Origin of the sequence: Streptomyces sp. NPDC051173, assembly GCF_040689515.1 — a bacterium.
Taxonomy (GTDB): domain Bacteria; phylum Actinomycetota; class Actinomycetes; order Streptomycetales; family Streptomycetaceae; genus Streptomyces.
In genome coordinates this window covers 1-57671 of record NZ_JBFBBD010000032.1, presented here as the reverse complement: position 1 = coordinate 57671, position 57671 = coordinate 1, and the positions used below count along the sequence as shown (strand labels likewise).

General features: G+C 73.9%; 47 protein-coding genes and 1 pseudogene (1 of these 48 running past the window's edge). 28 read left to right on the top strand and 20 right to left on the bottom strand.

Features of this window, described 5'->3' with window-relative positions:
- From AB0435_RS18630 to AB0435_RS18620, 3 genes are all read left to right on the top strand, one after another.
- Positions 1–1623, top strand: partial view of an MFS transporter gene (locus AB0435_RS18630; RefSeq protein WP_366004110.1) — the 3' portion only. 828 nt of this gene lie to the left of the window's left edge; only the last 1623 of its 2451 coding nucleotides appear in the window; its start codon lies off the left edge, out of view; the stop codon is at positions 1621–1623.
- A gap of 182 nt (positions 1624–1805) precedes the next feature.
- Positions 1806–4214, top strand: coding sequence for a SpoIIE family protein phosphatase (locus AB0435_RS18625; protein ID WP_366427447.1), 2409 nt, complete (start codon positions 1806–1808; stop codon positions 4212–4214).
- Between the two features lie 99 nt (positions 4215–4313).
- Positions 4314–5036: a class I SAM-dependent methyltransferase gene (locus AB0435_RS18620; protein WP_366427446.1), complete on the top strand. Its 723-nt coding sequence runs from the start codon at positions 4314–4316 to the stop codon at positions 5034–5036.
- Positions 5037–5173: 137 nt separating this feature from the next.
- Here AB0435_RS18620 and AB0435_RS18615 read toward each other — a convergent pair whose 3' ends face one another.
- Positions 5174–5887, bottom strand: a complete 714-nt coding sequence (locus AB0435_RS18615; protein WP_366004113.1) for a hypothetical protein — start codon at positions 5885–5887, stop codon at positions 5174–5176.
- 187 nt (positions 5888–6074) lie between these two features.
- On the opposite strand from AB0435_RS18615, the gene AB0435_RS18610 reads away from it, so the two are divergent.
- From AB0435_RS18610 to AB0435_RS18600, 3 genes are all read left to right on the top strand, one after another.
- Complete coding sequence (locus tag AB0435_RS18610) at positions 6075–7682, top strand: carboxylesterase family protein (RefSeq protein WP_366427445.1); 1608 nt, start codon at positions 6075–6077, stop codon at positions 7680–7682.
- A 95-nt stretch (positions 7683–7777) separates the two neighbouring features.
- Positions 7778–8362 carry an isochorismatase family protein gene (locus AB0435_RS18605; RefSeq protein WP_366004115.1) on the top strand — a complete coding sequence of 195 codons (585 nt, stop codon included), beginning with the start codon at positions 7778–7780 and terminating at the stop codon, positions 8360–8362.
- Positions 8359–9297: a DJ-1/PfpI family protein gene (locus tag AB0435_RS18600; protein WP_366427444.1), complete on the top strand. Its 939-nt coding sequence runs from the start codon at positions 8359–8361 to the stop codon at positions 9295–9297. Before AB0435_RS18605 ends, AB0435_RS18600 begins: the two co-directional genes overlap by 4 nt.
- On the opposite strand, the gene AB0435_RS18595 is transcribed toward AB0435_RS18600, so the two are convergent.
- Complete coding sequence (locus tag AB0435_RS18595) at positions 9287–9652, bottom strand: hypothetical protein (protein ID WP_366004118.1); 366 nt, start codon at positions 9650–9652, stop codon at positions 9287–9289. The genes AB0435_RS18600 and AB0435_RS18595 overlap by 11 nt on opposite strands.
- Positions 9653–9890: 238 nt before the next feature.
- On the opposite strand from AB0435_RS18595, the gene AB0435_RS18590 reads away from it, so the two are divergent.
- The 9 genes from AB0435_RS18590 (at position 9891) to AB0435_RS18550 (ending at position 21258) form a co-directional block, all read left to right on the top strand.
- Positions 9891–10724: a M55 family metallopeptidase gene (locus tag AB0435_RS18590; RefSeq protein ID WP_366004162.1), complete on the top strand. Its 834-nt coding sequence runs from the start codon at positions 9891–9893 to the stop codon at positions 10722–10724.
- Positions 10717–12066, top strand: coding sequence for a M20/M25/M40 family metallo-hydrolase (locus AB0435_RS18585; protein WP_366004119.1), 1350 nt, complete (start codon positions 10717–10719; stop codon positions 12064–12066). The genes AB0435_RS18590 and AB0435_RS18585 overlap by 8 nt, the downstream gene beginning before the upstream one ends.
- Before the next feature lie 82 nt (positions 12067–12148).
- Positions 12149–14134 (top strand): prolyl oligopeptidase family serine peptidase, encoded by a 1986-nt coding sequence (locus AB0435_RS18580; protein WP_366004163.1) that lies wholly within the window; start codon positions 12149–12151, stop codon positions 14132–14134.
- 155 nt (positions 14135–14289) lie between these two features.
- Positions 14290–15090: a 2,3-dihydro-2,3-dihydroxybenzoate dehydrogenase gene (locus tag AB0435_RS18575; RefSeq protein ID WP_366427443.1), complete on the top strand. Its 801-nt coding sequence runs from the start codon at positions 14290–14292 to the stop codon at positions 15088–15090.
- 199 nt (positions 15091–15289) lie between these two features.
- Entirely contained in the window at positions 15290–16486 is a 1197-nt protein-coding gene (locus AB0435_RS18570) for a chorismate-binding protein (protein ID WP_366427442.1), read from the top strand.
- Positions 16487–16701: 215 nt separating this feature from the next.
- Positions 16702–17379, top strand: a complete 678-nt coding sequence (locus tag AB0435_RS18565; protein WP_366427441.1) for a 4'-phosphopantetheinyl transferase superfamily protein — start codon at positions 16702–16704, stop codon at positions 17377–17379.
- Positions 17380–17468: 89 nt separating this feature from the next.
- Positions 17469–17972, top strand: coding sequence for a hypothetical protein (locus tag AB0435_RS18560; RefSeq protein ID WP_366427440.1), 504 nt, complete (start codon positions 17469–17471; stop codon positions 17970–17972).
- A 36-nt stretch (positions 17973–18008) separates the two neighbouring features.
- Complete coding sequence (locus tag AB0435_RS18555; RefSeq protein WP_366427439.1) at positions 18009–19469, top strand: hypothetical protein; 1461 nt, start codon at positions 18009–18011, stop codon at positions 19467–19469.
- Between the two features lie 127 nt (positions 19470–19596).
- The gene (locus AB0435_RS18550) at positions 19597–21258 is read left to right on the top strand and encodes an FAD-binding protein (protein WP_366427438.1); all 1662 of its coding nucleotides are present in this window, start codon (positions 19597–19599) and stop codon (positions 21256–21258) included.
- 64 nt (positions 21259–21322) lie between these two features.
- Here AB0435_RS18550 and AB0435_RS18545 read toward each other — a convergent pair whose 3' ends face one another.
- Together AB0435_RS18545 and AB0435_RS18540 are read right to left on the bottom strand one after the other, a co-directional pair.
- A complete protein-coding gene (locus tag AB0435_RS18545) occupies positions 21323–21979 on the bottom strand; it encodes a DUF4232 domain-containing protein (protein ID WP_366427437.1) in 657 nt (218 codons plus the stop codon).
- Positions 21976–23718, bottom strand: coding sequence for a SulP family inorganic anion transporter (locus AB0435_RS18540; RefSeq protein ID WP_366427436.1), 1743 nt, complete (start codon positions 23716–23718; stop codon positions 21976–21978). The genes AB0435_RS18545 and AB0435_RS18540 overlap by 4 nt, the downstream gene beginning before the upstream one ends.
- Before the next feature lie 418 nt (positions 23719–24136).
- Between AB0435_RS18540 and AB0435_RS18535 the strand changes: the two genes are divergently transcribed.
- The 5 genes from AB0435_RS18535 (at position 24137) to AB0435_RS18515 (ending at position 30341) form a co-directional block, all read left to right on the top strand.
- Complete coding sequence (locus tag AB0435_RS18535) at positions 24137–25603, top strand: MFS transporter (protein ID WP_366427435.1); 1467 nt, start codon at positions 24137–24139, stop codon at positions 25601–25603.
- A 9-nt stretch (positions 25604–25612) separates the two neighbouring features.
- On the top strand, positions 25613–26110 hold the full coding sequence (locus AB0435_RS18530; RefSeq protein WP_366004128.1) for a MarR family transcriptional regulator: 498 nt from the start codon (positions 25613–25615) through the stop codon (positions 26108–26110).
- Between the two features lie 92 nt (positions 26111–26202).
- A complete protein-coding gene (locus AB0435_RS18525; RefSeq protein ID WP_366427434.1) occupies positions 26203–27603 on the top strand; it encodes a CoA transferase in 1401 nt (466 codons plus the stop codon).
- Positions 27604–27710: 107 nt separating this feature from the next.
- The gene (locus tag AB0435_RS18520) at positions 27711–28292 is read left to right on the top strand and encodes a GNAT family protein (protein ID WP_366004130.1); all 582 of its coding nucleotides are present in this window, start codon (positions 27711–27713) and stop codon (positions 28290–28292) included.
- Between the two features lie 15 nt (positions 28293–28307).
- Positions 28308–30341 (top strand): DUF5107 domain-containing protein, encoded by a 2034-nt coding sequence (locus AB0435_RS18515; protein WP_366427433.1) that lies wholly within the window; start codon positions 28308–28310, stop codon positions 30339–30341.
- Between the two features lie 349 nt (positions 30342–30690).
- Here the strand turns inward: AB0435_RS18515 and AB0435_RS18510 are convergent, their stop codons facing one another.
- The 4 genes from AB0435_RS18510 to AB0435_RS18495 form a co-directional block, all read right to left on the bottom strand.
- Positions 30691–31041 (bottom strand): VOC family protein, encoded by a 351-nt coding sequence (locus tag AB0435_RS18510; protein WP_366004132.1) that lies wholly within the window; start codon positions 31039–31041, stop codon positions 30691–30693.
- A 54-nt stretch (positions 31042–31095) separates the two neighbouring features.
- Complete coding sequence (locus tag AB0435_RS18505; protein WP_366427432.1) at positions 31096–31908, bottom strand: class I SAM-dependent methyltransferase; 813 nt, start codon at positions 31906–31908, stop codon at positions 31096–31098.
- A gap of 95 nt (positions 31909–32003) precedes the next feature.
- Positions 32004–33485 carry a phosphatase PAP2 family protein gene (locus AB0435_RS18500; RefSeq protein WP_366427431.1) on the bottom strand — a complete coding sequence of 494 codons (1482 nt, stop codon included), beginning with the start codon at positions 33483–33485 and terminating at the stop codon, positions 32004–32006.
- A 97-nt stretch (positions 33486–33582) separates the two neighbouring features.
- Positions 33583–34455: an isocitrate lyase/PEP mutase family protein gene (locus tag AB0435_RS18495; protein WP_366004135.1), complete on the bottom strand. Its 873-nt coding sequence runs from the start codon at positions 34453–34455 to the stop codon at positions 33583–33585.
- 448 nt (positions 34456–34903) lie between these two features.
- Between AB0435_RS18495 and AB0435_RS18490 the strand changes: the two genes are divergently transcribed.
- Entirely contained in the window at positions 34904–35476 is a 573-nt protein-coding gene (locus AB0435_RS18490; protein WP_366427430.1) for a TIGR03086 family metal-binding protein, read from the top strand.
- Positions 35477–35492: 16 nt separating this feature from the next.
- Here the strand turns inward: AB0435_RS18490 and AB0435_RS18485 are convergent, their stop codons facing one another.
- Positions 35493–37181, bottom strand: a complete 1689-nt coding sequence (locus tag AB0435_RS18485) for a thiamine pyrophosphate-requiring protein (RefSeq protein WP_366004137.1) — start codon at positions 37179–37181, stop codon at positions 35493–35495.
- Positions 37182–37409: 228 nt separating this feature from the next.
- Here AB0435_RS18485 and AB0435_RS18480 point away from each other — a divergent pair.
- The 3 genes and pseudogenes from AB0435_RS18480 to AB0435_RS18470 form a co-directional block, all read left to right on the top strand.
- Positions 37410–37550 (top strand): annotated as a pseudogene (locus AB0435_RS18480) (sigma factor-like helix-turn-helix DNA-binding protein); the annotation flags it as partial.
- Between the two features lie 432 nt (positions 37551–37982).
- Positions 37983–39191: an aminotransferase class I/II-fold pyridoxal phosphate-dependent enzyme gene (locus AB0435_RS18475; RefSeq protein WP_366004138.1), complete on the top strand. Its 1209-nt coding sequence runs from the start codon at positions 37983–37985 to the stop codon at positions 39189–39191.
- A 114-nt stretch (positions 39192–39305) separates the two neighbouring features.
- The gene (locus tag AB0435_RS18470) at positions 39306–40340 is read left to right on the top strand and encodes an MBL fold metallo-hydrolase (protein WP_366427429.1); all 1035 of its coding nucleotides are present in this window, start codon (positions 39306–39308) and stop codon (positions 40338–40340) included.
- Positions 40341–40431: 91 nt separating this feature from the next.
- On the opposite strand, the gene AB0435_RS18465 is transcribed toward AB0435_RS18470, so the two are convergent.
- Both AB0435_RS18465 and AB0435_RS18460 read right to left on the bottom strand, forming a co-directional pair.
- Positions 40432–40950 (bottom strand): GNAT family N-acetyltransferase, encoded by a 519-nt coding sequence (locus AB0435_RS18465; protein WP_366004140.1) that lies wholly within the window; start codon positions 40948–40950, stop codon positions 40432–40434.
- 66 nt (positions 40951–41016) lie between these two features.
- Positions 41017–42204 carry a damage-control phosphatase ARMT1 family protein gene (locus tag AB0435_RS18460; protein ID WP_366427428.1) on the bottom strand — a complete coding sequence of 396 codons (1188 nt, stop codon included), beginning with the start codon at positions 42202–42204 and terminating at the stop codon, positions 41017–41019.
- Positions 42205–42451: 247 nt separating this feature from the next.
- Here AB0435_RS18460 and AB0435_RS18455 point away from each other — a divergent pair, with 247 nt between their 5' ends.
- Positions 42452–43837, top strand: coding sequence for an amino acid permease (locus AB0435_RS18455; protein WP_366004142.1), 1386 nt, complete (start codon positions 42452–42454; stop codon positions 43835–43837).
- On the opposite strand, the gene AB0435_RS18450 is transcribed toward AB0435_RS18455, so the two are convergent.
- The 3 genes from AB0435_RS18450 to AB0435_RS18440 form a co-directional block, all read right to left on the bottom strand.
- On the bottom strand, positions 43827–44588 hold the full coding sequence (locus AB0435_RS18450; RefSeq protein WP_366004143.1) for a glucose 1-dehydrogenase: 762 nt from the start codon (positions 44586–44588) through the stop codon (positions 43827–43829). The two genes, AB0435_RS18455 and AB0435_RS18450, sit on opposite strands and share 11 nt — an antisense overlap.
- 94 nt (positions 44589–44682) lie before the next feature.
- Positions 44683–45264 (bottom strand): TetR/AcrR family transcriptional regulator, encoded by a 582-nt coding sequence (locus tag AB0435_RS18445; RefSeq protein WP_366427427.1) that lies wholly within the window; start codon positions 45262–45264, stop codon positions 44683–44685.
- Positions 45265–45327: 63 nt separating this feature from the next.
- Complete coding sequence (locus AB0435_RS18440) at positions 45328–47103, bottom strand: FAD-dependent oxidoreductase (RefSeq protein ID WP_366004145.1); 1776 nt, start codon at positions 47101–47103, stop codon at positions 45328–45330.
- Between the two features lie 179 nt (positions 47104–47282).
- Between AB0435_RS18440 and AB0435_RS18435 the strand changes: the two genes are divergently transcribed.
- Positions 47283–47591: a 4a-hydroxytetrahydrobiopterin dehydratase gene (locus AB0435_RS18435; RefSeq protein WP_366004146.1), complete on the top strand. Its 309-nt coding sequence runs from the start codon at positions 47283–47285 to the stop codon at positions 47589–47591.
- 212 nt (positions 47592–47803) lie between these two features.
- Here AB0435_RS18435 and AB0435_RS18430 read toward each other — a convergent pair whose 3' ends face one another.
- The 4 genes from AB0435_RS18430 to AB0435_RS18415 all read right to left on the bottom strand — a co-directional run bounded on the left by AB0435_RS18430 (position 47804) and on the right by AB0435_RS18415 (position 52149).
- Positions 47804–48274: an Asp23/Gls24 family envelope stress response protein gene (locus tag AB0435_RS18430; RefSeq protein WP_366004147.1), complete on the bottom strand. Its 471-nt coding sequence runs from the start codon at positions 48272–48274 to the stop codon at positions 47804–47806.
- An 86-nt stretch (positions 48275–48360) separates the two neighbouring features.
- Complete coding sequence (locus tag AB0435_RS18425) at positions 48361–49191, bottom strand: aldo/keto reductase (RefSeq protein ID WP_366004148.1); 831 nt, start codon at positions 49189–49191, stop codon at positions 48361–48363.
- Between the two features lie 93 nt (positions 49192–49284).
- A complete protein-coding gene (locus AB0435_RS18420; protein WP_366427426.1) occupies positions 49285–51111 on the bottom strand; it encodes an AMP-dependent synthetase/ligase in 1827 nt (608 codons plus the stop codon).
- A 156-nt stretch (positions 51112–51267) separates the two neighbouring features.
- Entirely contained in the window at positions 51268–52149 is an 882-nt protein-coding gene (locus AB0435_RS18415) for a LysR family transcriptional regulator (protein ID WP_366004150.1), read from the bottom strand.
- An 85-nt stretch (positions 52150–52234) separates the two neighbouring features.
- Between AB0435_RS18415 and AB0435_RS18410 the strand changes: the two genes are divergently transcribed.
- Positions 52235–53248: a bile acid:sodium symporter family protein gene (locus AB0435_RS18410; protein WP_366004151.1), complete on the top strand. Its 1014-nt coding sequence runs from the start codon at positions 52235–52237 to the stop codon at positions 53246–53248.
- Between the two features lie 728 nt (positions 53249–53976).
- Here the strand turns inward: AB0435_RS18410 and AB0435_RS18405 are convergent.
- Positions 53977–55923, bottom strand: a complete 1947-nt coding sequence (locus tag AB0435_RS18405) for a sialidase family protein (RefSeq protein ID WP_366427425.1) — start codon at positions 55921–55923, stop codon at positions 53977–53979.
- Positions 55924–56060: 137 nt separating this feature from the next.
- Positions 56061–56993, bottom strand: coding sequence for a zinc-binding dehydrogenase (locus AB0435_RS18400; RefSeq protein WP_366004153.1), 933 nt, complete (start codon positions 56991–56993; stop codon positions 56061–56063).
- Positions 56994–57077: 84 nt separating this feature from the next.
- Here AB0435_RS18400 and AB0435_RS18395 point away from each other — a divergent pair, with 84 nt between their 5' ends.
- Positions 57078–57521 carry a MarR family winged helix-turn-helix transcriptional regulator gene (locus AB0435_RS18395; RefSeq protein WP_366427424.1) on the top strand — a complete coding sequence of 148 codons (444 nt, stop codon included), beginning with the start codon at positions 57078–57080 and terminating at the stop codon, positions 57519–57521.
- Positions 57522–57671 lie beyond the last annotated feature (150 nt).

The following is a 57671-nucleotide window of genomic DNA, read 5'->3' as shown; positions in this document are numbered from 1 at the left end:
ATCGTCGGGCTCGCGGCGGGCGCCCTCGGCACCGCCCTGCTCTTCGTCGTGGTCGAGCACATCGCGACAGAACCGATCATTCCGCCGCACCTCTTCCGCGACCCGGTCTTCAACGTCTGCGGCCTCGTCGGCGCGGCCGTGGGCGTCGGCCTCTTCGGCGCCGCGAGCTATCTGCCGACCTTCCTCCAGATGGTCGACGGGGCGGACGCCACCGAGTCCGGGCTGCTGATGCTCCCGATGATGGGCGGGGTCGTGCTGTCCTCCCTCGTCACCGGCCAGCTCATCAGCCGCACCGGCCGCTGCAAGCCCTTCCCCGTCATCGGCGGCGCCGCCTCCGCCGTCGGCATGTACTACCTCTCCCACCTCGACACCCACACCCCGCGGGCCGTCTACAGCCTCTGGATGGGCATCCTCGGCGTCGGCGTCGGGCTCGCCCTGCCCGTCCTCGTCCTCGCCGTGCAGAACTCCGTCCACCCCGCCGACCTCGGCACCGCCACCAGCGCCAACAACTACTTCCGGCAGATCGGCGGTTCGGTCGGCGCCGCCGTCTTCGGCACGCTCTTCGCCCGCCGCCTCGCCGACCGGCTGCACACGGAACTGCCCCACCGCGCCGGGCTGCCCTCGCCGGACTCGATCACTCCGCAGCTGGTGCGCGCCCTGCCCGAGGCGGTCCGCGACGGCTACGTACGGGCCTACGCCGACGCCATGCCGCGGATCTTCCTCTATCTCGTACCGGTGCTCATCCTCGGTTTTCTGCTCGCCTTCCTGCTGAAAGAGAAACCCCTGGTGTCCCACAACGCCCCCGAAGCCCCCGTCATCCCGTCCGCGCGCGCCGAACCGTCGGACGGCCCGGCGCACTTCGTCGCGGGCATCCCCGTCACCGGCACCGTCCAGCACCCCGACGGCACCACGGTGCCGCGCGCCGCGCTCACGCTCATCGACGTCCGCGGCCAGCAGATCGGGCGCGGCGCGAGCGGGGAGGACGGGCGGTACGCGCTGAGCACGCCCGGCACCGGCTCGTACGTCCTCATCGCCGCGGCGGGCGGGCACCAGCCGCAGGCGGTCACCGTCACCATCGGCGAGCGGCCCATCGAGCTCGACGTGGTCCTGGGCGGCGCCGGCCGGCTCGCGGGCACCGTGCTCACCCCCGACGGCAACCCCGTGCGCGACGCGCTCGTCACCCTCACCAACGTGCACGGCGAGGTCGTCTCCACCACCCGCACCGGGCGCGAAGGGGGCTATGTGATCTCGGAGTTGGTCGCGGGGGAGTACACCCTCGCCTCCAGCGCCCCCGCCTTCCGGCCCGCGGCGCTGCCGGTGACGGTCCAGTCCTGCCGCGAGACCCGCCAGGACATCGAGCTGGCCGGCGGCGCGGTGCTGCGCGGCGTCGTCAGGGCGGGCGGGGGCCGGGCCGTGGAGGACGCGCGGGTGACCCTGCTGGACGCCGCGGGCAATGTGGTCGACTCCGCGGCCACGGGAGCGGACGGGGCGTTCCGCTTCGTGGACCTGTCCGCCGGCGAGTACACGGTCATCGCGGCGGGGTACCCCCCGGTGGCCACGGTCCTCCAGGTCGCGGGCGGCGGCCGCACGGAGCGGGACCTCCAGCTGGGCCACGCGGACTGAGCGGTCGTCGAAGGCCGGTGCGGTACCGCGCCCCGTAAGGGGCGCGGGGAACCGCGCGTTCAACCCCCACCGGCCGGACCGCGTTTCCAGCGGAGCGCTTCGGTTCCGCCGATTCCGCACACGGGCCGTGCCCGGCCCCCTACGGTAGTAACGGTGGCGCAACCCATAAGGAGCATCCGCCCATGCACCATGGCACGCCCGTCCCCGGACGGATCCCGCTCGCGGTGGTCGTGGTGGGGTCCGCCGGCCTGGTGACCCACTGGAGCACGGGCGCCCGCAGACTGTTCGGATACGACCGTGACGAGGCCGTCGGCGCCCCCGCCTCCGACCTCATGCCCATCGGCGGCGCCCTGCACGAGGACCCCGACGACGGCCACCGCGGCACCGGCCTCGACGACTGGCTCGGCCGCGCGCCGGCCGACGGTGCCGGTGGATACCCCAGCGCCGGACGGGCCCGCTCGCACTCCCTCGAGCGCGGGTCCGTCGAGGTGCTGTGGTGGGCCTATCCGCTCGCCGGGCCCGAGGAGCGGCTGCTGGTCCTCGCCGCCGACGCCGAGCCGCTCCATTCCACCGCGCGGGACCAGGTGTTCCCCGGCTTCGCCCCGCACACCGCACTGCCCGGCGGCGAGGACCTCGCCGACCGGCTCCCCGACATCCTGCCCGGCATGGGCCCCGCCCTCAGCGGCCGCATCGTCTCCCAGGTCCTCGAACTGGGCTATCCGGTGCTGGAGTTCAGCCACCACCAGCGGATCCCGGTCACCCCCGACTGGGGCACCCCGAAATACGCGGAGCGCGCGGCCCGGCGTGCCGCCCTTACCGCCACCGCCGTGCCGCGCGCGCAGGCCCCGGGCGCCCCGGCGGACCCCGCCGACGCGCCGGACCTCGAATACGCGGCCGTACGGGAGCGGCTGGAGTTCCTCAACGAGGTCAGCGGCGGCATCGGCACCTCGCTCGACCTGGCCCGCACCATCCGCGAGGTCACCAGCGCCGCCGTGCCCCGCTTCACGGACTTCGCGGGCACGCACCTGCGCGCCGCCGTCCTCGCGGGCGAGGGCTTCCCCGACGGCCCGCCCGACGTCACCACCGTCTGGCACCGCGTCTGGGTCGAGCACAACGACGAGCCGGGCCGCTGGGACGACACCGTGCCCGTCGGCGAGGCCATCGCCTTCCCCGAACACACCCCGTTCTTCCAGTGCATGGTCACCGGCGAGCCCGTGCTCATCCCGCGGATCGGCGAGGAGCTGGCCAACCGCATCTCCGGCCAGTTCGAGAAGCGGGACCTGCGGCCGCTCATCAACGGCAGGTCGATGCTGGTCGTGCCGCTCAAGGCGCGCAATGTCGTGCTCGGCTTCATGGTCCTGATGCGCCGCGACGGGCGCACGCCCTTCGACGACATGGACCGCACGACCGGCGCCGAACTCGCCGCGCGCGCCGGGCTCGTCCTCGACAACGCCCGTATGTACACCTACCAGGAGAACGTCGCCGACACGCTCCAGGACAGCATGCTCCCGCAGCTCACCCCGCGCATGGCGGGGTGCGACACCGCCACCCGCTATCTGCCGGGCACCCGCCTCGGCCGGGTGGGCGGCGACTGGTTCGACAGCATCAAGCTGCCCGGCTCGCGCACCGCCCTCGTCGTCGGCGACGTCATGGGGCACGGCCTGAACTCCGCGGCCATGATGGGCCAGCTGCGCACCGCCGTACAGACCATGGCCGCCCTCGACCTGCCGCCCGAACAACTGCTGCGCAATCTCGACGACCTCGCCCAGCGGCTCGGCGAGCACTATCTGGCCACCTGTCTCTACGCGGTCTACGACCCGATCCGCTCGGAGCTGAGGATCGCCAACGCCGGGCACATCCCGCCCGTGCTCGTCCGGGCCGCGGACGGCCGCAGCGTGCTGCTCGACCTGCCCACGGGCGCGCCCATAGGCGTCGGCGGGGTGGCCTTCGAGGCAGCGACCGTCCCGGTCGCGCCGGGCGACCGGCTGGTGCTGTGCACGGACGGGCTCGTGGAGGTCCGCGGCCAGGACATCGGCGCGGGGCTCGCCGCGCTCTGCGAGTCCGCCGCCCACCCCGCGGCGTCCATGGACGACGCCTGCGACACCATCATCCGCGCCCTCAACACCGGCGACGGCGGCCGTAAGGACGACGTCGCCCTGCTGATGGCCCGGCTCAACGGTATCCCTGCCGAGCACACGGCCGCGTGGGAGCTGGAGCGCGCCCCGGCCGAGGTCCGCCGGGCCCGCCGGCTCGTGCGCGGCCAACTCGCCGAGTGGGGGCTCGAAGCGGCGGCCCCGACCGCCGAGGTCCTGGTCAGCGAGCTCGTCACCAACGCCGTACGGCATACGGAATCACGTCGGCTGGGCCTCCGCCTGGTGCGTACGGACGTGCTGCTCTGCGAGGTCACCGACGAGGACCACACGCTGCCCGCGCTGCTGGGCCCCGGCCTCGGCGAGGAGTCCGGGCGCGGGCTCAGGGTGGTGAGCGGCCTCGCGCGCGAGTGGGGCGCGAGCCACACGGGCCGGGGCAAGGCGGTGTGGTTCGAGCAGTCGCTGGTCAGTGCCGCCCGCTCCGGATCGAACGTCCGGTGAAGGAACGGGCACGGTAGCCGCAGGGATCTTGCCCCGGCGTGCCGGGTGGCGGTAGTCAAGATCATGACGATCCGTCATACCGGCTACCCGGGAGCGTGTATGAGCACATCGCAGCAGTACGCCGAGGCATGGGAAGGCTTCTGGAGGGAGACCTCCGACGTCCCGGGCGACGCGATCTGGGACGCGGATCCCTCGCTGACGGCGGTCCCGCACCTGGAGTTGCTCGCGCCGCACGCCGACGCCGCCCTGCCGATCGTCGACCTCGGCTGCGGCAACGGCACCCAGACCCGCCACCTCGCCACCTGCTTCCCGCGCGCCGTCGGCGTGGACCTCTCGGCGGCGGCCGTCGAGCACGCGCGCCGCGCGGATGCCGAGGGCGTGGCGGAGTTCGAGCAGCTCGACCTGACGGACACCGACGGGGTGCGCGCGCTGCACGCCCGGATCGGGGACGCCAACGTCTATATGCGGGCGGTGATCCACCAGAGCCGCCCCGAGGACCGGCCTGCGGTCGCGCGGGCGGTCGCGGAACTGACCGGCGCGCGGGGCCGCGCCTTCGTGGTCGAGCTGACCGAGGCGGCGAAGGAGGTGCTGGCGGAGGCCGTCCTCCGTCCTGACGGGCCGTCACCCAAGGGCAGCCGCGTGATCAAACACGGCCTGCGCCCCGCGGAGGTGGCGGACGGCGAGGTTCCCCGACTGCTCCGGGAGGCGGGCCTCGCCATCCTCGCCGAGGGGGCCACCACGCTCGCGATGACGGAGTTCCGGGAGGACGGCGAGCGGGTCGTGCTGCCGGCCCGGTGGTTCGTGACAAGCCGCGCGGTCTGAGCGCCCGTCCCGGCCGGCTCGGTGAAGTCCGGTGCGGTTCGGTGGCGTTCCGGAGGGACGCGGGAACCGTGACGCCGCGCGGGCGCGGCCGGTCGGGCCGCACCCGCGAATGACGAACCGGACTTCCGCCGGAGCGCTCAGGCGGCATCCGGACTGTCGCCCGCCAGCAGGAGCTGCGGCACCTGCGTGAACGTCCAGCCCGATCCCGACCGCACCAGCACCCACACCAGATCGAAGCGCGCGTCGGGCCAGTCCTTCGGCGGGGAGGGCCGCACCTCCCCGCCCAGTCCTTTCACGATCTCCGGAATGGCGTTGTGCTCCCACGAGACCAGCGTGCAGCCGTGCCGCGTGGCGAGCTCCTTGGCCAGCGCCTTCTCGTCACCCGTGCGGTACGTGACGTTCGTCCGCACACCCAGCTTCGCCGCCACCGCCGTGACCGTCTCGCTCGGCCGCAGCCCCTTCGCCCCCGGGTGCGGGCCCGCGGCGTAGACGGCGTCCGGGCGCCGCAGCCCCTTGCGCGGCTCCCCGCCCTCGGGGGCGAACAGCGTCACCAGCGCGCCCGCCCGCTGCCAGCCGCGCACGAGCAGGGCGTGGTCGTTCTGCTCGCCGTCCTCGGTGATGCCGAAGGGCGGCTTCTTCCCGTTCTCCTTCGGCTTCTCGCCGTGCCGGATGATCATGATCATGTCCGTTCCGGAACTGGCCGGACCGGCGGAGGAGTCGGACGACGCGGCCGAAGCCTTGCCACCGCCCTTGCCGCAGGCGGCCGACAGCGACCCGGCCGCGGTCACCAGCCCGCCGAACGTGATCATCCGCAGCAGAGTACGGCGGGGTGCCACCGGGGCGTTGTCCATGAGCGGGCTCCTTATGGGTGAGGGCGCGTCGGCTCCGTGCGCGCCGCCAGGGTGACCTGTACCCCGGTTTCCCCCGGACAGGTGATGGCCCGGGGGAGCGCGTGGACCGATTCTGGACGAAGGCGGACGGGAGTCCGGCGCGGGGGTCCCCACGCGCGAGCGCGGCACGGTCGAGGGAGAAGATCTGGTGTTCCCGTGGAACAGCCGGCGGCGGGCTCGCCGCACCGTGTTCGCGGCCGTCGCGGCCCTGGCGCTCACCACCGCGGTGAGCGCCCCCGCGGCGGGCACCGCCGCCCCCGCCGACTGCCTGGCGCGCACCTCGCTCGGCGCGGTGCAGGGCGCCGGGAAGGGCGGCGTGTGCGCCTACCTCGGCGTGCCGTACGCCGCGCCGCCCACCGGCGCCCGCCGCTTCCGGCCGCCCGAGCCGCCCGCCGCCTGGCAGGGCACCCTCCCGGCCGGCAAGGCGAAGCCGCCGTGCCCCCAGGACTTCTCCGACGGCGACGGCAGCGGCGTGGAGGACTGCCTGCACGTCGACGTGTGGTCCTCCCGCGCGCCCGGCGCCCACAAGCCCGTCATGGTCTTCCTGCACGGCGGGGAGGACATCTACGAATCCGCGAGCGACGCCCTGGACGACGGCGCCGCCCTCGCGGCACGCGGTGACGCGGTCGTCGTCTCGGCCGACTACCGCCTGGGCATCCTCGGCTGGACCGAACTCGGCGGCCTGGACCGCTCGTACGCCGGATCCGGCAACAACGGCCTGCGGGACGAGGCCGCCGCGCTCTCCTGGGTGCACGACCACGTCCGCGACTTCGGCGGCGACCCGGGCGACGTCACCGTCTTCGGGCAGTCGGCCGGTGCCGTCTCCGTCGACGCGCTGCTCGCGGGGGACCGGCCGGAGCGCCTCTTCCGCCGCGCCATCGCCGAGAGCGGCCCCGCGAACGCCGTGCACACCGCCCACTCGGCGCGGACGGCGGCCGAGCGCGTCTTCACGCTCGGCGGCATCCGCGGCGTCGGCGATCTCAACGCCCTGTCCACGCGGCAGATCCTGGAGCTCCAGCAGAAGGCCCGGGCCGGCCTGCCGGGATTCTCCGGCGCCGTGTTCTTCGCGCCGTACATCGACGGCTCACTGGTCCCCGGCCCCGTCGTCGACCGGATCACCGCGGGCAGCGCCCGTAACGTCGACGTCATGGCCGGCACCAACACGAACGAGACCGACTTCTGGGCGCTGTTCACCCCCGACCTGCTCAAGCTCCCGCTCCGCTCCTACCCCTTCTTCCCGCCCGTGCTCGCGGACCGCAAGCAGCGGATGTACGACGTCTACGCCGCGGACCGCCCCGGGCTGAGCGAGGGCCGGGTGGTGAACGCCATGCTCACCGACCAGTTGGAGCGGGTGCCCACGCTCCGGCTCGCCGAGGCCCAGTCCCGCTGGCGCCCCACCTACGTCTACCAATTCGACTGGCACGTCCCGTATGCGACGGGTGTGCCGGACGCCCAGAACCTGGGCGCGATGCACCAGTTGGAGATGCCCTTCGTCTTCGGCAACCTCGACCTCGGGTGGGTGCCGCGCGGGCCCGCGACCGTCAGCGCCCAGCGGCCCGCCCTGACGCGCCTGTCGCACGCGATGACGGACGCCTGGGCGGCCTTCGCCCGCCTCGGCACCCCCGGCTGGCGCCCGTACCGGACCACGGACCGGGCCACGCTGATCTGGAACCTGACGCCCCGCGTCGAGCGCGCCCCGCTGGAGAAGGAGCGCGCCCTGTGGGACGACTACTCCTTCCCCTCCCAGGACTCATGAGCACGCCGAGTTGATCCGCCCGCCTGACCGGATCGTTCCGCATCGGGTCCCGATCATGCCTTGGCGCGGGGCCGCGCGGCGCCGAGGATGAGGGCATGAACAGCGCACTCCTCGTCATCGATGTCCAGGAATCCTTCCGGCAGCTGCCCAACTGGGCGGCCGTGTCCAACCCCGGCATCGTCGGCCAGGTCGACCGCCTGGTCGCGGCCGCCCGCGCCAAGGGCGACCTCGTCGTCTGGGTGCTCCACCACGAGCCGGGCACCGGCAATGTCTTCGACCCCGCCCTCGGCTTCACCCGCCCCATCGAAGGGCTGCGGCCCCTCGACGGGGAGCCCGTCATCGCCAAGACCTCGCACAACGCCTTCACGACGACCAACCTCCAGCAGCTGCTGACCGAACGCGGCATCCGCGAGGTGGTCGTCAGCGGCATCCGCACCGAGCAGTGCTGCGAGACCAACGCCCGCGTCGCCTCCGACCTCGGCTACGGCGTCACCTTCGTCACCGATGCCACCGCCACCCACCCCATCGAGCACCGGGACGCCCCGGAGGGCCGGAGCCTGGACGAGATCCTGGCCGACCCCCGTACCCTGGGCACGGACGCGATCGTCGCCCGTACCGAGTACGTGCTCGCCGGCCGCTTCGCCAGGATCGCCACCGTCGAGGAGCTGACCGGATCGTGACACGGGTCGTCTTCCTGCTCGTCCCGCAGCTGCATCTGCTGGATCTCGCCGGGCCCGCCCAGGTCTTCTCCACGGCGGCCGACCTCGGCCACGGATACACCATCGGATACGTGGCCGAGCGGGAAGACGTCCCCACCGCCCAGGACGTGACACTGCGGGCGGCCACCGAATGGCCCGAGCTGACCGCCGACGACCTCGTCTTCGTCCCGGGCTGGCGCTCGCGTGGCTTCCGGGAGAACGGGGGGCTCTCGGAAGCCACGCTGGAGCGGCTGGTCGCGCACCACGCCGCGGGCGGCACCGTGGCCAGCGTCTGCGCGGGCGCGGACGCCCTCGGCAGGGCGGGCCTGCTCGACGGCCGCCGCTGCACCACCCACCACGACCTCCAGGACGAACTCGCCCGGCGCCACCCCCGGGCGAGGGTCGTCCGCGACGTGCTCTACGTCATCGACGGCCGCGTCGTCACCTCCGCCGGGATCGCGAGCGGCATCGACCTCTCGCTGCACCTCCTGGCCGCCCGGCACGGACCCGCCGTGGCCGCCCGCGTCGCGCGCTCCATGGTTGTCCACGCCCGCCGCAACGGCGACGAGCAGCAGGCCAGCGCCATGCTGCGGCACCGTGCCCACATCGTCGACGCCGTCCACCACGCGCAGGACCTCATCGACGCCCGCTTCACCGACCGGCTGGGCCTCACCGAACTGGCGGCCGCCTGCGGCCTCAGCGAACGCACCCTCACCCGCCGCTTCACCGCCGCCACCGGCCTCACCCCCCTGCGGTACCAGCAGGAACTGCGCGTCGAGCGCGCCGAACACCTCATGGCCCAGGGCTCGACCTCGGAGGCGGCGGCCCGCGCGGTCGGCTTCCAGGACGCGCGGATGCTGCGCCGCCTCCGCGGCCGGCCGGAGCTCCGGCCGGCCGCCGAGCCGGTCAGCTGGTGAACTTCACGCTGCGCGCCGCGACGTTCCCGACCGCGGCACGCGGCGCGAGCGTGCCCAGCCGCCTGACGCAGCGGTTGTCGGAGTAGTAGAGGACCCGGCTGTTCGTCCCGTTGCTGATCTGACGGACCGTGGTGTGCTCGCCGGAGAGCAGCTCGACGCACTTGCCCGCGGGCGGGTTCTCGGTGCGCCGCTGCACCTTCTCGTGCAGACAGACCGTGTCCGCCGCGCCGGTTCCCGGCTGGCACCGGTCGTACTCCACGGTCAGCGCGCCGTTCGCGGCCCGCGCGTCCGGGCAGAGCGCGACGACGAGCAGCAGGACGGGCGCGACGGCGCCCAGGGCACGGCGGATACGCATGGGGAATCCCCTCACGAAGCGGTGGACTTGGTGCCCACCAGCTATCCACGCCACGCGGCCCGCGCGCGGGGATTCACTCGTCGGTGGGCGCTGCGCCGCGCCGCCGAACGGGCCTTCGCGCAGGCGGCCTTGGCCGGGGCGGGCCGGGACCGGCGGCTCCCTCGTCCGTGAGCCGCGCCAGAAATACTCGCTGACACCCGTGCGCCCCCCACCGCCCTGCGATAAGACTTGTCGCATGGTGAAGATCCTGATCTCCGCGGACATGGAAGGCGCCACCGGTGTCACCTGGCCCGCCGACGTGCTGCCGGGCACCCCGCAGTGGGAGCGCTGCCGCCATCTGTTCACCTCCGACGTCAACGCCGCGATCCTCGGGTTCTTCGACGGCGGCGCCGACGAGGTCCTCGTCAACGAGGCCCACTGGAGCATGCGCAACCTCCTGCTGGAGAAGCTGGACGAGCGCGCCGAGATGCTCACCGGCAAGCACAAGTCGCTGAGCATGGTCGAGGGCGTGCAGCACGGCGACGTGGACGGGATCGCCTTCGTCGGCTATCACGCGGCCGCGGGCGCCGAGGGCGTGCTCGCGCACACCTATCTGGCCAATTCGCTCACCGGCGTATGGGTGGACGGCACGCGGGCCAGCGAGGGGTTGCTCAACTCTCTGGTCGTCGCGGAATACGGTGTGCCCGTGGTACTGGTGACGGGTGACGACCGGACCTGCGAGGACGCCAAGGGCTATGCCCCGGCGGCCCGTTCCGTCGCCGTCAAGGACTATGTGTCGCGGTACGCGGCGGTGTGCCGCACCCCGGCGCGTACGGCTGATCAGATCCGGACGGCGGCGCGGGAGGCGGTGGCGCTCGCCGTGCGGCACGAACCGGTGCGCCGCGGGCCCGTCGGCATGGAGCTCGAATTCGACGCCGAGCACCTCGCCGGGGCCGCCACGTGCGTGCCGGGCGTCGAGCAGAGCGGCGAGCGCCGGGTCGCCTACACCACGCCGACCATGTACGAGGGCATTCGCTGCTTCAAAGCGGTCACGACCGTCGTGTCGGCCGCCGTGGAGGAAGAATATGGCTGACACCCGGGCAGGCACCCGAGCGGAGCGGGTCGACGGGCGGGCGCTGGACGAAGCGGTGCGCTTCACTTCGGAGCTGATCCGCATCGACACCACCAACCGCGGCGGCGGGGACTGCCGGGAGCGCCCGGCGGCCGAGTACGTGGCCGAGCGGCTGGGCGAGGCGGGCCTCGAACCCGTACTGCTGGAGAAGGCGCCCGGCCGGACGAACGTCGTCGCCCGGATCGCCGGCACCGACCCGGACGCGGAGGCCCTGCTCATCCACGGCCACCTGGACGTGGTGCCCGCGGAACCCGCCGAGTGGACCGTCCACCCCTTCTCGGGCGAGGTGCGCGACGGCGTGGTGTGGGGCCGCGGCGCGATCGACATGAAGAACACGGACGCGATGGTCCTGGCGGTCGTCCGGGCGTGGGCGCGGGCCGGGGTCCGGCCGCGCCGGGACATCGTGCTGGCCTTCACCGCGGACGAGGAGGACACCGGGGTCTTCGGGTCCGCGTTCCTCGCGGGCGAGCACCCCGGCCTGTTCGAGGGCTGCACGCAGGCCATCGGGGAGTCCGGCGCGTACACCTTCCACGCCGGGCCGCGGCTGACGCTCTATCCGGTGGCGGCGGGGGAGCGGGGCACGGCCTGGCTCAGGCTGACCGCGCGGGGCAGGGCCGGCCACGGCTCCAAGGTCAACACGGAGAACGCCGTCAGCGCGCTCGCCGCCGCCGTCGCCCGTATCGCCGGCCACCGGTGGCCGCTGCGGCTCACTCCGACCGTGCGGGCGGCGCTGGTGGAGATCGCGGCGCTGCACGGCATCGACGCCGACCCGGACAGCCCCGACTTCGACGTGGAGGGCCTGCTCGGCAAGCTCGGCCCGGCCGCCGCGCTGCTCGCCCCGACGCTGCGCAACAGCGCCAACCCGACGATGCTGAACGCCGGCTACAAGGTCAACGTCATCCCCGGGACGGCCGTCGGGCATGTGGACGGCCGGACGGTGCCGGGCGGCGAGGAGGAGTTCGCCGCCACCCTGGACGAGCTCACCGGGCCGGAGGTGAGCTGGGACTTCCACCACCGCTACGACGCTCTGCAAGCCCCCGTCGACGTGCCGCTGTTCGACCGGATGCGGGCGGCCGTCGAGCGCTTCGACCTCGACGGGCACGTGGTGCCGTTCTGCATGTCGGGCGGCACCGACGCCAAGCAGTTCGCCACCCTGGGCATCGTCGGCTACGGCTTCGCGCCGGTCCGGCTGCCGGCCGGTTTCGACTACCAGTCGCTCTTCCACGGGGTCGACGAGAGGGTCCCGGTCGACGGGCTGCACTTCGGGGTCCGGGTGCTCGACGACTTCCTCATGGACCTCTGAACCACCTGTATTTCTCGGCTTTCCCAGCTTTCTCCGCGCTGACGCTCAGCGCGGACCCGAAGGACAAGGAGACGTGACGGACATGGTGTCCACGGCGCCCTACGGAGCCTGGCAGTCCCCGATCGACGCCGGGCACGCGGCCCATTCCGGAGGCCGGCCCGATGCCCTGGGCATGGTCGGTGACGAGGTGTGGTGGGTGGAGCCACGCCCGGCGGAGGGCGGCCGGTACGCCCTGGTGCGGCGGCGGCCCGACGGTACCGAGTCGTCGGTGCTGGCGGTGCCGTGGAACGTCCGCAGCCGGGTCATCGAGTACGGCGGCGGCCCCTGGGCGGCGGTGCCCCGGGACGAGGGCGGGCCGCTGGTGGTGTTCACGCACTTCGCCGACCAGCGGCTGTACGCCGTCGAGCCCGACGCGCCGGGCGGCGCGGAGCCCCGGCCGCTGACCCCGCTGTCCCCGGTCGGCGGGGGGCTGCGCTGGGCGGATCCCGTGCTCGTCGTCGAGCGCGGCGAAGTGTGGTGTGTGCTGGAGGAGTTCACGGGCGAGGGCCCCACCGACGTCCGCAGGGTGATCGCCGCCGTGCCTCTGGACGGGTCGGCCGCCGGTGACCGGTCCGCGGTGCGCGAGCTCACCGACGACGCGCACCGCTTCGTGACCGGACCGCGCCTCTCCCCGGACGGCGGGCGCGCGGCCTGGATCGCCTGGGACCACCCGCGGATGCCCTGGGACGGCAGCGAGCTGAAGACCGCCCGGATCACCGACGGCGGCTTCGCCGAGGTGCGTACGCTCCTGGGCGGACCGCGGGAGTCCGTCGCCCAGGTGGAGTGGGCGGCGGACGGCGCCCTGATCGCCGCGACCGACCGCAGCGGCTGGTGGAACCTGCACCGGGTGGACGCGGACAGCGGACGGAGCGTCAATCTCTGTGACCGCGAGGAGGAGTTCGCGGGACCGCTGTGGCGCACGCACCAGCGCTGGTTCGCACCGCTGGCCGGCGGGCTGATCGCGGTGCTGCACGGCAAGGGCGCCGCGGTGCTCGGCATACTCGACCCGGCGACCGGCGAGGTCGCCGACGCGGCCGGGCCCTGGACGGAGTGGGCCCCGGCCCTGGCGGTGAGCGGCACCCGCGTCGTCGGGGTGGCCGCGAGCGACCGCACCTCGTACGAGGTGGTGGAGCTCGACACCCGCACCGGCCGGGCCCGTGCGATCGGGGCCCGCCACACCGACGCCGTGGACCCCGCCTACTACCCCCGGCCGCGGGCCCGCACCTTCACCGGGCCGGGCGGCCGGGAGATCCACGCCCACGTCCACCCGCCGCACAGCCCCGACCACGCCGCGCCCGAGGGGGAGCTGCCGCCGTTCGTGGTGTGGGCGCACGGCGGTCCCACCAGCCGCTCCCCGCTCGTGCTCGACCTGGAGATCGCCTATTTCACCTCGCGCGGCATCGGGGTCGCCGAGGTGAACTATGGCGGTTCGACCGGCTACGGCCGGGCCTACCGCGAGCGGCTGCGCGAGGCGTGGGGCACGGTCGACGTCGAGGACTGCGCGGCCGTCGCCGAGGCGCTGGCCGAGGAGGGCACGGCCGACCGGGCCCGGCTGGCGATCCGCGGTGGCAGCGCGGGCGGCTGGACGGCGGCGGCGTCGCTCGTCTCCACCGGCCTCTACGCCTGCGGCACCATCGCGTATCCGGTGCTGGACCTGCTGACCTGGGCGGCGGACGGGACGCACGACTTCGAGTCCCGCTACGCGGAGTCGCTGGTGGGCTCGCCGACGGAGCGGCCCGAGCGCTGCCGCGAGCGGTCGCCGCTGTACGGCGCGGCCCGGATCTCGGCGGCCTTCCTGCTGCTCCAGGGGCTGGAGGACCCCATCTGCCCGCCCGGGCAGAGCGAGCGGTTCGTGGCGGCGATGGCCGGGCGGGGGGTCCCGCACGCGTACCTCACCTTCGAGGGGGAGGGGCACGGCTTCCGGCGCGCCGAGACGCTGGTCCGCGCGCTGCGCGCCGAACTGTCCCTCTACGCCCAGACCTTCGGGGTCGACGTGCCCGGCGCATCCGTCCTGGAACTCAGGAAGTGAGTCGGTGACGAACCGTAACCAAGCGAGGTTCCCCCTATAAGCAAGGGGGTGAGGTTAGCCCAACCTAAGTCAATACGGACGCCGCCGCACCGAGCGTGCCGACCGGCGCGCTTCGGCCGAAACTGTCATGCAAGGTAAGGCTTACCTTGCTTCGCATGGGAATCGAGGGAACCGTCGTGCAGCAGCCAGAACTCCCCGGCCGCGTAGCGCTGGTGACCGGCGCCGGCCAGGGCATAGGCGAGGCCGTGACGCGCGCTCTCGTGGCACAGGGAGCGCGCGTCGCGGCCCTCGACCGGACCCCGGACGGCATCGAGCGCCTCGAAGCCGAATTCGGCACCGCCACCGGCACCGCCCACACCGCCGACGTCGCCGACAGCACCGCCGTCGAGGCCGTCGTCGACGAGGTCGAGCGCACCATGGGCCCGCTCGCGATCCTCGTCAACGTCGCCGGGGTGCTCCACGCGCCCCCCGTCATCGGCATCACCGACGAGGTCTGGGAGCGGACCTTCGCTGTCAACTCCACCGGCGTCTTCGTCGCCTCACGGGCCGTCGCCCGCAGGATGGGCGAACGCCGCGCCGGATGCATCGTCACGGTCGGCTCCAACGCCGCGGGCGTGCCGCGCACCAGCATGGCCGCGTACGCCGCCTCCAAGGCCGCCGCCACCATGTTCACCAAGTGCCTCGGCCTGGAGCTGGCCCGCAGCGGCGTCCGCTGCAACGTCGTCTCGCCCGGCTCCACCGACACCGCCATGCAGCGCGACCTGTGGACCGACGACGAGGCGCCCCGGCGCATCGTCGAGGGCGACCCCGAGAGCTACCGCGTCGGCATCCCGCTCGGCCGCATCGCCGAGCCCGCCGACATCGCCGAGGCCGTCACCTTCCTGGTCTCCGACCGCGCCCGGCACATCACCATGCACGACCTCTACGTCGACGGCGGCGCCACGCTGCGCGCCTGACGGCACGTCACCTGGCACGCCCCTCCGCCCCGACCGGCAGGAGGAGACCGGCCGGACCGGCCCGGCGGCGGATCCGCGCGCACAGCACGAGCCCGGGCGGCGGACCCCGCGCCGCCCCGAGGGGCGGCGCCGCACCCGGCGCGGCCCGAGCGCACCACACACACGCCCGGTGGGACCCACCGGAGGAATGGAGCACCAGGTGACCACGGTTGACCACGTCGCGGTCCGGCCGAGCGGGCCCGCCGCTCATCCGGACGGCTGCCCCGCCGCGGCACCCGGGACACCCGGTCACCGCACCGGCGGGGCCGTCGGCACCGTCGGCGCCGCGACCTCGCTCCTCGACGCCTACGAACCCGGCCGCGCCCGCTTCTTCGCCTCCCCGACCCGCACCCTGCTGGCCCACGGCGAACGGGCCAGGGTGCCGCACGGCGACACCCCCCTCGCCCGCCGCGTCACCGAGACACTCGACGCCCAGCGGCTCGCCGGCCACCGGACACCCCTCGTCGTCGGCACCGTGCCCTTCGACCCCACCGCGCCCGCCGAACTCGCCGTGCCCGAGGCCGTCCGCTGGGCACCCGCGCTCGCCGACGACCCGCTGATCGCCCTGCACGCCGCCGCCCGCTGGGACATCAGACCCGTGCCGGGACCCGCCGCCTACGGCGCCGCCGTCGCCGAGGCCGTACGCCGCATGAAGCGCGGCGACTTCGCCAAGGTCGTCCTCGCCCGCACCCTGGAGCTGCGCTCCGACCGCGAACTCGACCTCCCCGCCCTCCTCCAGCGGCTCGCCCGCCGCGACCCCGGCGGCTACACCTTCGCCGTGCCGTCCGGCCCCGGCCGCACCCTGCTCGGCGCCAGCCCCGACCTCGCCGAGGACGTCCGGCGGGCCGCCGCCCTCCTCCAGTCGGAGAAGGACCTGCACGAGCACTCCGTCGTCGTCGACGCCGTCCGCGACGCGCTCGCCCCCTACTGCCGCACCCTCGACGTGCCCCTGCGCCCCACGCTCGTACGCACCGCCGCCATGTGGCACCTCTCCACGACCATCGGCGGCGAACTCGCCGACCCCGCCGTCTCCGCACTGGAGCTGGCCGCGGCCCTGCACCCCACGCCGGCCGTCTGCGGCACCCCCACCCGCACCGCCCGCGAGGTCATCGGCGAGCTGGAGCCCTTCGACCGCGGCCACTTCACCGGCATGGTCGGCTGGGGCGACGCGAACGGCGACGGCGAATGGGTCGTCACCATCCGCTGCGCCGAGGCCGAGGAGCGCACCCTGCGGCTCTACGCGGGCGCGGGCGTCGCCGACCGCTCGTCCCCGGAGGCCGAGACCGCCGAGACCGGTGCCAAGTTCCGTACGTTCCTCGACGCCGTCGGCGCGAACCACCAGGAGGCCGCCCGATGAGCGCCCGGCCGGGCACCGACGACGCCCCCGGGCTACCCGGCTGAGTACGCCGAGCGCTCTGTATCCATGCCCGCCGGGAGAGCAGGGCCTTCCCGGACCGTTTGACCGGCGTCGAAGCCACAACATGAGCCGACCGCTCCAGAACCACTACTCTGGATCATCGGGAAAGGGCGGGGCTGGGGAGCACCGAATACCGCCGGACAAGGAGCCATCCCATGACCATCGAGCCCCGAGTCCTCGGCGACGACCCACTCCCCGCCCCCTGGACCTCCGGCCCGCCTCGCACCTGGCTGCTACGGATCGACGACCGGCCACAGCCGTACGCCCACACCCTCGACGCCCAAGAGCAGGCCCGCGCCGCCGCCTTCGCCAGGGAGAACCTCCGCGCTCGCTACATCGCCAGCCACCTCGCCCTGCGCCGACTGCTCGGCGCGTATCTCGGGATGGAGCCGGGCGCCGTCGAGCTGACGCGTGAGCCGTGTCCTGGCTGTGGAGGCCCGCACGGCCGTCCCGCCGCGGTCGGCGCGCGCTTTCACTTCAACTTGTCGCACGCCGGTGACCTGGCGTTCATCGCCTTCGCGGACACTCCGGTCGGGGCGGACGTGGAGCGGGAGCAACCGGCCGGGGTCGCGGCCGAGGTGGCGCGGATGCTCCATCCCGACGAGCGGGCCGAGCTCGCGGCGCTGGCGGCGGCGGAGCTTCCGGTGGCGTTCGCGCGCTGCTGGACGCGCAAGGAGGCGTATCTCAAGGGTCTGGGAACGGGCCTGTCCGAGAGCCCGACCAAGACCTACGTCGGCACGGCCCGTACCCCGTCACCACCGCCGGGCTGGACCCTGACGGACATCGAGGTGGACCACGGCTACGCGGCGGCGATCGCGGTGGCGACGGGCTGAGGCACCGCACCCAGGTCCGGCGGCAAGGATTGTCAGTGGGTGCCCATACGCTCGAAGAGCACCGGTGCCCGCCCTGACGAGGAGTCCGCATGAGCGCGTCCGACACGACCGCACCCGACGCGATGATGGCCGACATCGGCCGCGGCATCGAGTGGGGGCAGAGCGGCGAACGGGAGCGGGCCCGCGGCCTGTTCGCCGAGCTGTGGGAGCGGATCGGCCCCGACGGTGACGCCCTGCACCGCTGTGCGCTCGCGCACTCGATGGCCGATGTCCAGGACGACGTCCGCGAGGAGCTCGCCTGGGATCTGCGCGCGCTCGAGGCGGCCGATCTGATCACGGACGAACGGGCGCGCCAGGCAGGCCTGGCGAGCCCGGTGGCCGCCTTCTACCCCTCGCTGCACCTCAACCTCGCAGAGGCGTACCGCAAGCTCGGCGACCTCGACCGGGCGCGCGACCACCTCAGGCGAGGCCGGGCCGCGGCGGGTGAACTCGGCGACGACGGCTACGGAAAAATGATCAAGGACGGCCTGAGCCGCCTCGCGGACCGCCTCGCCGCGGGCCCGCCGGCGGACGTCATAGGCTGGATCGCGTAGATCGTACAAACCCACCGAACCGGGCGGAGACATCACGTGAGCAAGCAGACCGGGTCCGCCCGGCAGGTCGTCGCCGCTGCCCTGACCGGAAGCGCGGCGACGCTGGAGGAGGTCCTCGGGCCCCTCGGCCCGGAAGGCTGGGTCGCCCTCGACCTCGGCGTGCGGACCGTGGCTTGGTACCAGCACGGCGGGCTGCCGTCCAACTCCTGGGCGCGGGCCGGTGAGCGGCCCGCGAACGAGGCCTCGCTCGCCGTGGCCCTGTGCCACCCCGACGGGCGGGTCCGCCAGGCCGCCCTCGCGGCGGCCGCGTCCGTGCCGGCCCTGCTGCCCCTGGCCGTGGTGCGCTGCGCGGACTGGGTGGCGCCGGTCCGTGAGGACGCGCGGGCGCTGTTCCGCGCGGCCCTGTCCGCCGCGACGCCGCGGGCCGTGGCCGAAGTGACGGCCGTGGCGCTGCGGGTGGCCGGGCGACGGCATGGAGCGTACGCCCGCGACCTGCTCACCGAGTTCCTGCGGTCCGCCGGCCAGGAGCTGATCGCTACCCTGACGGCAAGTCAGGACCGGGCCACCGGCCGGCTCGGGTACCGGATCGCGATCGGTCAGGGGCGGTTCTCCGCGACCGGGCTCGCGCGGATCGCGGCCACGCACGGGGACGTCGTCGTGCAGGACCTCTGCGCCGACGCCGCGCTCGCCCGAGCCGCCACGGCCGGGCAGTACGCGGAGATCGTCGGCCCGCTGCTGGGCTCCCGGCACTCGCGGGTGCGGGCCGCCGGGGTGACCGCGCTCAACCGGACCGGAGGCGTCGAGGAGGCCGCGGCGTTCCTCACCGACCGCTCGGGCATGGTGCGCGCCTGCGCCCGGTGGGTGCTGCGGCAGCACGGCGTCGATCCGCTGCCGCGCTACCGCGCGATATGCGCGGGCCCGCCCGGGGCCGTCAGGCCCGGGGCCGTCAGGCCCGGAGCCGTCGCCGGTCTGGGGGAGAGCGGCGCGAAGGCGGACGCCGAACTGCTGCGCCGCCTGCTGGCGCACCCGGTCGCGGCGATACGGGCCCGCGCGGTCGCCGGGCTGCGCGGGCTCGGCGCGGTGGAACCGGAGCAGCTGTCCCCGCTGCTGACGGACCCGTCGGCGGCTGTGGTGCGTGAGGCGTCCGTCGCCCTCGTGCCCGACGCCACGCGGCTGTCCGAACTCCTGCTGTGGGAGCGGCTGGCGCCCGACCGGCCACGGCACGTACGGACCGCTGCCTACCGCCTGCTGTCCGCGCACCGCGGCACGGTCGAACTGCGCTGCCATCTGACGCTGTTGGACGACGAGGACCCGCGCCTGCGCGCCCAGGCCCGCGCCGCCGCGATCCGCTGGACCCCCGGGTACGGCGCCTCGGCGCCCGCGGCCCTCTCCTCGTCCGAGCGCGCGCACCTCGACGCGCTGATCGACCGGTCCGCGCCCCTTCTGGACAGCGCGACCATGGCGCGGCTGCGCTGGTATGTGAAGTCCGGGCGCTGAACCCGGGCTCCTGTGGCACCCCGCCGCGTCACAGGGTGTCGTGCGCGTACGGGATCGGACACGAGCTTCCGGTTCATGATCAAATCTGGGGCGAAGCCCGTACCGGAAGTCCCAGGGGGGACCGATCATGAGCAACACCGGTCGTACGGCGTCCATCGGGCGCCGCAGTCTGCTGACCGGAGGCGTCGCCGCCGGCGGTGCCGCCATCGCCGCGGCCGTGCCCACGCGCGCGCAGGCCGCCCCGCCGCCGGGGATACCGGCGCCCGCGGCGGTGACGGTCACGCCCGGGGACGCCCGCTACGCGGACCTCGTCCGCGGCATCAACCAGCGGTGGGCCGGCACGCCCGAGTACGTCCGCCTGGTCACCTCCACGGAGCAGGTCGTGAGCGCCGTCCAGGAAGCCGTCTCGGCCGGGAAGCGGATCGCCGTCCGCAGCGGTGGCCACTGCTACGAGGACTTCGTCTTCAACAAGGACGTGAAGGCCGTCATCGACATGTCCGCGATGACGGAGGTCTACTTCGACCCCTCCCGCCGGGCGTTCGCGGTGGAGGCGGGGGCGTCGAACCTCGCGGTGTACGAGACGCTGTACAAGATGTGGGGCGTGGGGCTGCCCGCGGGCTCGTGCTATTCCGTCAGCGCGGGCGGGCACATATCCGGCGGCGGCTACGGCCTGCTCTCGCGGCAGCACGGACTCACCGTCGACCATCTCTACGGCGTCGAGGTCGTCGTGGTCGACAAGAAGGGGACCGCGCGGGCGGTCGTGGCGACCCGGGAGCCGGACGACCCCAACCGGGAGCTGTGGTGGGCCCACACCGGTGGCGGTGGCGGCAACTTCGGTGTGATCACGCGGTATTGGCTCCGGTCCCCCGGTGTCACCGGAAGCGACCCCTCCACCCTGCTGCCCAGGCCGCCGTCCGAGGTGTTCGTCCACGCCACGGCTCTGGAGTGGGACGATCTCGACGAGGCGTCCTTCACCAGGCTGCTGAAGAACTGGGGCACGTGGCACGAACGCAACAGCGCCCCCGACTCGCCGTACAACGCTCTCTTCGGCCTGCTGAAGCTGACGCACCGCTCGGCCGGGCAGGTCGGTCTGCTCACGCAGGTGGACGCCACCGTGCCGGGCGCGCGCCGCATGCTCGACGACTATCTGACGGCGATTCACGACGGTGTGGGCAGCACGCGCCGGGCGATGACCCGGCGCATGGGCGAGCACGCGCCGATGCCGGAGTTCTCCGCGCCGCGGCGGCTGCCGTGGTTCCTGGCGACCGACTCGCTCAGCGGTACCAACCCGATGCTGCGCGGCAAGTACAAGTCCGCGTACATGCGCAAGGGTTTCACCGACGCCCAGATCAAGGCCCTCCACCGGCATCTGTCCCGCACGGACTACACCAACCCGAACGCCCTGGTGCAGGTCGACTCCTACGGCGGCCGCATCAACGCCGTCGCGCCCGCCGACACGGCGGTGGCCCAGCGCGACTCGGTGCTCAAGCTCCAGTACCAGACGTACTGGACCGACCCCGCCGAGGACGCCCGCCACCTGACGTGGATCCGCGAGCTGTACCGCGACGTCTACGCCGGGACCGGCGGTGTGCCCGTCCCCGACGACGTCAACGACGGCTGCTACGTCAACTACCCGGACACGGACCTGGGCGACCCGGCCTGGAACACCTCCGCGACGTCGTGGGCGCGGCTGTACTACAAGGGCAACTACCCGCGCCTGCAGCGCGTCAAGGCGGTCTGGGACCCGGGGAACGTGTTCCGGCACACCCAGTCCGTACGCCTGCCGTAGCGGCGGCCGGCGGGTCCCGCCGCTCGGCCGCGAGCAGGCGGGAATCCGCCGGACCGCGCCCGGCTCATCCGTCCATCCGTATCACGCCGTCCCGCGAGGTGGGGGCGGCCCAGGCGCTCAGGCCCAGTTTTCCCGTCGTGCCGAGGTCGATCGTCTCGGGGACGTTCTGCCGGGCGGAGCCGGGCACGGGGGCGAGGGAGAGGTACGCGCCGGTGACGGGGGCCCTGTCCAGGCTGTCCACCGTGTTCCGCCAGGCAAGTCGGGCCAGGGCCCACTGGCCCGGCGTCAAGGTCACCTCCGTCGGGCCGGCGTCGAAGTCGTCCTGGCCGAGGACCGACGCGGCTCCGCGTTCGAGTTCGACCTCCACCGGCTTCCGGTCGCCGTCGAGGACCTGTATGTCGGGATAGCCCTTGACGACCTTCGGTTCCTTGCCGCAGTTGGTCAGCTTGACCGACAGCACCCGCAGGCCCATCGCCGCGTTGGCCTCGCCCGCCTGTGCGATCAGCCCCGACGCGGGGCAGTCGAGCACGTCGGGCGCGCCGGACATCGCTTCGGGCGAAGGCCGTTCGCCCGGGAGGCGGGACGTCTCTGTCTCCTCCATCGTCTCCTCCACCGGTGACGGCGCGCCGCACGCCGTGAGGAGACCCGCCGTGAGGAGCCCGGCGAGCTGGACGAGCGGCTTGCGGGATGTGCGTGTCGCTTCGTGTGTTGCCGGTTTCATCCGGACATCGTGTCATCCGTCTCCAGCCAGGAGCCGGTCGGTGTCGGTCCGGGCAGGGCGCGGGGGTTGAGCAGGGCGCGCTGCGCGTAGCGGAAGGCGTCGGCCGGTGCGGGGAAGGCGTGGTGTTCGTGCGAACGCAGCCGGCGCAGGACGCCCAGCGCGTCGAGGTGGGGGCGGTGGTTGGGCCGGATGCCGCTGAGGAGGATGTGGGCGCGGCGCCGGTGGTGGTTGTCGATGGCTTCCCCGAGGGCGAGCACACCGGTGGCGTCGATGAGGGTGACGCGGGCCATGTGCAGGATGGTCACGGTGGCCTGTGACCGGCTGATGGGTTTCAGCAGGCGGTCGGCGGTCGTGAAGAGGAGCGGCCCGTCGATGCGGTAGACGGCGACCGACGTGTCGTCGGGCGCGGGGGTCGGCGTCTCGCCCTCGCGGGTCTGCCGGGGGAGCATGCGGTGCACCGCGGCGGACTTCGTGACCGCGTGCAGCGCGAGGGCCGCGGTGAGCACGGCTCCGACGGTGATGCCGGTGACGAGGCCGAACAGTACGGTGGTCGTCGCGGTGACGGCGGCCACCGCCAACTGCCCGTGGCCGGAGCCGCGCAGGGCCCGCAGCGCCGTGAGGTCGACCATGCGCACGGCGGTGGCGATGAGGACACCGGCGATCGCGGCCAGGGGGACGGCGGCCACCAGCGGACCGGCGGTGAGGGCGACGAGCGCGATGGCCGCCGCGTTGACGAGGGCGGCCAGCCGGGAGACGGCGCCGGCGCGGATGTTGATGCCGGTACGGCAGACGGTGCCCGTCGCGGCCAGCCCGCCGAACACCGGCGTGATGACGTTCGCGGCCGCCAGGCCGAGGAGCACGCGGTCGCCGTCATGGCGCTCGGCATCGGTGAGCGAGTCCGCCGCGGCAGCCGTCATCAGGGATTCGAGCGCGCCCAGCGCCACGACCGTGAACACCGAGGGCAGCAACTGCGGGACGAGCGCGGGTGAGACGAAGCCGAGGGAGGGGGCCGGGAGTCCCGCGGGCAGCGGCCCGATGGTGGCGAGCGGCAGCCGCAGGAAGTGGGAGAGGACGGTCGCGAGGCCCACGGCCAGGAGCGGGACGGGCAGGGCGGGGCGCAGGCGGCCACCCGCCAGGCACAGCGCGAGCACGCCGATCATCATCGCCGCCGCGGCCCCGTGCCGGTCGGGGGCGAGGTCGCCGAGGGCCCGCACCGCCGGTACGACGACACCCTCGCCCTCCCCTCCCCGGCTGCCGGTCGCGGCGGGAAGCTGCTGGCAGACGAGCACGCCGGCGCTGCCGGTGACGAATCCCGTGACGACGGGCGCGGGCACCAGGCGCACGTACCGGCTGAGCCCGAAGCGGGCGGCGGCCATGAGCACGAGACCGGCCAGCAGGCCCGTCGTCAGCACCCCCGGGGCGCCGTGGGCCCGCGCGACCGGCAGCAGGGCCACGGCCAGGAGCCCGGTCGGCCCGGTGATCTGCAGTCTCGAGCCGCCGAACAGCGCCGCGAGCCCCCCGGCCACCACGGCGCTGACCAGCCCGGCCCGCGCGCCCAGCCCGGAGGCCACGCCGAGGCCGAGTGACAGGGGCAGCGCGGCCACGGCCACGGTCAGCCCGGCCACGGCGTCCTCGCGCGGTGACGCGCGCATTCCGGCGAGGTCGTCACGTGGCGGCAGAAGTCCCCGGATCCGGGCCCTCGCACGCGACAGATACCGAATGGCCTGCGTGTGCGGCATGACGTCTCCTGTGTTTATCATCTGGAATTTTTCTCGCGCCGAGGAAATCCGGTATCAGGGGGACGGGTTGATGCGGTGCGTCAGCATCACAGCAGGTGGGGACGGCTGTCGGGGTGTAGGGCCGGTGCGGGGCTCCTCGGCTCGCTTCGGTTTGTCCGTTGCACGCTGGCATTTCCGGCGGTGTCGCCGCAAGAGGGAAACCGCGTTCGGGGAACTCCCTGGAAGGTGCATCGGAAAGGGAATGCCGGTGAATTCCCGGCGGCTGCGCACGGGAATTTCCCGTGGGCGTGCGCGATATCGGCGCGCCCCCGTGCGTGCGGCCCGCGCCCCCGTGCACCCTCATCCATCGGTAGCCGAATAGTTCGGTGACCGATGTAATCTGGCAGAAGGGGACGCGAGAGGCGAGGAGACGGCGCGCATGACCGACGGTCTGATACGTCCGCGCACCCCCGGCCGCCGCCTGCCCGGCGTCCTGACGCGGGAGCGCGCGCGGCCGGAACGGATACGCGCCAGCCCCGGCGCCTGGCGGCCCGCCGTCGCGACCGTGTGCCTCGGCGCCTTCATGGGCCAGCTCGACGCCAGCATCGTCACCCTCGCCTACGGCAGCCTCCGCGCGGAGTTCCACGCGTCGCTCGCCGCCGTCACCTGGGTGTCCGTCGCCTACCTCCTCACGCTCGTCGCCCTCCTGCTGCCCATGGGCAGGCTCTCCGACGCCCACGGCCGCAAGCTGCTCTACCTCCACGGCTTCGTCGTCTTCACCGCCGGTTCCGCGGCCTGCGCGCTGGCGCCGGACCTCCCCGCGCTGATCGCCCTGCGCGTCGTGCAGGCGGCGGGCGCGGCGATGCTGCAGGCCAACAGCGTCGCCCTGGTGAGGACCTGCGCGCCCCCGGGCCGGCTGCGCCTCGCCCTCGGTGTGCAGGCAGCGGCCCAGGCGCTCGGGCTCGCGCTGGGCCCCCTGACGGGCGGCGTGCTGGTCTCCACCCTCGGCTGGCGGTGGATCTTCGCCCTCAACGTCCCCGTCGGGCTGGCCGCCCTGCTCGCCGGCCGCTATCTGCTGCCGCGCACCCGTACCCGCCACCGCGCCGGCGGCTTCGACTGGCCGGGGCTCGCGCTCCTGGCCCTGGCCACGACCGGCCTCCTGCTGGCCCTCTCGCTCCTGCCCCGTCCGGCCGTCCCCGTGTGGTGGACCGCCGCGCTGTTCGTCCTCGCGGCGGGCGCTACCGCCGGCTTCGCCGTCCGCCAGCGCCGGGCCGCGTGCCCCTTGCTCAGCCCCGGCCTGCTGCGCGTCAGGGCCGTGCCGCTCGGCCTGACGGGGGCCCTGTGCGCCTACCTGGTGCTCTTCGGACCCCTCGTGCTCGTGCCCCTCGCGCTCACCGCGCGCGGATACTCCGACCTGAGCGCGGGGCTGGTGCTCAGCGCGCTCCCGGCGGGCTTCGCGCTCGCCGCGGCCACCGCCGACAGGGTCCTGCCGTACACCTGGGGCGAGCGGGCCCGCTGCACGCTGGGCGCCGCGCTGGCCACGGGCGCGCTTGTCCTCATGCTCGTCCTGCCCTGGGACGCCACGTCACTGGCACCGCTCCTGGCCCTCCTCGGCCTGGGGCTCGGCGTCCACGTCCCCGCCAACAACACCCTCGTGATGGCCGCGATACCCGCGCGCTCCTCCGGCACCGGCGGCGGACTGGTCAACATGGCCCGCGGCCTGGGCACGGCGCTCGGCGTCGCCCTCGTCTCCCTCGCACTCCAACTTCCCGGCGGCGCACACTGGCCGGACGGCCCGCAGCGCGCCGTCCTCACCCTCCTCCTGGTGTCCTCGGCCACGCTCGCCGTCGCACGGCGGCAGACGGGGGGAGCGCCGGGGCGGCCGGCCGGGCCGCCCGCCGATTAAGGTGAGTTCATGTCCCCGCAGTCCAGGAACCGGCCGCCGACCGCCCGGCCCACCGCCGAGAGCGCACCGGACGCCCGGCTCCTGACCGAGGCCGTCACCCGGCTCCGCCGGGCCCTGCGCGCCTCGATCCGTACCGACTATCCGTGGGAGACCCTGCCCATGGCCCAGGTCGAGCTGCTCCAGGTGCTGGCCGAGCACTCACCCGTCAGGGTCGGCGACCTCGCGGCGCGGCAGCGTCTGGCGGTCAGCACCGTCAGCGGCCTGATCGGCCAGATGATCAACGCCGGGCTGGTGGCCCGGGCCGTCGACCCCCAGGACCGCCGCGCCTCCGCCGTCACCCTCACCGACGCCGGACGCGGACAACTCGCCGCGTGGGCGCGGGCCCACGAGCGCCGCCTCGGTGACGCCCTCGGCTCCCTGGACGAGGACGACCGGGCCGCCGTCCGCACGGCCCTCCCCGCCCTGCTCCGCATCGCCGACCTCCTGGATCCCAACAGCCCCTCCTGATCCGGAAGACGGCCCACGGCGCGACCCAGCTCGGCCGCAGGACAACGAAATTGGGGCTGGTGGCCCGGGCCGCCCGGTGTCAGACTGCCGTAATGATCAAGCGATCGACGGACGCCACACGCCGGGCCTGGGCCCTGCTCGGCGGGGATCCGGCGCTCACCGCCGCCGTCGAGTACGGCGGCCCCGAGGCCCGGACCCTGCCGTCCGCCCTGCCCGTCGCGGAGTTCGCGCGGGCGACGGTCGCGGTGTGCGCGCTCGCCGCGGCCGAGTGGACGGCCGTACGGCGCGGCGGCGGCACCCTGCCGAGGGTCCTGGTGGACGACGGGGCCGTGGCCACCGCCTTCGTCAGCGAGCGCCACCTGAGGGTCGACGGGCGCGCCGCCGGGACCTTCGCGCCGCTGTCCCGGTTCTGGCGGACCGCGGACGGCTGGGTGCGCACGCACGCCAACTACCCCCACCACCGCGCCCGGCTCCTCGCCGCGCTCGGTGTCACCGACCCCGGCGACGACGACGCGCTCGTCACCCGCGTCGCCGCCGTGCTCGCCGGCCGGCACGCGGAGGAGGTGCAGGAGACGGCCTACGCGGCCGGCGCGCTCGCCGTCGCCGTGCGCACCCCCGCCGACTGGGCCCGGCACCCCCAGGGCGCCGCCGTCGCGCGCCGCCCCCTGCTCTCCCTGGACCGGATCGCGGCAGGACCCGTGCGCAGACCCGAGCGCGGCCCGGCCGCGCGCGGCCCGCGCGTACTCGACCTCACCCGCGTCATCGCCGGACCCGTGGCCACCCGGACACTCGCGCTGCTCGGCGCGGACGTGCTGCGCCTCGACACGCCGGACCTGCCCGAGAGCCAGGACGCCCACGACGACACGGGCTTCGGCAAGCGCTCCGCCCTGCTCGACCTCGCACGGCCCGCCGACCGGGCCACGTTCGAGGAGCTGCTCGCGGCCGCGGACGTCGTCGTGACCGGCTACCGCCCCGGCGCCCTGGACCGCCACGGCCTGTCGGCCGAGGCGCTCGCCGAGCGGCGGCCGGGCCTGGTGATCGGGCAGTTGAGCGCGTGGGGGACCCACGGGCCGTGGGGCGGCCGACGCGGGTTCGACAGCCTGGTCCAGGCGGCCTGCGGCATCGCGGCCACCGAGGCCGCGCCGGACGGGACGCCGGGCGCCCTGCCCGCGCAGGCGCTGGACCACGGCACGGGATACCTGCTGGCGGCGGCCGTGCTGCGCGCGCTCACCGACCAGTGCGCGGGCGGCGGCACACACCTCGCGCGGCTCGCCCTCGCGCAGACGGCCGCCTGGCTGACCGGTGACGAAGTGGGCCCACGGGACACGGGCGAGCCCGGGGTCGAGTACGAGGCGGGGGAGTGGCTGCGGGAAGCGGACGGCCCGTCGGGGCGCGTGCGGTACGCGAGCTCACCGGTGCGGTTCGACGGTGGACCCGCCGACTGGCCGCGGCCGCCCGGCCGATGGGGAACGGACGAGCCGAAGTGGAACTGAGCGCTCCCACGACGCCGCGGCCGCCCGCCCCGGGCACGCCGGACCCCGCGCGTCAAGACCCGCTTCCGGCCCGGCCCGATGTCCGTACCGGCCCTTACGATGACCCCGTGTCCGATCCCGATCACCACGGCCCCGATCAGCACCACGCCCCCTACATCGCCCGTGGCCCGCACGTCGCCCTGCGCCCCCTCACCCACGACGACGCGGCCGAGTTCACCGCGCTCGCCCGTGCCAGCGCGCAACTCCACCACCCCTGGCTGGCGATGCCCACGGCGTACGCCGCGTTCACGGCGTACGTCGACCGCATCGCCGAGCGGCAGTCCGTCTCCCTCCTGGTCTGCCTGCCCGCCTCCGGAGGGGCCATCGCGGGGTTCGTCAACATCAACAACATCGTGCGCGGCGGCTTCCAGAGCGGGGCGCTCGGATACGGCGCCTTCGCGCCCAGCGCCGGGCGCGGCCACCTCGGCGAGGGACTCGGGCTCGTACTCCGCCATGCCTTCGGCCCGTTGGGCCTGCACCGGCTGGAGGCGAACATCCAGCCCGGCAACACCGCCTCCCTGAAGCTGGTCCAGCGGCACGGATTCCGCAGGGAGGGGTTCTCGCCGGGGTTCCTCTTCATCGACGGTGCGTGGCGCGACCACGAGCGCTGGGCGATCACCGCCGAAATGATCCCGGACCACGAGGGCTGAGAGAACGAGGTTGCCGTGCCCACGACCATCAGACGAGCCGTGCTGTCGCTTCCCGTCGCCCCGCTGGGCCCGGAGAACCCGCTGCCCGCGCTGCTGTCCCCCCTCAAGCCCCATCACCTCGACGTGGCGCAGCGCGCGGAACTTCCCGCGGCCATGGCCCGGCAGGTCGGCTACGGCCCGCTCCGCTCCGTCCTGCCCGTCCGGCGGCGTGACGGCTATTCCCGCGAGCGCACCCCCGCCGACGTCGAGGCGATCGTCATCGAGAACGACCGGCTGCGCGCGACGGTCCTCCCCGGCCTCGGCGGCCGCGTCCACTCCCTGGAGCACAAGCCCACCGGCACCCAGCTGCTCTACAGCAACCCCGTCGTCCAGCCTGCCGAGTTCGCGCTGAACGGCGCGTGGTTCTCCGGCGGCATCGAGTGGAACATCGGCGCGACCGGCCACACCCCGCTCTCGATGTCCCCGCTGCACGCAGCCCGCGTCCCGGCCCCCGACGGCGGCGAGATGCTGCGCCTGTGGGAGTGGGAACGGATGCGCGATCTGCCCTTCCAGGTCGACCTGTGGCTGCCCGACGACTCCGACTTCCTCTACGTGGGCGTACGGATCCGCAATCCCCACGACCGGCCCGCCCCCGTCTACTGGTGGTCCAACATCGCCGTGCCGGAGAGCGCCACGAGCCGGGTCCTCGCCCCCGCCGACGAAGCCTGGCGCTTCGGCTACGAGCGCAGCCTCCGCCGAATCCCCGTGCCCGAATGGGAGGGCGCCGACCGCACCTACCCCCTCAACAGCGAGCACGCCGCCGACTTCTTCTACGAGGTGCCGGACGGCGCGCGCCGCTGGATCACCTCCCTGGACGCCGACGGCCGGGGCCTGGTGCAGACCTCGACCGACCTGCTGCGCGGCCGCAAGCTCTTCGTCTGGGGCGCGGGCACCGGCGGCCGCCACTGGCAGCAGTGGCTCACCGAGCCCGGCACACCCGGCTACGCCGAGATACAGGCCGGCCTCGCCCGCACCCAGCTGGAACACGTCCGGCTCGAAGCGGAAGGCGAGTTCGCCTGGCTGGAGGCGTACGGTCCGCTGGCCGCCGACCCGGCCACCGTGCACGGCACCGACTGGCGCGCCGCCTGCGGCGAGGTCGAGGCCCGGCTGGAGGCCGCGCTGCCACGGGCGGACGTCGAGCGGGCGTACGCCGCGTGGCGGCCCTACGCCGACCTCGACCCCAAGGACAGCCTGGCCACGGGCTCCGGCTGGGGCGCCGTGGAGGTCGAGCGCGGCCGCTTCGACCTGCCCGGCACACCCTTCGCCCCCACGACCCTAGGTGAGGAACAGGCGCCCTGGCTGGAGCTGCTGCGCACCGGCTCGATGACCCTGCCGCGGCGGGCCCTGCCGCCGGGCCCGACACTGGTGTCGCCCTACTGGCGTGACCAGTTGGAGACCGCCGAGACCGGCAACCCCCACTACGACCACTACCTCGCCTACCACCTCGGCGTCGCCCGGTGGCACGCCGGGGACCGCTCGCAGGCCGTCCGCAGCTGGGAACAGATCGCCGACACCCACTGGCCCTCGATGCGCTGCCTCGCCGTCGCCGACGAGGAGGACGGCCACCCGGAGCGGGCCGCCGACCGCTTCCTGCGCGCCTTCACCGACGCCCGCGAGGCGGCGGGCGACGGCCCCTCCTGGACGGCCGCGATCGCCGCGCTCGCACGGGAGACTACCGAGGCCCTCCTCGCCGTGCACCGCCCCGCCGACGCCACCGCGGTCCTGGCGGCCCTGCCCGACACCATCCGCTCACGCGGCCGCTTCCAACTCCTGCGCGCCCGCGCCCTCCTCGCCCTCGGCGACGCGTCCGCCGCGCGCGAGATCTTCGACGCCGGCTTCGAGGTCTCCGACCTGCGGGAGGGGGACGAGACGCTGTCGGAGACGTGGTACGTGATCGCTGAGCGCTTGCTTTCGGGCGGGGGTCCGGGTCCGGTGCCGGACGAGGTGCGGGCGCGGGTGCGGGCGGAGGGGGTGCCGGGGCGGTACGAGTTCCGCATGCGGCCGGAGTAGGCGGGTCGTTGGCGCCTGCGGCGGGCTTTTCCCCAGCCCCGCCCCTTCCCGAAACTGGGGCTCGCGCCCCAGACCCCCGGCTGCCGGTCCGTTGCCGCCTGCGGCGGGAGCGGCCTGCGGCCGCGTCCTCAAACTCCCCCAGCTACCGCTGGGAGGTGCCCCCAACGGGCTGGATTGTGCGGACCGTAGCCAGCGCATTCAGCCCGTCCGGCGTTTGAGGACAGGGGGTCTGGGGGCTTGCCCCCAGTTTCGGGAAGGGGCGGGGCTGGGGAACAAGCCCGCCGCAGGCGCGGGGGCCAGGGGCACCCGCCCCAGGTCATTGCTGAGGGCGGGGAAAGACCAACCGCCCTCAGCCCGGCTTGCGGTCGACGTATTCGAAGATCAGCCCATCCGGATGCCGGGCCACCAGGTTCCGCCCGATGGGCGTAGGGACAGGTCCCGCGATGATCTCCGCGCCCACCGCCCGGAGATCCGCCAGCGACTCGTCGACGTCCGAGACCGCGATCGTGGCCGTGATCTTCCGCAGGATCGACAACTCCCGCTCCGGACCGCTCATCAGGAAGAAGCACCCGACGGCGGCGACCGAGACACCACCGCGCTGGAAGCGGAGCGCTTCCGCGCCGGTGAGGCGTTCGTAGACGGCGACGGCGGCATCGAGGTCGTCGACGCACACCCTTAGCGAGGTCCCCAGAATGTTCATGGGAACAAGGCTAGTTGGAGGCGCCGCCCCCGCGGGCCCGGCGGTCGGAACGCCTCATACCCTGCACAGGAGTTCGGCGTTCAGGACCGCGAACCACGCGTCCGGCGAGCCGCCCCACGCCCGCCACGCCCCGGCGATCCGGTGGAGGCCCGCCTCGTCCGTGAAGGAGCCGGAGACGGCGAGGTCCGCGTAGGACGACGCGACCGTGCGGTCCGCCCACAGGCCGCTCCACCACGCCCGCTCCTCCGGGGAGGCGTAGCACCACGCGGAGGCGGTGGCGGTGATGTCGGTGAGGCCGGCGGCGCGGGCCCAGGAGAGGAGGTGGCGGCCGGCGTCGGGTTCGCCGCCGCTCTTGCGGGCGACCCGGTGGTAGAGGTCCAGCCACTCGTCCAGCCCCGGCACCCGGGGGTACCAGGTCATGGCCGCGTAGTCCGCGTCGCGCACCGCGATCACCCCGCCGGGCCGGCACACCCGCCGCATCTCGCGCAGCGCGCCCACCGGGTCGCCGAGGTGCTGGAGCACCTGGTGGGCGTGGACGACGTCGAACGAGCCGTCGGGGAAGTCCAGGGCGTGGACGTCGCCGACCGTGAAGCGCGCGTTCCCCAGGCCGCGCGCACCGGCCGTCGCGCGGGCCCGGTCCAGGATCTCCTCCGTCGTGTCCAGGCCCACGACCCGGCCCTCCGGCACGAGCGCGGCCAGGTCCGCGGTGATGGTGCCCGGACCGCAGCCGATGTCCAGGACCTCCAGGCGCGGCGTCAGTTCGGGCAGCAGATACGCGGCGGAATTGGCGGCGGTGCGCCAGGTGTGCGAACGCAGGACGGATTCGTGGTGTCCGTGGGTGTAGACGACGGCGGACGGTTCCGGCATGGCAGCCCCCTCGGCGTGGGCCCGCTCCGGTGCGGGCGGGTCCCCTCACCGTACGCAGCGCCGCCACATTATGAGAACACTGTCTCGGCATCCGGTCATGGCGTCGTCGGGAGGCGGTAGACGACCAGCGCCTCGTTCTCCTTCGCGAGGGTCAACGACCGTGGCGCGTGCGCCACTTCACCGTCGTACGCCAGGTGTGTGCCCGGCTCGACGCCGTCGATCCGCAGGTGCCGCAGCCGGGCGGATCTCAGTACGGGCGAGTGCTTGAGGTCGCCGGTCAGCGCCGCCAGGAGCAGCCGCGTGCGGGCCAGCCGGCCGCCGGAGACCGTACGGACGTCGAGCACGCCGTCCGCCAGGTCGTGCCGCCGCAAGGGCGTGAGTCCCAGGCCCCGGTAGGTGCAGTTGCCCGCGAAGAGCATCCACAGCTCCCGCGGCCTGCCGTCGACCTCGATCCGTGCCGGTCCCGCCGTGCGCAGCACCTCGACGGCGGCCAGCACCCCGGCGGGCCAGGCGCCGATCCGCGGGGCCCAGCGCTCCCGCACCCGCACCAGCTCGGGGTACGCGCCGATGCTGAAGGTGTTCAGGAACCAGCCGTGGTCACCCATCCGCACCAGGTCGACCGCCACCGCCTCCCCGGACTCCACGGCCCGGCAGGCGTCCGCGACGGTCTCGATGCCCAGGTCGTACGCGAAGTGGTTGAGCGTGCCGCCGGGCAGCACGGCCAGCGGCAGCCCGTACCGTCTGGCGGTGGCGGCCGCCGCGCTCACGGAGCCGTCGCCGCCGAACACCCCGAGCGCGCCGCCGAGTTCGAAGGCGCGGTTGGCCGCCCGCTCCAGCGCCTTGTCCAGCGGCTCGCCGGTTCTTCCCGCGGCGTCCGGGCCGCTCTCGACGACCTCCGCGAGCGGGAGCGCCGCCCGCACCTCGTCGGCGGCGTCCGGACGCGCGCCCACCCGCTGTCCGGAGGTGGAGTTGGTGACCACGACCAGCCCCGCGCCGCCGGGCAGCGCCGGGGCGTCCGCCCGGGGCCGCGCGGGCGGCGCGAGCTGGGCGCGCGTGGGCGCGAGACCGCGGACGGCGAAGGCGGCGCCCGCGCCGAGCGCCGCGCCCGCGAGCACGTCACCCGGGTAGTGGACGCCGGTGTAGACCCGCGAGAAGCACACGGCCGCGGCGATCGGCGCCAGCGCCAGCCCCCACCCGCGGTTCTCCAGGGCGACCCCGGCCGCGAAGGCGACGGCCGAGGCGGAGTGGCCGGAGGGGAAGGACGTCGTGGCCGGCTGGCGGGCGAGCCGCCGGACGAGCGGCACGACGTCCAGCACGGGCCGCACGCGGCGCACGGAGCGCTTGCCGAGGGTGTTGACCGTGGCGGAGGCGACGGCCAGCGAGGCGATCCCGCGGAGCGCCGCGCGCCGGGCGGGCCGGCCGCCGGTGGCCGCGGCGCCCGCCGCCAGGCCGAACCACAGCAGGCCGTGGTCCGCGCAGCGGGAGAGCCGGGGCAGGGCGCGGTCGGCGCCCGGCCAGTGCCGTCCGGCCACGGCCAGGAAGGCTCTCCGGTCCCAGGTGCTCAGTGCGCGCCGCATGGGGGCCGGGTACCCCCGTGCGGCGCGTCGATGCCTCCCGGGTCCCCGGCGGCCGGACGGGCCCGGTGCTGCGGCCCGTCCGGCCCCGGGTGCCGGGTCAGGACGCCACGGGGACCCCCGGGACGCCGTCGCGGTCGTGGTGGCGGCTGATGTTCTTCTCCAGGAGGGCCAGGCACTCGGCCACCCCCACGCTGTCCGCCGTGAATTCCGGCAGGCGGCCGTCCGCGGCCTTCAGGCCGGTCAGCGCCGTGTCCATCGCGGTCTGCGCGGCGAAGAGGCACGGCGTGCTGTAGATCGCCACGTCGACGCCGAGCGCGCCGAGCTCCGGGAGGGAGAGCCGGGGGGACTTGCCGCCCGCTATCTGGTTGAAGAGCAGCGGTTTGTCGCCGATGACCTCGCGGACCTTGCGTATCCAGTCGACGCTGCGGACGCCGTCGACCAGCACGACGTCCGCGTCGGTGGCCGCGAGCGCCTTCGCGCGGCGCAGTATCTCCGCCTCCTCGGTGGCGTCGGTGCGGGCCACGACGACGAGGTCGCGGCGGGATTCGAGGACCATGGTGAGCTTGTCGAGGTACTCCTCGAGTGGCAGCACCTGTTTGCCGTCCACGTGGCCGCAGCGCCGTGGCCGTTTCTGGTCCTCCAGGATCACCCCGGAGGCGCCGATGGCCTCCAGGTGCTGGACGACGTGGCAGGCCGTCTCCGGGTCGACGTAACCGTCGTCGATGTCCACGAGCAGGTGCTGCGCGGGGAAGGCGAGGCGCAGCCGCTGGACGAAGGCCACCAGGTCGGGCCAGGCGATGAAGCCGATGTCGGGCAGGCCGTAGTGGGACGCGGCGAAGCCGAAACCGGAGACGAACATGCCGTCGTAGTGCTGGGCCGCGGCGGAGGCGGAGAACATGTCGAAGACACCGATCAGGGGTGTCGTTCCGTCTTCGGCGATGGCCGCACGTAGCCGATCGGGGTGGTTCACGGTACCCTCCGGAACATTGGGTTGCGTCGATGCGACGCCCTGGCCAACTGCCTGCGAAGCTCCGGCCGGTGCGTGTGCATCACGGGACACATCTGGGAAACGCGGCAAGGACAGGGCCGAGACCCACGCCGGCGGGCGAAGGGTCCCGGCCTTCGTTCGTATGGATCCTTGTTCGGGTGTGCCGTCCGGACATTAGTCAAGGAATGGTCATGCGGCAATGTTGGGCGAGTAAAGAAGAGTTTGCCGCGATGCTTTTGAGCCGATCGCCCCAACGCCCTTGAGTCACCCGCGAGTCCACCGCCCGGAGGCCCCTGGGCCCGCCGTCTCGGCGCATTCCGGATAACGGGGGACACCGGGGGAGAGGGGCGCGTCCGGGCGCCCTGCCCACAATGGCGCGTTCACCCCGCCCGCCTCGCCGCCATCCGGATCCGTACCGACAATGGGTGCCATGAGATCCGACACGCTGCTGGAGCGGCACGCCGAGGCCCTCGCCCTGTTCACCGACCGTGTGCACGCCGTCGACCCCGGCCAGTGGGGTGACCCGACGCCCTGCACCGAGTGGACCGTGCGCGAACTGGTCAACCACCTCACCGCCGAACAGCTGTGGGTGCCACCCCTGTTGGAGGGCGCCTCCCTCGCGGACCTCGGCGACTCCCTCGACGGCGACGTGCTCGGCGACGACCCCGCCGCCACCTGGGACGCCGCCGCCACCGCGGCCCGCGAGGCGTTCGGCGCGCCGGGCGCCCTGGAGCGGACGGTCCAGCTCTCCTACGGCCCCACCGCGGCCGACGCCTACGCCTCGCAGATGATCTCCGACGCGGTCGTGCACGCCTGGGACCTCTCCCGGGCCATCGGCGCCGACGAGCACCTCCCCGCGGCCCTCGTGGAGTTCACCCGGCGCGAGGTCGAGCCGTACGCCGGAACCCTCTCCGGCACCGGCCTGTTCGCCGACCCGGTCGAGACGCCCGAGGGCGCCGACGCCCAGACCCGGCTGCTCGCGCAGCTGGGACGGAAGGCCTGAACCACCGGGCACGCGCTCACACTTCGCCCGCCGGGTCCGAGTCCGGCGGCAGCGGCGGAACCGCCGGATCCGTCACGAACTCCACCACCGCCGGCACCTCCGCCGCCAGCGCCTGCCGCCACGCCCCCTCGACGTGCTCGGGCCGGTCCACACGGATGCCGGTCATCCCGATCGAGCGCCCGAACGCCGCGTACGACACATCCGGCAGCTGCTGCGACGGCAGGAACTGCGGGGAGCCGCTCCTGGCCCGCAGTTCCCAAGTCACCTGGTTGAGGTCGTGGTTGTTCCACACGCCGATGACCAGCCGGGGATCCTCCCACCGCGCGTGGTACTTCGCGGCGGTGATCAGCTCCGCCATGCCGTTCATCTGCATCGCGCCGTCCCCCACCAGCGCCACCACCGGACGGTCCGGGTGCGCGAACTTCGCGCCGATCGCGTACGGCACACCGGAGCCCATCGTGGCGAGCGTCCCCGACAGCGAGCCCCGCATCGTGCCGCGCATCCTGACGTGCCGCGCGTACCAGTGGGCGACCGAGCCGGAGTCGGACGTGAGGATCGCGTCGTCCGGCAGCAGCGGCGACAGGGCCCGTGCCACGTACTCCGGGTTCACCGGCTCCGCGGCCGCCCCGGCGCGCCGGGCCATCGCCTCTTCCCAGCGCAGCACTCCGGTGACGATCCCCTCCTGCCAGTCGCGCCGCTCCTTGCGGTGCAGCAGCGGCAGCAGCAGCCGGAGCGTGGCCCGCGCGTCGCCGGTCAGATTGACCTCGTACGGATAGCGCATGCCGATCAGGCGCGGGTCGACGTCGATCTGCACGGCCCGGGCCTGGCCGTACTCCGGAAGGAACTGCGCGTAGGGGAAGTTGGAGCCGATCGTCAGCAGCGTGTCGCAGTCGCGCATCATCTCGTACGAGGGGCGGGTGCCGAGCAGCCCCACCGACCCGGTCACGTACGGCAGTTCGTCGCTCAGCGCGTCCTTGCCCAGGAGGGCCTTGGCGACGCCCGCCCCCAGCACGTCCGCGACCTCCTCGGTCTCGGCGCGGGCGCCCGCCGCGCCCTGCCCGATCAGGATCGCCACCCGCTCACCGGCGTTGAGGACCTCCGCCGCCCGGCGCAGCGACTCGGTGGACGGCACCGTCTGCCAGCCGCTGAGGTCCAGGCTGGACGGCACCATCTTGAAGGCGTGCGAGGGCGGTACGTAGTCGAGGTCCTGGACGTCGCCGGGGATGATGACGGCGGTGGGGGAGCGGCGGGCGTACGCGGTGCGGACGGCCCGGTCGAGGACGTTCGGCAGCTGCTCGGGGACGTTCACCGTCTCCAGGTAGTCGCACGCGACGTCCTTGAAGAGCGAGTGCAGGTCCACCTCCTGCTGATACGCGCCGCCCATCGCCGACCGGTGCGTCTGCCCGACGACGGCCACCACCGGCACATGGTCGAGCTTCGCGTCGTAGAGACCGTTGAGCAGATGGACCGCGCCCGGCCCGGACGTGGCGGCGCACACCCCCAGCCGGCCGCTGAACTTCGCGTAGCCCACCGCCTCGAGCGCCGCCATCTCCTCGTGGCGGGACTGGACGAACCGGGGCCGGTCGGCCGCCCGTTCCCAGGCCGCCAGCAGCCCGTTGATCCCGTCGCCGGGATAGCCGAAGACCTGCTCCACACCCCACGCGCGCAGCCTCTCCAGCAGGAAGTCGGACACTTTCTGGCTCATCGGGCTTCACCTGTCTCGGGTGGTGGCGGGGTGGCGGGCGTGCGTTGCTCCGTACGGGTGGCCGGCGTCGCGGCCGAGGCGGTCGGCGGGGCAATTCCTCCTGGCAGGTGCGGCGGTGCGGTGCCGGGCGCACGGCCGGTCACCCTCCATCGAAACCCCGCGAGCGGCCCCGCGCCCGTCCGCCGACCGGCCCGGTCTACCCCCGGCGGCCCCGGGCAAGCGCCCCATGTCTACCTGCGCTTCTTCTGCGACATGACCCAGAGCCGCATCGCGGACCACCTGGGCATCTCGCAGACGCACGTCTCCCGCCTGATCTCGCGGACGTGCACGCGTCTGTGTGAGCGAGTGTGCGCGCAGCGAGCGGCGTGACCGCTGGGCGGCCGGGGTGCCTCAGCCCTCCAGGGCGCGGACAGGGAGGGGCGTCGCTCGGGCCCCGGGTGTGCCGGCCCTCCGGGGTGCGCGGCCGGCGTCGGCGCCTGCGGCGGGCTTGTTCCCCAGCCCCGCCCCTTCCTGGCTGCGTCTGATGTGCGGCTCCGCCGCGTGGGGGGCACGCCCCCAGACCCCCGCAACACGCTTCGCGCGGTGTCCTCGAACTCCCCCGGCTACCTCCCCCGGACTCCGTCCGGGGTGCCCCCAGAGGTGCCCCCAACGGGCTGAATTCAGCGGGGCGGGCAGTGGCGCGAAGCGCCGTGAGTGCAACCGGGGCGCCCCTCGCGCGTCACCCGCGCAGCCCGTGTCGGGCCGCCGCCGTGCCCGTGATCTGCCAAGGTGGTCGCAGGGCCGAGGCGGGCGGAGGTACGGATGCAGGCGAGCCTTCCGGCGCTTCCGGCCGTCACCGCCCCGGAACGCGGGCTCCCCGTACTGCCCGAGCTCGCCGCCCGCCTCGCCGAGGCCGCCGCCCGCAGCGAGCCCGAACCCCTCGGCGGAGGCCCCGCGCTGCGCGCCGCCGCCTGCGGCTACTGGTCCCGCCGCGGCCTGCCCACCGAACCGGACCAGGTCGTCGCCGCCCCCGGCGGCCCCCCGCTGCTCCTCGCCCTGCTCGCCGCCGCGGGCGGCGACGTCCTCCTCACCCGTCCCTGCGCCGCGTGGTACCTGCCGCTCGTACGGCTCGCCGGGCGCCCCGCCTTCCACGTGCCCGTGCCGGCCGAGTGCGGCGGCGTCCCCGACCCGTTCGCGCTGCTGGAGACGGTGCGCCGGATCCGTGCCGAGGGCGGCAGGCCGCGGCTGCTCGTCCTGTCCGCCGCCGACGACCCGACGGGCACCGTCGCGCCGCCCGAGATCCTGCACGAGGTCTGCGAGGCGGCGGTCGCCGAGGACATGACCGTCGTCAGCGACGAGACCTGGCGCGACACGCGCCACCACCGGGGCGGGACCGTCTTCCTCGGCCCCGCCGAGATGTGGCCCGAGCATGTCGTCGTCCTCACCGACCTCGCCGGGGCCCTCACCCCCACCGCCTGGCCCGCCGCCGCGGCCCGCTTCCCCGTCGGCGGCCGCGGCCCGGTCCTGCGGGCCCGGGTCACCTCGGCGCTCGCCGCCGTCCGCGCCGAACTGCCGCCCCCCGTCGCCGCGGCCGCCGCCTACGCCCTGGCCGAACCCGGGCCCGTACGCGCCCGGACGGCCGCCGCCGCCCGGCTCTACGGCACCCTCGGCGCCGCCGCCCGCGAACGGCTCGCCACCGCCGGGGTGCTCAGCCGCCCCCCGCAGACCGGCCCCTACCTCTACGCCGACCTCGGCGAGCTCCGCACCGCCCTCGCCGCCCGCGCCATCACCGACTCCGTCGAACTGGAGGCCCACCTCAGCGCCGCGCTCGGCCGGCCCGTCCCGGGCGGCCACCGCTTCGGGGACGCCCCCGACGACCTCCGGGTCCGGCTGTCCACGCCACCGCTCCTCGGTACCACCGAGGCCGAACGGCAGCGCGCCCTGGCCGCGTCCGACCCGCTGGCTCTGCCCGGCGTCCGGGCGGCGCTGACCGAATTCGGCTCGGTCTTCGGCGAACTCGCCGGCAGCTGACCTACCGTCGATGCCGACCGTGCGTACCGAGCCTCCAGCGCCCACCGGGCCGCCGCCCCCGAGGCCGGCCGCGCGCAGCACCACAACGGTTCCCCATGGAATGGAGCCCTCTCGATGACCGAACAGACCGAGCGCTCCCTCACCGAGCCCCCCGACTCCCGCACCCGGCCCCGCCCTCGGCCCCGGCCCCGTCCCCTCGGCGAGAACCGCCTCTGGCCGCGGTCCTTCACCGACCGCCTCACCACCCCGCTGCCCGGCCTCCGCGCCCTCGCCCGGCTCGCCCGCGAGCGCAGACTGCGGCCCGACCCCGCCGCACTCGGGCAGGTCCCCGCCCTGCCCGTCGAGCTCGGGCCGCTGCCCGTCGTCGACGCCACGACCACCGCCGTCACCTGGGCCGGGCACGCCAGCTGGGTGCTGCGCGTCGGCGGCCTGACGGTCCTCACCGACCCCGTCTGGTCCCGCAAGATCCTCGGCACACCCGCCCGGCTCACCCCCGTCGGCGTCCGCTGGGAGGACCTCCCCGCCGTGGACGCGGTCCTGATCAGCCACAACCACTACGACCACCTCGACGCCCCCACCCTCAAGCGCCTGCCCCGCACCACGCCCCTCCTCCTCCCCGCGGGCCTCGGCCGCTGGGCGCGGCGCCGTCGCTTCACCCACGTCACCGAGCTCGACTGGTGGGAATCCGTCGAACTGCCCGGCCCGGCCGGCCCGGTCCGCTGCGACTTCGTCCCCGCCCACCACTGGAGCAAGCGCACCCTCACCGACACCTGCCGCTCCCTGTGGGGCGGCTGGGTGCTCACGGCTCCCGGCGGGCACCGGGTCTACTTCGCGGGCGACACCGGTTACGGCCACTGGTTCGAGGCCATCGGCCGCCGCTACGACGGCATCGACGTCGCCCTGCTGCCCATCGGCGCGTACGACCCGCGCTGGATGCTCGGCCCCGTCCACACCGACCCGGAGGAGGCCGTACGCGCCTGCGGCGACCTGGGCGCGCGGGCGATGGCACCCATGCACTGGTCGACGTTCGTCCTCTCCGCGGAACCCCCGCTGGAACCGCTGCACAGGGTCCGCGCGGCGTGGGAGTCGACGGGCCGCCCACGGGAGGACCTGTGGGATCTGCCGATCGGGGGGAGCCGGGTGTTGTAGGCGGGCCGGGACGCGCACGCACATCAGCCGCGTCCAGCCTGTCCGGCGGGAGGACACCGCCGCGCGGCGGTGGCGCGGGCCCGTCCCGCCGTCAGGCTTCCAGTACGTGGACCCGCACCGGCGCCCCCGACGCCGGTGCGACCGTCTCGCGCTCCCGCCGCATGCCCAGCTTCCGCATGACCGCCTCCGAGGCGTCGTTGCCGACCTTGTGCACGCCCACCACCCGGGCGAGCCCCCGGTCGCGCAGGGCGAAGTGCAGCACGGCCCGCGCCGCCTCGGTCGCGATGCCCCGGCCCCAGAAGGGGCGGCCCAGACGCCAGTCGATCTCCACGGCGGGCAGGATCTCGGGCAGGTACTCCGGCACGGTCAGCCCTGTGAACCCGGCCAGGCGCCCCGTCTCCCGCACCTCCACCGCGAAGAGGCCCACCCCCCGCTCGTCCCACTCCCGCTCCCACCGCGCGATCACCTCGGCGGTCTGCTCCCGGTCGCGCACGGAGCCGTCCACGAGGCACCGCATCACCTCCGGATCGGCGTTGATCGCCGCCATCGGCTCCAGGTCGTCCTCGCGCCAGCGGCGCAGCGTCAGTCGGGGCGTACGAAGCGAGGTCATGCCCGCATCCTGCCCAGGGGCCCCGCCCCGGATGCGGGCATGACCTCGCTTCGTACGCCCCCGTGTTCAGCCCTGGAGCCGTGCCTGCACGAGGGCCTGCGAGCCGTCGGTCCGCCACCCCGGCGAGGACGCGTCCAGCCGCTCGACGGTCTCCGGCCGCATTCCCACGACCACTTCCGACTTGAGGGTGCGCAGCGCGACGAGCGCGCCCGGCACCCCCGCCACGGAGGCGGCGAAGGGCTGCGTCGCGGGCCAGGCCCGATCGCCCACCAGGCGGCGGTAGTTGAGGTCGCCCTTGACGACGCACAGGCTGCCCGCGGCGAACGCCGTCCGCAGTGCGCCGGGCAGCTCGTCGAAGCCCAGGGGCGAGCAGAAGAAGTCGTGGCCGGACAGGCGCAGCCGCCCCGAGGCCGCGGCGTCCAGCAGGCGCCCGCCCGCCTTCCCCGCCGCGCCGGAGAAGGCGGCGAGCCGCACCAGGCAGTCCCGCACGTCGGAGGTGACGGCGTCGGAGACGAAGTAGGGCCGTGGTTTGACGTGCAGCACCACGCCGGTCGCCCGCCCGGTCGCCAGCAGGTGATCGGCCAGCAGCAGGTCGGCGAGGAGCTCGCGCCCCGCGTTGTCCAGGACCACGTGGACCTCACCCGGCGGCCGCCCGGTGAGGTGGCGCCACACCGCGGCGCTGTCGTCGGCGAGCAGAGGGGTGTCCTCGGTGCCGGCAGCGCCGTCGGCGCCGGCAGTGGTCTCCTGGACCAGCCGGAAGCCGAGGTCGGCCCGGTTGCCGTAGAGGGAGGCCAGGAGCAGGGCGTGGAAGCTCTCCTCGGGTGACGCGCCGTCCAGCTCGTCCCGCCACGCCGTGTCGGACTCCAGGCCGGGGTCGGCCAGTTCGGCGGACTTCATCGGCGCGAACGGGTCCACCCCCTGCCAGGGCCCGGGGGTGAAGTGGTCCACGCACTCCAGCAGGCGGAGGTAGAAGTAGTTCTCGGCCCACAGGAACGGCAGCTCGCTCCACGGCCGGCCGTACAGGCCGTCGCCCCCGGACAGCCACGGCGCGTGCCCGGCGGTCACCGGCTCCGGTGGCCGGACGGCACCGGACCGTGACTCCTCCACCAGGGCCTCGAGCCGGGACCGCTGTGCCGGGCCGTAGGGGTTGCTGTCGCACAGCCTGCGGATCAGGGCCGGATGCCGCTCGTGGAAGACCCCCCAGCCGTACGCGCGGGGGCCGGCGATGCCGTGGACGGGGGCGGTTTCGTTCATCGTCTGCCTCGCTTCGTGGGACGCCGCTCCCGCCATGGTGTCCCAGGCCACACGGGTGCCGGCGACTGCCCCCGGCGGTGGCGGCGGACGAATGACGGTGGGCGGGGGTGCTCACAGCACCTTTTGCGGTCGGCGGTGCCGCTGCGCGGGACAAAAATCACGGATTTTGCGGAGGTCAACCCTCCGGTCACCATGTCCTGTCGCACAGATCCGCGACCTGCCCGCAGGACGAGAGGCGCACCACCTCATGCACGACACCGACGGCACGAACAGCCGCCGTTTCGGCCTACCGACCGCGGTCGCCCTGGTGATGGGAAACATCATCGGTGGCGGCATTTTCCTGCTGCCCGCTTCCGTCGCCCCGTTCGGCACGGTCAGCCTGCTCGCGTTCGGTGTTCTCACGATCGGCGCGATCGCGCTGGCCCTGGTCTTCGGCCGGCTCGCCGAGCGCCATCCGCGTACCGGGGGACCGTACGTCTACGCCCGCGAGGCGTTCGGCGACTTCGCCGGGTTCCTGTCCGCGTGGTCGTACTGGACGATGACCTGGGTCAGCAACGCCGCCTTGGCCGTCGCCGCGGTCGGCTATTTCCATGTGGTCACCGGAGGCACCTCCTCCAAGGGCACGGACCTCGTCGTGGCCCTGGCCGCGCTCTGGCTCCCGGCGCTGGCCAACCTCGCCGGTACGCGCTGGGTCGGCGCGATCCAGCTGATATCGACCGTGCTGAAATTCCTGCCCCTGCTGTTCGTCGCGGTCGTCGGCCTCTTCTACTTCGACCCGGCCAACCTCGGCCCCTTCACCGAGGGCGGCGGCAACTGGACCGGCGGCCTGACCGCGTCGGCCGCGATCCTGCTCTACAGCTACGTGGGCGTGGAGTCCGCGGCCATGAGCGCGGGCGAGGTCCGCGACCCGGAGCGCAACGTCGGGCGCGCGAGTGTGCTCGGCACCATCGGCGCGGCCGTGGTCTACCTCCTGGGCACGCTCGCCGTCTTCGGCAGCGTCCCCCACGACAAGCTCGTGAAGTCCACCGCGCCGTTCTCGGACGCGGTCGACACGATGTTCGGCGGCCAGTGGGGCGGCACGCTGATCGCGGCCGCCGCGGTGATCTCCATCATCGGTGCGCTCAACGGCTGGACGCTGATGAGCGCCCAGGCCCCGTACGCGGCGGCCAAGGACGGCCTCTTCCCGGCGGCCTTCGGCAGGAAGCGGCGCGGGGTGCCCACGGTGGGCGTGCTGGCCGCCGCGGTCCTCGCCTCGCTGCTGACTCTCGTGAACTACACCCTCGGCGAGGGCGGCGTCTTCGAGATCCTGGTCCTGATCACCACGTTCTCCGCGACGGTGCCGTATCTGCTGGCCGCGGCCGCCCAGGTGTACTTCCTGCTGACGGACCGGCGCGACAAGGTCCGCATGGGCCGGCTGACGCGGGACATGGTGCTGGCGCTCGGCGCGTTCGCCTTCTCCTTCTGGCTGGTGGCCGGCGCCGGTTACGCCGCGATCTACCAGGGCGTGCTCTTCCTCTTCGTGGGCATCCTCGTCTACGCGTGGATGGCGGGCCGCCGCCCGGCCACCGGCACGCCCCAGGGGGACGCGCCGGAAGCCGCGGCCGAGCCGGTCGCGGAGGCCGTCAGGCGGTGATGCCGCCGTCGAGGAGGAGGTCGGCGCCCACGGTGAAGCCGGCCTCCTCCGAGGCGAGATGGAGGACCGCGGCCGCTATCTCGTCGAGGGTGCCCGCGCGCCCCGCCGGAACGGTCCGCCGCATCCGCCCGGCCTTGTCCTCCGCGGACTCGCCGGGGCGGGAGGACATCGGGGTGTCCATCGGGCCGGGGCTGACCGCGTTGATGCGGATCCCCTCGCCGATGTGGTCGAGGGCCGCGTTGCGGGTGAGCGCGGAGACGGCCGCCTTGCTGGTCACGTAGGCGCCGAAGCCCTCCAGGCGCATATGGGCGCCGAGGTTGGACGCGATGTTCACGATGGCACCGCCGCCGTGGGCCCGCATGTGGCCGATCTCGTGCTTCATCGACAGCCACACGCCCTTGAGGTTGGTGGCCAGCACCGCGTCCCAGTCGTCCTCGGAGATGTCGGCGACCTTGGCGGGCGGCGGGAGCAGACCGACGTTGTTGACGGCCACGTCGAGGCCGCCGAAGTGCCCGACCGTCCGCTCCACCAGCGCCCGGACCTCGGCGGACACGGTCACGTCGGCGGTGACCGCGAGGGCCTCGCCGCCCGCGGCCTCGATCCGCGTGACGGTCTCCTTCAGCGGCGCCTCCCTGCGGCCCGCGACCACGAGCCGCGCGCCCTCCCGGGCGAAGGCGAGCGCGACGGCCCGGCCGATGCCCGTACCGCCGCCGGTGACGAGAACGGTCCTGCCGGTGAAGCGTGCGGTCATGACGACAACCCCTCGGTTTCTCTGAACAAGCTTGAACAAGAACGATCGGTCTTGAATAAGGGCCGCAAAAAGCCGCCCGGTGGGAGCCGCGGGCTCAGTCCAGCAGGGAGAGCGCCTGCGCGGCCGCGTCCCGCAGCCGGCCCGGCCCCGGGTCCGCCTTGCCCACCACGCGCATCCCCTGCATCAGCACCATCAGCATCCGCGCCAGCGCGACCGGGTCCCGCCCGGCGGGCAGCTCGCCCTGCGCCCGCGCCCGCATCAGCGCCGAGACGAGCGCGGTCTCCAGGCCCTGCCAGCTCTCCCCGACCCTGCGGGCCGCGGCCGGATCGTGCGCCGCGAGCTCGACGGCCGTGTTGGTGACGAAACAGCCGCGCCGCAGGTCGTCGCAGGTAGCCTCGTCGGCGAAGCGCCGCAACAAGGTCCGCACCGCGGGCAGTGCGGGCCCCGGCTGGGACAGCTCCTCCACGATGCGCGTGTCGCTCTGCTCGCCGTAGCGCTCCAGGGCCTTCAGGTAGAGCTCACGCTTGCTCCCGAAGGTCGCGTAGAGGCTCGCCCGCGCGATGCCGAGGTGCTCGACGAGGTCCGTCAGCGACGTCGCTTCGTAACCGCGCTCCCAGAACAGCTCCAGGGCTGACTGAAGGGCGGCGTCCGGGTCGAATTCCTTGGTCCTGGCCACGCGTCCGACGGTAGACCTATCAAGATCGATCAGTCAATAATCGAGGGATCGCGCCCCGGTGGGCTACCCCACGTCGAGCGCGTTCGGCAGCCCCAGGCCGTACCGCACCTCGTCGTTCCCCTTGAAGAACTCCAGCTCCGGCGCGCGGTACAGCGGAATCACCGCGCACCGCTCCGCTCCCGAATCCACCGTGTCCAGCAGCGCGTTGACCGCCGCGCGGGCGGACGCGTTGGCCCCCTCCATCGTGGCGAGGTCGATGTCGGTGGCCACGTAGTCACCGCAGAGGAAGAGGTTGGGGATCGCCGTACGCGCCTGGGGGCGGTTGAACCAGGTGCCCACCGGGTGGATGAGGAGCTGCTCGTCGTTGGTGGGACGCGGGCCGCCGATCTCCACGGCCGGGTCCAGGAACCACGAGTGCAGCGAGGCGTCGCTCAGCACCGTGCGCCCGGTGTCGTTGAGCCCCGCCTTCATCTGCGCCCACACCTCGCGGGCGACCTCCTCGCGCGTGCACTGCTTGGCCGTCCTGCCGTAGAGGATGCCGGGCTTGTCCCACTCGGAGACGTCCGCCGACAGGCAGTCGACGGCCGCGCCGTCACCGTAGTCGGCGCGGAAGTCCCGGCCGGACCAGAACTGTGCCTGGCCCACGGAGGTGATCGACCAGGGGGAGTCGATGTGGTTGACGTGGCCGTGGACGACGGGCGCCGGCTCCGTCAGATAGAACTGAATGCCCGTCATCCAGTCGGTCCGCAGCGCGTCGCAGCGCCCCAACTGCGGGTCGACGGCGCGCACTTGCGCGTTCCAGGTGGTACGGGCGTGCTCCACCGGCATGGCGGAGACGAAGTGGTCGGCGGTCACCGGCTGCCGGGCCCCGGCGGGGTCCTGGACGACGGCCTCGGCGATCCGGCCGCCGTCGAGACGGAGGTCCCGTACGGTCCAGCCGACACGGAAGGTGACACCGAGCGAGCGCAGGTGGGCCACCCAGGGGTCTATCCACGCCTCGTCGGTCGGCGCGTTGAGCACCCGGTCGGGCTCGCCGTCCGCGCCCCGGCCCAGGACGTTGAAGAGGAACGCCTCCACGACGTTGCAGACGGTCCGGGTGCTGGCGACCTCCGCCTTCGTGGCCACGATGTTGCGGGTGATGCCGATGGCCAGCAGCCGCTGGTAGTTCGGTGACATGCGGGCGGCGCGGATGAACTCCCACCAGGGCATCCGCTCCCACGCGTCGAGCCGCCGCCGCTCGCAGCTGGTGAACCAGACGAGCATCCGGTCGGTGAAGTACGCCAGCTCGCCGGGCGGGATGTTCCCGAAGGCGTCGAAGAAGCCGAGGAGCGCGCGGCGCAGGGCGTCAGGGGTGAGGACGGCGGGCGGCCGGCCGAGGGTGTGGAAGGGCAGCCGGATGTCCTCGTGGCCGATCCGGGCGAACAGCTCCTCGGAGGACGCCACGAGATTGTCGTGGCAGCCGCCCGGGTTGCCGGGGAAGGGTATGCGGCGCATGGTGTCGGGAAGGTTGCGGTAGAAGCCGGGGAAGAAGCGGAAGCCGTGCTCGGCGGGCAGGGGTCTGCGGTTGCCCCGGGCGCTCCCCGGTACGTCCATGCTGCGGGCCTTGCCGCCGGGAGCCTTCTTCTCGTACACCGTCACCCGGAAGCCGCGCTCGGCGAGTTCATGGGCCGCGGTCAGTCCGGCGACGCCGCCGCCGAGCACCGCGACGCTCTGGCCGCCGGATCTCCGGCGGCCGGCGGCGGCCGCGCGGCCGCCCGTGAGCGAGGTCGTCCCCGCCGCCGCGGCGACCGCCGCCGCACCACCGATGAAGCCCCTGCGCGTGCTGCCCGTACCGCCCATGTGCCCAGCCCCCTGCCGCCGGTGACCTTGTCACTTCCGGCGCCGGAGCATATGGGGGCCACCCTCACCCCGGAAGGCTTCAGGGGACTCGCTGTGCGTCGCCCCGCACATTGACGCGAAACCGCCCCTGTCCCGTGGGACGCTTGAGTAACCGGCACCCGCGACGAAGGGGATACCTCATGGCCGTCGAACCGCTCTCGCAGAAGGACGTCGAGGACCGCCTCCAGGAGCTGCCCGGCTGGACGACGGACGGTGACCGGATCAGCCGCACGTACTCCTTCGAGGGGCACTTCCAGGCGGCGGCGATGGTGATTCACATCGCCCAGATCCAGGAGGAGTTGGGACACCACTCGGATTTGACGCTGGGTTACAACACGATTCGCGTGAGCGTGAACACGCACAGTGTGGGCGGGAAGGTGACGGGTCTGGACGTGGAGCTGGCACGCCGGGTGGAGGCGGTTGCCTCCAGCCATGGCGCGCGTTCGTAGCCGCCTGACTTCTGGGGCTTCGCCCCAGACCCCTGACCGCGCTTCGCGCGGTGTCCTCAATCGCCGGACGGGCTGCATTGCGCACCCACATCAGCCACATCTAGCCCGTCCGGCGATTGAGGACGCTCCCGAAGGGAGCTCCCGCCGCAGGCGGCGGACTGGCCCGCAGCCGGGGGCCTGGGGAGCGAGTTCTGGGCCGCCCGCCGCAGGCGTCAGCGCACACGCGCTTCCGACTCCAGCGGCTCGTCGTCGTCCGGCAGGCGGACGTCCACCACCGCTATGTTGACCTCGACCACCTCGAGGCCGGTCATCCGCTCGACCGCGGCGATGACGTTCTCGCGGACCTCGCCCGCGACCGCCGTGATCGGGACGCCGTACTCGACCACGATGTCGAGGTCGACCGCCGTCTGGCGCTCGCCGACCTCGACCTTCACCCCGCGCGTGACGTTCGACCGCGCGCCGGGCACCCGCTCGCGCACCGCGCCCAGCGTGCGGGCGAACCCGCCGCCGAGGGTGTGCACGCCCGGCACCTCACGGGCGGCCAGGCCCGCGATCTTCTCCACGACGCCGTCGGCGATCGTGGTCCGGCCGCGGGTGGCCGCCGGCGCGTCCGCGCCGGGTGTGCTGGGCTGGACCGTCGTGCCCTGCTCGCCGGACGTGGGTATGGACGGGCTCGTCGTCATGACCGTCTCTCCTCGACTCGGTGGTACGGCCGGTTTCCGCACCCGGACTTCTGTCCGGGACCGCCGAACTCATCCATGCCCGCCCGTCAGAGGTCGAACTCGTCCGGATCCGGGCCGAGCCGGGTGCCGTTGTCGAGCCCGGCGAGCGCCTGGAGGTCCTCGCCGTCCAGCTCGAAGCCGAAGACGTCGAGGTTCTCCCGGATCCGGGACGGGGTCACGGACTTGGGGATGACCACGTTGCCCAGCTGGAGGTGCCAGCGCAGCACGATCTGGGCCGCGGTCCGGCCGTGCTCGGCGGCGAGGCGGGCGACGACGGGGTCGGAGAGCAGCCCCTTGCCCTGGCCGAGCGGGGACCACGCCTCCGTGGCGATGCCGTGCCGCGCGTGGTAGGCGCGCAGCTCGGACTGCGCCAGGTTCGGGTGCAGCTCGATCTGGTTCACGGCGGGGACCACGGAGGTCTCGGCGAGCAGCCGGTCCAGGTGGGCGGGCTGGAAGTTGCAGACACCGATGGCCTTGGCCCGGCCGTCGGCCTGGAGCTTCTCCAGGGCCTTGTAGGTGTCCACGAAGGTGTCGCGCGTCGGCACGGGCCAGTGGATGAGGTAGAGGTCCACGTAGTCCAGGCCGAGCCGCTCCAGGGACGCGTCGAAGGCGCGCAGCGCGGCGTCGTAGCCGTGGTCGGAGTTCCACACCTTGGTGGTCACGAAGAGGTCGCCACGGGGGAGGCCGGCCGCGGCGAGGGCCTTGCCCACGCCCTCCTCGTTCCCGTAGATGGCGGCGGTGTCGATACTGCGGTATCCGGTCTCCAGCGCGGTGGTGACGGCATCGGACGCCTGATCGTCCGGCACCTGCCAGACGCCGTAGCCCAGCTGGGGCATCTCGACGCCGTTGTCGAGGGTGATGGAGGGGACCTTGCTCACGAGCATGGATCCTTACGTCGGTCGTGCAGTGACGTCCATCGTCAACCGGAATGCACGCCACCGCATTCCCGGCCGGCCCGTGCCGTTCCGGGATCACCCCTGGTAGAGCGCCTCGACCTCCCGGGCGTAGGCCCTCTCGACAGCCCGGCGCCTGAGCTTCAGCGACGGCGTCAGCAGCCCGTGCTCCTCGGTGAACTGGGCGGACAGTATCCGGAACGCGCGGATCGACTCCGCCTGGGACACCTGGGTGTTGGCCGCCACCACCGCCCGCCGTACCTCGGCCTCCAGCTCCGGATCGCGCGCCAGCTCGGCCGGCTCCCGCCACTGCTTGCCCCGCAGCCGCAGCCAGTGCCCCACCGCCTCCAGGTCGAGGGTGACCAGCGCGGCCACGTACGGCCGGTCGTTCCCGACCACGACGCAGTGGGCGATCAGCGGGTGCGACCGCACCCGGTCCTCCAGCGGCAGCGGCGACACGCTCTTGCCGCCCGACGTCACCAGGATCTCCTTCTTCCGGCCGGTGATGGTCAGATAGCCCTCCGCGTCGAGCGCGCCCAGGTCCCCGGTGGCGAACCAGCCGTCGCGCAGCACCGCGTCCGTGTCCCGCCCGTCGCCGAGGTAGCCGGAGAAGACCTGCCCGCCGCGCAGCCAGATCTCGCCGTCCTCGGCGATGCGCACGGTCGTGCCCGGCACGGGCAGCCCCACCGTCCCGAAGCGGGTCCGCTCCGGCGGGTTGGCGGTCGCGGCGCCCGTGGTCTCCGTCAGGCCGTACCCCTCCAGGACGCTCACGCCCGCGCCCGCGAAGAACAGCCCCAGCTCGCGGTCCATCGCCGAGCCGCCCGACATCGCGTACCGCACCCGGCCCCCCAGGGCCGCGCGCACCCGGGCGTAGACGAGCCGGTCGAAGACCTGGTGCCGCACGCGCAGCGCGGCGCCCGGCCCCGGCCCGGTGCCGAAGGCCCGCTCCTCCAGCGCCCGCGCGTACCGCACCGCCACGTCGACGGCCTTGTCGAAGGCGGCGCCCCGCCCCTCGGACTCCGCAGCGCGGCGGGCCGCCGCGAGGATCTTCTCGAAGACGTACGGCACGGCGAGCACGAACGTCGGCTGGAAGGCCCGCAGGTCCGGCAGCAGCGCCGCCGCCGTCAGCTCGGGCTGGTGGCCCAGCTTGACGCCGCCGCGCACCGCCGCGACCTGCACCATCCGCCCGAAGACGTGCGCCAGCGGAAGGAAGAGCAAGGTGGCGGCCGTCTCGCCCGGCCGGGAACGGAAGACGCCCGCGTAGCGCTCGACGACATTGTCGGCCTCCGCCATGAAGTTGGCGTGGGTCAGCACACAGCCCTTGGGGCGGCCGGTGGTGCCGGAGGTGTAGACGACGGTCGCCGGGGTCGAGGCGGTCAGCGCCAGCCGGTGCCGGTGCACGACCGCGTCCTCGATCCGCTCGCCCGCGGCGGTCAGCGCCTCGACGGCGCCCGCGTCCAGCTGCCACAGCCGGGTCAGGCGCGGCAGCCCGTCGACGACGGAGCCGACGGTCATCGCGTGGTCCTCGTGCTCGACGACGCAGGCGGTGACGCCCGCGTCGCGCAGGATCCAGCCGACCTGCTCGGGCGAGGACGTGGGGTACAGCGGCACGGACTGCGCGCCGACCGTCCACAGCGCGAAGTCGAAGAGCGTCCACTCGTAGCGCGTACGGGACATCACGGCGACCCGGTCGCCGAACCGGATCCCCTCCGCGAGCAGGCCCTTCGCCAGCGCCAGCACCTCGTCGCGGAAGGCCGCGGCGGTCACGTCCCGCCACCGGCCGTCCGGGCCCTTGCGGGCGAGCGCGACCTCCTCGGGGTGCTCGGCCGCGCGGTCGAAGACGACGTCCGCCAGTCCTCCGACATGGGGCGCCGCCACCAGCGGTGGGACCGTGAACTCGCGCAACTGGCCAGCTCCTGCTTGTTTCTCGTGACGCTCCGTGCAGCGCCGTGACCGTACCCGATCCGGGTGGGTCACGAACCCTTTTCCGTACGGCCTTGCGCGGTCCCGGCACGGAATCCCCACGGCGTCTGCGCTTGTCGTCCACCGCGGGGGCAGGACTCACCCCGCGGTGCCGGGCGGCCCCGGGGTCTGGAGGCGGTCGCCGGAGGCCAGGATCGCCGAGGCCAGCGCCTCCGCCGGGCCCCGCGCGGCGGAGCCCGGGCCGTGCATGAGCACCACGTCGATCCCGCCCAGCTCCGGCAGGCCCGCGCGGGCCGGGACCCGCACCAGGCCCGGCGGGATCATGCCCTGCGTGTGGGCCATGACGCCCAGCCCCGCGCGGGCCGCCGCCACCAGGCCGTTGAGGCTGCCGCTCGTGCACGTCACCCGCCAGGCGCGCCCGTCCCGCTCCAGCACCTCCAGGGCGCGCGCCCGGGTCACCGCGGGCGGGGGGAAGACGACCAGGGGGAGCGGCCGGTGCGCGTCCAGGCGCAGCCGCTCGCTGCCGATCCACACCAGCCGGTCCCGCCACACCAGCCGCCCGTGCGGCTCGTCGGGGTGCCGCTTGACCAGCACCAGGTCGAAGCGCCCGGCCTCCAGCTGCTGGTGCAGCGTCCCGGAGAGGTCCACGGTCAGCTCCAGGTCGACATCCGGGTGGTCGCCGCGGAAACCCTCCAGGATCTCGGGCAGCCGGGTCAGCACGAAGTCCTCCGACGCCCCGAACCGCAGCCGGCCCCGCAGCCGGGTGCCCGCGAACCAGCCCGCGGCGCGCTCGTTCGCCTCCAGGATCGCGCGGGCGAAACCGAGCATCGCCTCGCCGTCCTCGGTCAGCTCCACGCCGTGGGTGTCCCGGACGAACAGCTGCCGCCCGGCCGCCGCCTCCAGCCTGCGCACCTGCTGGCTCACCGTCGACTGCCGCAGCCCCAGCCGCCGCGCGGCCTGGGTGAAGCTCAGGGTCTGGGCGACGGCCAGGAACGTACGCAGCTGCACGGGATCGAACACCCCACCAGGTTATCGCCGTACGTGATAACAGTCAGTACGGTGAACGGGGTTCCCGATACCGCAGGTCAGAGGCAGGCTGAGGGGCATGCGACGCCCTGCCTTCCTCTCCCGCGTCCCTGTGGACCCCTACATAGCCGCCCTGCTCGGCACGGTGCTCCTCGCCGCCCTGCTCCCCGCCCGGGGCGCGGCCGCACCGGTCGCCGGAGGCGCCGCCACGGGGGCGGTCGCGCTCCTGTTCTTCCTCTACGGCGCCCGACTCTCCACCCGTGAGGCGATGGACGGCCTGCGCCACTGGCGGCTGCATCTGACAGTCCTGGCCTGCACGTTCGTGCTCTTCCCGCTGCTCGGGCTGGCCGCCCGCGGCCTCGTCCCGTACGTCCTGACCCCGCAGCTGCACTCCGGACTGCTCTTCCTGTGCCTCGTCCCCTCCACCATCCAGTCGTCCATCGCCTTCACCTCCATCGCGCGCGGCAACGTCGCGGCGGCGGTCTGCGCGGGTTCCTTCTCCAGCATCGTCGGCATCGTCCTCACCCCGCTCCTCGCGGCCCTGCTCCTGGGCAACAGCGGCGGCGGCTTCTCCGCCCACTCCCTGCTCTCGATCGTCACCCAGCTGCTGATCCCCTTCCTCGCCGGCCAGCTGCTGCGCCGCTGGGTGAGCGGCTTCCTCGTCCGCCACAAGAAGGTCCTGGGCTACGTCGACCGGGGCTCGATCCTCCTCGTCGTCTACGCGGCGTTCAGCGAAGGCGTCATCCGCGGCATCTGGCACCAGGTCACCCCCGTACGGCTGCTGGCCCTGGTCGGCGTCGAAGCGGTGCTCCTGGCGGTCATGCTCTCGGCCACGACCTACGGCTCCCGCCGCCTCGGCTTCAGCCGCGAGGACCGGATCGCGATCATCTTCTGCGGCTCGAAGAAGAGTCTTGCCGGGGGCTTGCCGATGGCCGGTGTGCTGTTCGGGGCGCAGGCGAGTCTGGCGGTGCTGCCGTTGATGCTTTTCCATCAGATGCAGTTGATGGTGTGTGCGGTGCTGGCGAAGCGGTATGCGCGGGGGGCCGCGCGGGGTGGCTCTGTGGTGGTTCGTGGAGTGGCTGAGAGGGTTTGAGGGTGCGGGTTGTTCTTTGCCGGGGGTGGGGTGGCCTCAATCGCCGGCCGGGCTTGGGTGGTGGCTGGACCGGGGGTGTGACCTCCGGGCTGAGGACCTGGAACGCGGTGCGTGGCGCCGCCAGGCGCATTGAGTGCTGTGACGACGCACCGCGTTCCAGAACCTCACCCTCCGGCCCCACCCCCTCCGCCGGTGGGCAAGTTGAAGGCCGGTGGGGGCGTAGACCGTGGGGGCACGCCTTTTCTCTTCAGCCGGGCGCGCCGTCCTTGCAGTCGGGTGCGCTTCTCGTTCCAGCCGGGTGCACCGGTTCTTTCAGCCGGGTGCGCCTCTCTTCTTTTCCGCCGGGTACGCCGTCCTTTTCTTTTCAGCCCGTTGGGGGCACCTCCCAGCGGTAGCTGGGGGAGTTTGAGGACGCGCCCGCTGGGGGCACCTCCCAGCGGTAGCTGGGGGAGCTCCCGCCGCAGGCGGCAACGGACCGGTAGCCGGGGGTCTGGGGCACGCGCCCCAGTTTCGGGAAGGGGCGGGGCTGGGGAAAAAGCCCGCCGCAGGCGCCAACCGACCCGCAGACAAGGGGCCCGGGGCGGAGCCCCCACACGGCGGAGCCGCAGATCAGATGCAGCCCGGAAGGGGCGGGGCTGGGGAAAAAGCCCGCCGCAGGCGCCAACCGACCCGCAGTCGGGGGCCTGGGGCGCGTGCCCCAGTGGAGGCGAGCCCGGGGGCGCGCACAATCAGCGGCCCGCCAGCCCATCCAGCGGCAGCCATACCAAGAGCGCCCGCGAAGCCACCCCGTCACCCGAACCCCGCAATCGCGAAAGTTCGCGATCCGACAACCCCCGCCCATACACCCGCACTTCATCGAGCGAGCCAAGGAAATACCCCCGCCCATCCGGCCGTTGCCCCACATGCACACCGAACGTGGACGTACGGCTCACCGACCCGGCGGCACCCCCCACCGCCACCGACGCCCCGTCCACGGTGAGGACGAGCCGGTCGCCCCCGCGCCGCAGTGCCGCGAAGTGCCAGCGGCCGTCGCGGTACGCGCCGGGCAGGCGTGCTGTCGCCGAGCGGGCCGGGGCCGGGCCGGTGACGGCGGTGAGGGAGCCGGTGACGCCCCGGGCGTCGCTGCGCAGGGAGACCTGAGGGGCGCCGCCGACCCCGCCCATCCACAGCAGCGGCTGCTCGCCGTGTGCGGCGGCGGACTGCCTGAACCACAGCAAAGCCGTGAAGTCCCGTGCATCGAGCGGGAGTTCCGGGCGGTAGGGCAGCCGTACCGCGTCGTCCGTGCCGTCGAACGACAGCGCCCCGCCGAAGCGGCCCTCCACCGGCCGCGCCCCGCCGAGGACGTACGCGGCCGGCGCGCCCGGGGCCCGGTTCGGTGTCGTCGGGTCGGGGCCGCGGCGCGGGCCCAGCCAGTCCTCGGTGAAGCGGGCGAAGCGGATCTCGTCCTTCGCGTCGGCCCTGCCCGCCTCGTAGAGCAGCCCCGCGGTCCCGGGGGAGACGACGGCCAGGTCGGAATAGCCGGACCAGTCGGAGGTGACGCGCCTGCCGCGCTCCACGCTCTCCCAGGTGCGCCCCTGGTCGTAGGAGGAGCGGATGGTCATCGCGCGGCGGCGGTCGGGGTCCGCGGGCAGGGAGAGCAGCCAGCGGCCGTCGCGCAGCGGCACGACGGACCCCTGCACCATGGGGGCGTAGAGGTCGGGCAGTGCGCGGAAGGGGCGCTCGAAGGTGGCCCCTCCGTCGCGGCTGACCGCGACGTCGCGGTTGCCGAGGTCGGTGCCGCCCTGCTCACGGCCGTTGACATGGATCGCGCCGTCGCTCCGCTCGACGAGGGTGAGTTCGGACGGCATCTGGTCGTACGTGCTGTCGGGGGCGATGCGGTGGGTGTCCACCGCGCCCAGCCGCCAGTGCGCGCCCCCGTCGTCGCTGAGGGCGAGCGCGGCGTGGTCGGCGGTGACCCGGGTGCCGTCGTGGCTCTGGGCGTTGACCCCGACGACGAGGCGGCCGCGGTGCGGCCCGTGGACGAGCTGGATGCCGTGGCCGGGGCCGGTGGCGTACCACGAGTTCCAGCCGCGCGGCCGGATCTGCCGGGTGATGTCGCGCGGCCGCGACCAGGTCGAGCCGTCGTCGTCGCTGTACTGCGTGTGCGGGGTGCGGTCGCAGGGGACGTCGCAGTTGCCCGCGTCCGGGCGGCCCGCGTTGTAGGTCGTCGTGACCACGATCCGGCCGGTGCGCCGGTCGACGACGGGCGCCGGGTTGCCGTGGGTGTCGCCGTGGCCCTCGTCGACGATCCGCAGCGGCCCCCAGGTGCGGCCGCCGTCGGTGGAGCGCTTGAGGACGAGGTCGATGTCGGTGGCGTCCCCGCAGTTGTGTCTTCGGCCCTCGGCGAAGGCGAGCAGGGTGCCGCGGGCGGTGGTCACGAGCGCGGGGATGCGGAAGCAGGCGTACGCCCCTTCCCTGTTCTGTTCCCCGTCCTGTTCCCCGTCCTGCGAGGCCCGGAAGAGCACGCGCTCCTCGAACCCGTCCGGCCCGGTGGCCCCGGCCCGTACGGGCTGGAGCGCGAGGGCGAGCAGCGCGGCCGACAACGCGGCCGCCGCCACGCGCCCGGCGGCGCGGCGGGTGCCGGGGGGCGGGGAGCTGACGGTGTGTCGGTGACCTGTGCGGGAGAGCGGCGCCATGGCCCGGCCCTTTCGCGTCGAGGCACTGCGGGAGCTGTCGTGACACGCGGGAACCGGGCAGCGCGTCCGCCTCTGCCCGGTGAGCCCGAACGTACGGGGCGGGCCGTGGTCCCACAAGGCCGATTGCGCCAATGAGCTCACACGGGGCGCAGCACCACCTTGCCGAGGTTGACGCGCGACTCGATGATCCGGTGCGCCTCGGCGGCTTCCTCCAGCGGGAGTTCGGCGTGGATCCGGGGGCGCAGCCGCCCGGCGGCGAAGAGTTCCCACAGGTCACGGCGCCACTGCTCCATCAGCGTGGGCCGGTGCCGGGCGACGAGCCCCATCTGGAAGCCGATCGCGGACTTCGCGCCGACCAGCAGGTCGTACGCCTCGATCGTGCCGCCCCCCGAGCTGTACGCCACCAGCCGCCCGCCGGGCGCGAGCGCCGCGAGCGCCGGGGAGAGGAGCTCGCCGCCGACCGCGTCCAGCACGATGTCGACCGGTGCGACGTCGGCGAGCGCGTCGTACGTCACCACCTCGTCCGCCCCCAGCGACCGCACGAAGCCGGCCTTCGCGGCCGAACTCACCGCGCCCACCACCCGCTTCGCGCCGCGCGCCCTGGCGAGCTGTACGGCCAGGTGGCCGACGCCGCTGGCCGCCGCTGTCACCAGCACCGACTCGCCCTCGGCCGGGCGGGCGGCGTCGTGGGCGCCGAGGGCGACCAGGCCGCAGCGCACGAGCGCGACGGCGTCCGTGGCGCTCGCGGAGTCGGGCACCGGGGAGGCCATGGAGGAGTGCAGCAGGGAGTGGTCGGCGTAGCCGTCGGCGAAGCACAGGCCGGTGACGCGGTCGCCGACGGCGAAGCCGGTCACCTCCGGGCCGAGGGCGACGACCTCCCCGGCGACCTCGCCGCCCAGACTCGCGGGCAGCGGCAGGCCGCCCTCGCGCACCTTGCGTACGACGGGGAGGGTCACGCCGACGGCCTCGGTGCGCAGCAGGAGCTCGCCGGGGCCGGGGCGGGGGACGTCCGTGGTCTCGACGCGCAGGACCTCGGGGCCGCCGTTCTCGTGATACCGGACACGACGCATGGGCACCTCACAGATTTCGTTGGTGGGGCCAACGTATCTCTGTTTCATTGGGAGGTCCAACGTTTTCTTCGGTAGGCTCCCGCCATGGCAGAGAACGAGCCCGCGCTCACCCGGATCCGCGCCCTCCCCAGCTGGCTGCTCAACCGCGCCTCCGCGCGCGGCCGCCGCCTCGTCGGCGAGGCCCTCGCCCGCGAGGGGATGCGCATGCCGCACCACGCCGTGCTGTCCGCCGTCGCCGACCTCGGCCCGGTCGCCCAGGCGCAGCTCGGCCGCACCACGGGCTTCGACCCCAAGGACATGGTCGGCATCCTCGACGACCTCCAGGCCGCCGAGCTGATCACCCGCGCCCCCGACCCCACCGACCGCCGCAAGAATGCGATCTCCCTCACCTCGGAGGGCCACCGGCTCCTGGCCCGCCTCGCGATCCTCGGCGAGGAGGCCAACGAGAGGCTCCTCGCCGCCCTCTCACCCGCCGAGCGCGAGCAGTTCCTGAGTCTCCTCACCCGGGTCGCGGAGGAGCGGGACTGAGCGGTGTCCGGCGGATCTTGTGTCGGTGCTGCGGGTGGCGCCGTCTGTGCACCACCGCTGCGCGGCGGTGTCCTCAATCGCCGGACGGGCTGGATGTGGCTGATGTGGGTGCGCAATTCAGCCCGTCCGGCATCTGAGGGCACCGCCGCG

Excerpts from the sequence above, each read along its gene's own strand:
- AB0435_RS18540 (WP_366427436.1), bottom strand. The coding sequence starts at position 23,718 with ATGCCGCACACGCAGGCCATTCGGTATCTGTCGCGTGCGAGGGCCCGG.
- AB0435_RS18435 (WP_366004146.1), top strand. The coding sequence starts at position 47,283 with ATGGCCGTCGAACCGCTCTCGCAGAAGGACGTCGAGGACCGCCTCCAG.
- AB0435_RS18615 (WP_366004113.1), bottom strand. The coding sequence starts at position 5,887 with ATGGACAACGCCCCGGTGGCACCCCGCCGTACTCTGCTGCGGATGATC.
- AB0435_RS18470 (WP_366427429.1), top strand. The coding sequence starts at position 39,306 with ATGACCGAACAGACCGAGCGCTCCCTCACCGAGCCCCCCGACTCCCGC.
- AB0435_RS18430 (WP_366004147.1), bottom strand. The coding sequence starts at position 48,274 with ATGACGACGAGCCCGTCCATACCCACGTCCGGCGAGCAGGGCACGACG.
- AB0435_RS18550 (WP_366427438.1), top strand. The coding sequence starts at position 19,597 with ATGAGCAACACCGGTCGTACGGCGTCCATCGGGCGCCGCAGTCTGCTG.
- AB0435_RS18565 (WP_366427441.1), top strand. The coding sequence starts at position 16,702 with ATGACCATCGAGCCCCGAGTCCTCGGCGACGACCCACTCCCCGCCCCC.
- AB0435_RS18400 (WP_366004153.1), bottom strand. The coding sequence starts at position 56,993 with ATGCGTCGTGTCCGGTATCACGAGAACGGCGGCCCCGAGGTCCTGCGC.
- AB0435_RS18490 (WP_366427430.1), top strand. The coding sequence starts at position 34,904 with ATGAGATCCGACACGCTGCTGGAGCGGCACGCCGAGGCCCTCGCCCTG.
- AB0435_RS18405 (WP_366427425.1), bottom strand. The coding sequence starts at position 55,923 with ATGGCGCCGCTCTCCCGCACAGGTCACCGACACACCGTCAGCTCCCCG.
- AB0435_RS18530 (WP_366004128.1), top strand. The coding sequence starts at position 25,613 with ATGTCCCCGCAGTCCAGGAACCGGCCGCCGACCGCCCGGCCCACCGCC.
- AB0435_RS18575 (WP_366427443.1), top strand. The coding sequence starts at position 14,290 with ATGGGAATCGAGGGAACCGTCGTGCAGCAGCCAGAACTCCCCGGCCGC.
- AB0435_RS18580 (WP_366004163.1), top strand. The coding sequence starts at position 12,149 with ATGGTGTCCACGGCGCCCTACGGAGCCTGGCAGTCCCCGATCGACGCC.
- AB0435_RS18465 (WP_366004140.1), bottom strand. The coding sequence starts at position 40,950 with ATGACCTCGCTTCGTACGCCCCGACTGACGCTGCGCCGCTGGCGCGAG.
- AB0435_RS18620 (WP_366427446.1), top strand. The coding sequence starts at position 4,314 with ATGAGCACATCGCAGCAGTACGCCGAGGCATGGGAAGGCTTCTGGAGG.
- AB0435_RS18475 (WP_366004138.1), top strand. The coding sequence starts at position 37,983 with ATGCAGGCGAGCCTTCCGGCGCTTCCGGCCGTCACCGCCCCGGAACGC.
- AB0435_RS18450 (WP_366004143.1), bottom strand. The coding sequence starts at position 44,588 with ATGACCGCACGCTTCACCGGCAGGACCGTTCTCGTCACCGGCGGCGGT.
- AB0435_RS18525 (WP_366427434.1), top strand. The coding sequence starts at position 26,203 with ATGATCAAGCGATCGACGGACGCCACACGCCGGGCCTGGGCCCTGCTC.
- AB0435_RS18460 (WP_366427428.1), bottom strand. The coding sequence starts at position 42,204 with ATGAACGAAACCGCCCCCGTCCACGGCATCGCCGGCCCCCGCGCGTAC.
- AB0435_RS18535 (WP_366427435.1), top strand. The coding sequence starts at position 24,137 with ATGACCGACGGTCTGATACGTCCGCGCACCCCCGGCCGCCGCCTGCCC.
- AB0435_RS18605 (WP_366004115.1), top strand. The coding sequence starts at position 7,778 with ATGAACAGCGCACTCCTCGTCATCGATGTCCAGGAATCCTTCCGGCAG.
- AB0435_RS18625 (WP_366427447.1), top strand. The coding sequence starts at position 1,806 with ATGCACCATGGCACGCCCGTCCCCGGACGGATCCCGCTCGCGGTGGTC.
- AB0435_RS18510 (WP_366004132.1), bottom strand. The coding sequence starts at position 31,041 with ATGAACATTCTGGGGACCTCGCTAAGGGTGTGCGTCGACGACCTCGAT.
- AB0435_RS18410 (WP_366004151.1), top strand. The coding sequence starts at position 52,235 with ATGCGACGCCCTGCCTTCCTCTCCCGCGTCCCTGTGGACCCCTACATA.
- AB0435_RS18395 (WP_366427424.1), top strand. The coding sequence starts at position 57,078 with ATGGCAGAGAACGAGCCCGCGCTCACCCGGATCCGCGCCCTCCCCAGC.
- AB0435_RS18505 (WP_366427432.1), bottom strand. The coding sequence starts at position 31,908 with ATGCCGGAACCGTCCGCCGTCGTCTACACCCACGGACACCACGAATCC.
- AB0435_RS18455 (WP_366004142.1), top strand. The coding sequence starts at position 42,452 with ATGCACGACACCGACGGCACGAACAGCCGCCGTTTCGGCCTACCGACC.
- AB0435_RS18440 (WP_366004145.1), bottom strand. The coding sequence starts at position 47,103 with ATGGGCGGTACGGGCAGCACGCGCAGGGGCTTCATCGGTGGTGCGGCG.
- AB0435_RS18500 (WP_366427431.1), bottom strand. The coding sequence starts at position 33,485 with ATGCGGCGCGCACTGAGCACCTGGGACCGGAGAGCCTTCCTGGCCGTG.
- AB0435_RS18595 (WP_366004118.1), bottom strand. The coding sequence starts at position 9,652 with ATGCGTATCCGCCGTGCCCTGGGCGCCGTCGCGCCCGTCCTGCTGCTC.
- AB0435_RS18560 (WP_366427440.1), top strand. The coding sequence starts at position 17,469 with ATGAGCGCGTCCGACACGACCGCACCCGACGCGATGATGGCCGACATC.
- AB0435_RS18545 (WP_366427437.1), bottom strand. The coding sequence starts at position 21,979 with ATGAAACCGGCAACACACGAAGCGACACGCACATCCCGCAAGCCGCTC.
- AB0435_RS18485 (WP_366004137.1), bottom strand. The coding sequence starts at position 37,181 with ATGAGCCAGAAAGTGTCCGACTTCCTGCTGGAGAGGCTGCGCGCGTGG.
- AB0435_RS18585 (WP_366004119.1), top strand. The coding sequence starts at position 10,717 with ATGGCTGACACCCGGGCAGGCACCCGAGCGGAGCGGGTCGACGGGCGG.